The sequence below is a fragment of the Frankia torreyi genome (assembly GCF_000948395.1).
GTDB classification, from domain to species: Bacteria; Actinomycetota; Actinomycetes; order Frankiales; family Frankiaceae; genus Frankia; species Frankia torreyi.
In genome coordinates, this window is sequence record NZ_JYFN01000010.1 from 1 (window position 1) to 57,024 (window position 57,024).

The 57,024-nt window shown below is 73.0% G+C and carries 47 protein-coding genes, 8 pseudogenes and 1 riboswitch (1 of these 56 only partly in view); of the genes and pseudogenes, 35 read left to right on the forward strand and 20 right to left on the reverse strand.

What is annotated here, in order from left to right:
* Positions 1-537, forward strand: a 537-nt coding sequence (locus FF36_RS08445; RefSeq protein WP_044884441.1) for an RNA-guided endonuclease TnpB family protein, incomplete at its 5' end; no start/stop codon positions are given.
* Positions 538-859: 322 nt separating this feature from the next.
* Here FF36_RS08445 and FF36_RS08450 read toward each other — a convergent pair.
* The 3 genes from FF36_RS08450 to FF36_RS08460 all read right to left on the reverse strand — a co-directional run bounded on the left by FF36_RS08450 (position 860) and on the right by FF36_RS08460 (position 2,566).
* A complete protein-coding gene (locus FF36_RS08450; RefSeq protein ID WP_242418553.1) occupies positions 860-1,612 on the reverse strand; it encodes a class I SAM-dependent DNA methyltransferase in 753 nt (250 codons plus the stop codon).
* Positions 1,613-1,717: 105 nt separating this feature from the next.
* Complete coding sequence (locus FF36_RS08455) at positions 1,718-2,032, reverse strand: transcriptional regulator (protein WP_044884443.1); 315 nt, start codon at positions 2,030-2,032, stop codon at positions 1,718-1,720.
* A gap of 162 nt (positions 2,033-2,194) precedes the next feature.
* A complete protein-coding gene (locus FF36_RS08460) occupies positions 2,195-2,566 on the reverse strand; it encodes a hypothetical protein (RefSeq protein ID WP_044884521.1) in 372 nt (123 codons plus the stop codon).
* 192 nt (positions 2,567-2,758) lie between these two features.
* Between FF36_RS08460 and FF36_RS08465 the strand changes: the two genes are divergently transcribed.
* The 4 genes and pseudogenes from FF36_RS08465 to FF36_RS08475 form a co-directional block, all read left to right on the forward strand.
* The gene (locus FF36_RS08465) at positions 2,759-3,994 is read left to right on the forward strand and encodes a helix-turn-helix domain-containing protein (protein WP_044884444.1); all 1,236 of its coding nucleotides are present in this window, start codon (positions 2,759-2,761) and stop codon (positions 3,992-3,994) included.
* The gene (locus FF36_RS08470; protein WP_044884445.1) at positions 3,991-4,557 is read left to right on the forward strand and encodes a GNAT family N-acetyltransferase; all 567 of its coding nucleotides are present in this window, start codon (positions 3,991-3,993) and stop codon (positions 4,555-4,557) included. Before FF36_RS08465 ends, FF36_RS08470 begins: the two co-directional genes overlap by 4 nt.
* Before the next feature lie 279 nt (positions 4,558-4,836).
* Positions 4,837-4,991: lamin tail domain-containing protein (locus FF36_RS37455; RefSeq protein WP_242422389.1), on the forward strand; the 155-nt coding region annotated here is incomplete at its 3' end.
* Between the two features lies 1 nt (position 4,992).
* Positions 4,993-6,150, forward strand: a pseudogene (locus FF36_RS08475) (SdiA-regulated/phytase-like domain-containing protein); the annotation flags it as partial.
* A 69-nt stretch (positions 6,151-6,219) separates the two neighbouring features.
* On the opposite strand, the gene FF36_RS08480 reads toward FF36_RS08475, so the two are convergent.
* From FF36_RS08480 to FF36_RS35885, 6 genes are all read right to left on the reverse strand, one after another.
* Positions 6,220-7,392 carry a S8 family peptidase gene (locus FF36_RS08480; RefSeq protein WP_044884446.1) on the reverse strand — a complete coding sequence of 391 codons (1,173 nt, stop codon included), beginning with the start codon at positions 7,390-7,392 and terminating at the stop codon, positions 6,220-6,222.
* A gap of 68 nt (positions 7,393-7,460) precedes the next feature.
* Positions 7,461-8,438: a hypothetical protein gene (locus tag FF36_RS08485; RefSeq protein WP_044884523.1), complete on the reverse strand. Its 978-nt coding sequence runs from the start codon at positions 8,436-8,438 to the stop codon at positions 7,461-7,463.
* Positions 8,439-8,575: 137 nt separating this feature from the next.
* Complete coding sequence (locus tag FF36_RS08490) at positions 8,576-9,115, reverse strand: peptidase inhibitor family I36 protein (RefSeq protein ID WP_044884524.1); 540 nt, start codon at positions 9,113-9,115, stop codon at positions 8,576-8,578.
* A gap of 963 nt (positions 9,116-10,078) precedes the next feature.
* Entirely contained in the window at positions 10,079-10,456 is a 378-nt protein-coding gene (locus tag FF36_RS34820) for a hypothetical protein (protein ID WP_128423271.1), read from the reverse strand.
* Between the two features lie 110 nt (positions 10,457-10,566).
* Positions 10,567-11,001: a TetR family transcriptional regulator C-terminal domain-containing protein gene (locus FF36_RS35880; protein ID WP_313954319.1), complete on the reverse strand. Its 435-nt coding sequence runs from the start codon at positions 10,999-11,001 to the stop codon at positions 10,567-10,569.
* Between the two features lie 6 nt (positions 11,002-11,007).
* Positions 11,008-11,160: a TetR/AcrR family transcriptional regulator gene (locus FF36_RS35885; protein ID WP_199865355.1), complete on the reverse strand. Its 153-nt coding sequence runs from the start codon at positions 11,158-11,160 to the stop codon at positions 11,008-11,010.
* A gap of 140 nt (positions 11,161-11,300) precedes the next feature.
* A riboswitch (adenosylcobalamin (AdoCbl) riboswitch) is annotated at positions 11,301-11,460 on the forward strand.
* A 2-nt stretch (positions 11,461-11,462) separates the two neighbouring features.
* Between FF36_RS35885 and FF36_RS08505 the strand changes: the two genes are divergently transcribed.
* The 4 genes from FF36_RS08505 to prpB all read left to right on the forward strand — a co-directional run bounded on the left by FF36_RS08505 (position 11,463) and on the right by prpB (position 15,106).
* Complete coding sequence (locus FF36_RS08505) at positions 11,463-11,675, forward strand: CbtB domain-containing protein (protein ID WP_044884448.1); 213 nt, start codon at positions 11,463-11,465, stop codon at positions 11,673-11,675.
* A gap of 14 nt (positions 11,676-11,689) precedes the next feature.
* Positions 11,690-12,601 (forward strand): CbtA family protein, encoded by a 912-nt coding sequence (locus tag FF36_RS08510; RefSeq protein WP_044884449.1) that lies wholly within the window; start codon positions 11,690-11,692, stop codon positions 12,599-12,601.
* 82 nt (positions 12,602-12,683) lie between these two features.
* Positions 12,684-14,192: an MmgE/PrpD family protein gene (locus FF36_RS08515; RefSeq protein ID WP_044884450.1), complete on the forward strand. Its 1,509-nt coding sequence runs from the start codon at positions 12,684-12,686 to the stop codon at positions 14,190-14,192.
* Positions 14,192-15,106 (forward strand): methylisocitrate lyase, encoded by a 915-nt coding sequence (prpB, locus tag FF36_RS08520; RefSeq protein ID WP_044884451.1) that lies wholly within the window; start codon positions 14,192-14,194, stop codon positions 15,104-15,106. Before FF36_RS08515 ends, prpB begins: the two co-directional genes overlap by 1 nt.
* Positions 15,107-15,161: 55 nt before the next feature.
* Here the strand turns inward: prpB and FF36_RS08525 are convergent, their stop codons facing one another.
* Together FF36_RS08525 and FF36_RS08530 are read right to left on the reverse strand one after the other, a co-directional pair.
* Positions 15,162-15,875: a VIT1/CCC1 transporter family protein gene (locus tag FF36_RS08525; RefSeq protein WP_236705415.1), complete on the reverse strand. Its 714-nt coding sequence runs from the start codon at positions 15,873-15,875 to the stop codon at positions 15,162-15,164.
* 185 nt (positions 15,876-16,060) lie between these two features.
* Positions 16,061-16,567: a hypothetical protein gene (locus FF36_RS08530; protein WP_044884452.1), complete on the reverse strand. Its 507-nt coding sequence runs from the start codon at positions 16,565-16,567 to the stop codon at positions 16,061-16,063.
* A gap of 617 nt (positions 16,568-17,184) precedes the next feature.
* Here FF36_RS08530 and FF36_RS37460 point away from each other — a divergent pair.
* Positions 17,185-17,367, forward strand: coding sequence for a hypothetical protein (locus tag FF36_RS37460; RefSeq protein ID WP_044884453.1), 183 nt, complete (start codon positions 17,185-17,187; stop codon positions 17,365-17,367).
* Here the strand turns inward: FF36_RS37460 and FF36_RS08540 are convergent.
* Positions 17,327-17,962 (reverse strand): TetR/AcrR family transcriptional regulator, encoded by a 636-nt coding sequence (locus FF36_RS08540; protein WP_044884454.1) that lies wholly within the window; start codon positions 17,960-17,962, stop codon positions 17,327-17,329. The two genes, FF36_RS37460 and FF36_RS08540, sit on opposite strands and share 41 nt — an antisense overlap.
* A 125-nt stretch (positions 17,963-18,087) precedes the next feature.
* Between FF36_RS08540 and FF36_RS08545 the strand changes: the two genes are divergently transcribed.
* The 3 genes from FF36_RS08545 (at position 18,088) to FF36_RS40710 (ending at position 26,020) form a co-directional block, all read left to right on the forward strand.
* Entirely contained in the window at positions 18,088-19,140 is a 1,053-nt protein-coding gene (locus tag FF36_RS08545) for an aldo/keto reductase (protein ID WP_044884526.1), read from the forward strand.
* Between the two features lie 154 nt (positions 19,141-19,294).
* A partial coding sequence (locus tag FF36_RS08550; RefSeq protein WP_242422383.1) for a wHTH domain-containing protein occupies positions 19,295-24,212 on the forward strand: 4,918 nt, incomplete at its 3' end.
* 95 nt (positions 24,213-24,307) lie between these two features.
* Positions 24,308-26,020 carry a wHTH domain-containing protein gene (locus tag FF36_RS40710; RefSeq protein WP_422615081.1) on the forward strand — a complete coding sequence of 571 codons (1,713 nt, stop codon included), beginning with the start codon at positions 24,308-24,310 and terminating at the stop codon, positions 26,018-26,020.
* Positions 26,021-26,115: 95 nt separating this feature from the next.
* On the opposite strand, the gene FF36_RS08555 is transcribed toward FF36_RS40710, so the two are convergent.
* Positions 26,116-27,375 (reverse strand): globin domain-containing protein, encoded by a 1,260-nt coding sequence (locus FF36_RS08555; protein ID WP_044884455.1) that lies wholly within the window; start codon positions 27,373-27,375, stop codon positions 26,116-26,118.
* A 510-nt stretch (positions 27,376-27,885) separates the two neighbouring features.
* Between FF36_RS08555 and FF36_RS08560 the strand changes: the two genes are divergently transcribed.
* Entirely contained in the window at positions 27,886-28,767 is an 882-nt protein-coding gene (locus FF36_RS08560) for an SDR family NAD(P)-dependent oxidoreductase (RefSeq protein ID WP_044884456.1), read from the forward strand.
* Between the two features lie 261 nt (positions 28,768-29,028).
* Here FF36_RS08560 and FF36_RS08565 read toward each other — a convergent pair whose 3' ends face one another.
* The 5 genes from FF36_RS08565 to FF36_RS08585 form a co-directional block, all read right to left on the reverse strand.
* Complete coding sequence (locus FF36_RS08565; RefSeq protein ID WP_044884457.1) at positions 29,029-29,472, reverse strand: carboxymuconolactone decarboxylase family protein; 444 nt, start codon at positions 29,470-29,472, stop codon at positions 29,029-29,031.
* A 129-nt stretch (positions 29,473-29,601) separates the two neighbouring features.
* Positions 29,602-30,363: an O-methyltransferase gene (locus tag FF36_RS08570; RefSeq protein ID WP_082121774.1), complete on the reverse strand. Its 762-nt coding sequence runs from the start codon at positions 30,361-30,363 to the stop codon at positions 29,602-29,604.
* 148 nt (positions 30,364-30,511) lie between these two features.
* Positions 30,512-32,152, reverse strand: a complete 1,641-nt coding sequence (locus FF36_RS08575; protein WP_044884458.1) for a sensor histidine kinase — start codon at positions 32,150-32,152, stop codon at positions 30,512-30,514.
* Positions 32,149-33,048 carry a response regulator transcription factor gene (locus tag FF36_RS08580; protein WP_199865356.1) on the reverse strand — a complete coding sequence of 300 codons (900 nt, stop codon included), beginning with the start codon at positions 33,046-33,048 and terminating at the stop codon, positions 32,149-32,151. The genes FF36_RS08575 and FF36_RS08580 overlap by 4 nt, the downstream gene beginning before the upstream one ends.
* A 73-nt stretch (positions 33,049-33,121) precedes the next feature.
* Positions 33,122-34,654 (reverse strand): bis-aminopropyl spermidine synthase family protein, encoded by a 1,533-nt coding sequence (locus FF36_RS08585; protein ID WP_339325599.1) that lies wholly within the window; start codon positions 34,652-34,654, stop codon positions 33,122-33,124.
* Between the two features lie 365 nt (positions 34,655-35,019).
* On the opposite strand from FF36_RS08585, the gene hisD reads away from it, so the two are divergent.
* The 4 genes from hisD (at position 35,020) to hisH (ending at position 38,861) form a co-directional block, all read left to right on the forward strand.
* The gene (hisD, locus tag FF36_RS08590; RefSeq protein WP_044884460.1) at positions 35,020-36,315 is read left to right on the forward strand and encodes a histidinol dehydrogenase; all 1,296 of its coding nucleotides are present in this window, start codon (positions 35,020-35,022) and stop codon (positions 36,313-36,315) included.
* Positions 36,312-37,520: a histidinol-phosphate transaminase gene (locus FF36_RS08595; RefSeq protein WP_044884461.1), complete on the forward strand. Its 1,209-nt coding sequence runs from the start codon at positions 36,312-36,314 to the stop codon at positions 37,518-37,520. The genes hisD and FF36_RS08595 overlap by 4 nt, the downstream gene beginning before the upstream one ends.
* Positions 37,521-37,647: 127 nt before the next feature.
* The gene (gene hisB / locus FF36_RS08600; protein ID WP_044884462.1) at positions 37,648-38,235 is read left to right on the forward strand and encodes an imidazoleglycerol-phosphate dehydratase HisB; all 588 of its coding nucleotides are present in this window, start codon (positions 37,648-37,650) and stop codon (positions 38,233-38,235) included.
* Positions 38,232-38,861, forward strand: coding sequence for an imidazole glycerol phosphate synthase subunit HisH (hisH, locus tag FF36_RS08605; protein ID WP_044884463.1), 630 nt, complete (start codon positions 38,232-38,234; stop codon positions 38,859-38,861). Before hisB ends, hisH begins: the two co-directional genes overlap by 4 nt.
* A gap of 76 nt (positions 38,862-38,937) precedes the next feature.
* Here hisH and FF36_RS08610 read toward each other — a convergent pair whose 3' ends face one another.
* On the reverse strand, positions 38,938-39,504 hold the full coding sequence (locus FF36_RS08610) for a DUF302 domain-containing protein (protein ID WP_044884464.1): 567 nt from the start codon (positions 39,502-39,504) through the stop codon (positions 38,938-38,940).
* 219 nt (positions 39,505-39,723) lie between these two features.
* On the opposite strand from FF36_RS08610, the gene priA reads away from it, so the two are divergent.
* The 9 genes and pseudogenes from priA to FF36_RS08645 all read left to right on the forward strand — a co-directional run bounded on the left by priA (position 39,724) and on the right by FF36_RS08645 (position 47,915).
* Complete coding sequence (priA, locus tag FF36_RS08615; RefSeq protein WP_044884465.1) at positions 39,724-40,452, forward strand: bifunctional 1-(5-phosphoribosyl)-5-((5-phosphoribosylamino)methylideneamino)imidazole-4-carboxamide isomerase/phosphoribosylanthranilate isomerase PriA; 729 nt, start codon at positions 39,724-39,726, stop codon at positions 40,450-40,452.
* Complete coding sequence (gene hisF / locus FF36_RS08620; RefSeq protein ID WP_044884466.1) at positions 40,449-41,213, forward strand: imidazole glycerol phosphate synthase subunit HisF; 765 nt, start codon at positions 40,449-40,451, stop codon at positions 41,211-41,213. The genes priA and hisF overlap by 4 nt, the downstream gene beginning before the upstream one ends.
* A gap of 52 nt (positions 41,214-41,265) precedes the next feature.
* The gene (locus tag FF36_RS08625) at positions 41,266-43,278 is read left to right on the forward strand and encodes an ABC transporter ATP-binding protein (protein ID WP_044884467.1); all 2,013 of its coding nucleotides are present in this window, start codon (positions 41,266-41,268) and stop codon (positions 43,276-43,278) included.
* 122 nt (positions 43,279-43,400) lie between these two features.
* On the forward strand, positions 43,401-44,889 hold a 1,489-nt coding region (locus tag FF36_RS08630), incomplete at its 3' end, for an ABC transporter ATP-binding protein (protein ID WP_242422392.1).
* A 7-nt stretch (positions 44,890-44,896) separates the two neighbouring features.
* Positions 44,897-45,341: pseudogene (locus tag FF36_RS37465) on the forward strand (ATP-binding cassette domain-containing protein); the annotation flags it as partial.
* Positions 45,338-45,736: a phosphoribosyl-AMP cyclohydrolase gene (gene hisI, locus FF36_RS08635; RefSeq protein ID WP_044884468.1), complete on the forward strand. Its 399-nt coding sequence runs from the start codon at positions 45,338-45,340 to the stop codon at positions 45,734-45,736. The pseudogene FF36_RS37465 and the gene hisI, both read left to right, overlap by 4 nt.
* Positions 45,733-45,988 (forward strand): annotated as a pseudogene (locus FF36_RS37470) (anthranilate synthase component I); the annotation flags it as partial. The gene hisI and the pseudogene FF36_RS37470, both read left to right, overlap by 4 nt.
* A gap of 1 nt (position 45,989) precedes the next feature.
* Positions 45,990-47,271: pseudogene (locus FF36_RS08640) on the forward strand (chorismate-binding protein); the annotation flags it as partial.
* Positions 47,268-47,915: a Trp biosynthesis-associated membrane protein gene (locus tag FF36_RS08645; RefSeq protein WP_044884470.1), complete on the forward strand. Its 648-nt coding sequence runs from the start codon at positions 47,268-47,270 to the stop codon at positions 47,913-47,915. The pseudogene FF36_RS08640 and the gene FF36_RS08645, both read left to right, overlap by 4 nt.
* Positions 47,916-47,918: 3 nt before the next feature.
* Here FF36_RS08645 and FF36_RS08650 read toward each other — a convergent pair whose 3' ends face one another.
* Complete coding sequence (locus FF36_RS08650; RefSeq protein ID WP_044884471.1) at positions 47,919-48,287, reverse strand: hypothetical protein; 369 nt, start codon at positions 48,285-48,287, stop codon at positions 47,919-47,921.
* 242 nt (positions 48,288-48,529) lie between these two features.
* On the opposite strand from FF36_RS08650, the gene trpC reads away from it, so the two are divergent.
* The 8 genes and pseudogenes from trpC to FF36_RS37485 all read left to right on the forward strand — a co-directional run.
* Complete coding sequence (trpC, locus tag FF36_RS08655) at positions 48,530-49,333, forward strand: indole-3-glycerol phosphate synthase TrpC (protein ID WP_044884472.1); 804 nt, start codon at positions 48,530-48,532, stop codon at positions 49,331-49,333.
* A 56-nt stretch (positions 49,334-49,389) separates the two neighbouring features.
* A pseudogene (locus FF36_RS37475) lies at positions 49,390-49,654 on the forward strand (tryptophan synthase subunit beta); the annotation flags it as partial.
* Position 49,655: 1 nt separating this feature from the next.
* Positions 49,656-50,712 (forward strand): annotated as a pseudogene (gene trpB / locus FF36_RS08660) (tryptophan synthase subunit beta); the annotation flags it as partial.
* Positions 50,713-50,760: 48 nt separating this feature from the next.
* Entirely contained in the window at positions 50,761-51,588 is an 828-nt protein-coding gene (trpA, locus tag FF36_RS08665) for a tryptophan synthase subunit alpha (protein ID WP_044884474.1), read from the forward strand.
* A gap of 60 nt (positions 51,589-51,648) precedes the next feature.
* Positions 51,649-51,945 (forward strand): prolipoprotein diacylglyceryl transferase family protein (locus tag FF36_RS37480; RefSeq protein WP_242422384.1); only part of this gene is annotated, 297 nt, incomplete at its 3' end.
* Position 51,946: 1 nt separating this feature from the next.
* Positions 51,947-52,752, forward strand: a pseudogene (locus tag FF36_RS08670) (prolipoprotein diacylglyceryl transferase); the annotation flags it as partial.
* A gap of 267 nt (positions 52,753-53,019) precedes the next feature.
* Positions 53,020-56,634: glutamate synthase large subunit (gene gltB, locus FF36_RS08675; protein WP_242422385.1), on the forward strand; the 3,615-nt coding region annotated here is incomplete at its 3' end.
* Position 56,635: 1 nt separating this feature from the next.
* Positions 56,636-57,024, forward strand: a pseudogene (locus FF36_RS37485) (GltB/FmdC/FwdC-like GXGXG domain-containing protein); its annotated part runs 579 nt beyond the window's last position; the annotation flags it as partial.

Sequence of the window (57,024 nt, forward strand, 5' to 3'; positions counted from 1 at the left end):
CGGGACCTGTCCCGCAAGAAGAAGGGTTCGGCGAACCGGGCCAAGGCCAGGCTGAAAGTCGCCCGTGCGCATGCGCGGGTGGCCGACGCACGGCGCGATTTCCACCACCAGCTCTCCACCAGGCTGATCCGCGAGAACCAAGCGGTCGCCGTGGAGGATCTTGCGGTCAAGGGGCTCGCCCGGACACGGCTTGCCACATCGGTGCACGACGCCGGATGGTCCGCGTTCGTCGGGATGCTGGAGTACAAGGCCACCCGGTACGGCCGGGTGTTCGTCCGGATCGGTCGCTTCGAGCCCACCTCGCAGGTGTGTTCGACCTGCGGTGTGAAGGACGGCCCGAAGCCGCTGGACGTCCGGGAGTGGACGTGCGCGGCCTGCGGGTCGCATCTCGACAGGGACGTGAACGCGGCGGTCAACGTCGCGAAGGCCGCCGGACTGGCGGCGTCTGCCCGTGGAGCGCAGGTAAGACCGGCACCCGTGCCGGCACCGCGCGGCGAAGCGGGAACCCACCCGAAGCTTGCCCCCGTCGGGGTGTAGCAGGCGGGAATCTCCGCCCTTCAGGGCGGAGAGGATGTCAATCGTGCGCCCACTCCACCTGCTGATCGAGTCTCTCGGCGCGCAGGGTGGGAGGGCCGTCGTCACCGGCCTCGGGGCGACGAGATGGTCGCGGTCTCGCGTGAGGGGTGCCCGAACCCGGATCCGCCGGTCCGGCCCACCCGTTCACATACCCTGGACTGATCGACTTGGGGAGCAGATGCCGGACGACTGGCAGCAACTCAAGAATCTTGAACGGCGCCAGCTCGCCTCCCCGAAAGCGTCGCGTTCCTGACGACCGGAAGAATGTCGAGCCGGGCGGAGATCAGCAGGTAGCGGGACGCTGATCCGTGGCTCGCGGGGGCTTGCGCCAGACGGAGACGTGACTTTCGCTGTCGGTGGTGAAAGGGCTGCCGTCCCAGTCGGCGAACCGGCTCTCCGGCTCCAGGCCGGCGAGTTGCGCCATGAGGTCGCATTCGGCCGGCCAGATGTATCGGAACTCGCCGGAGCCGTGGCGCACCGTCCCGTCGGCCTCGTGCCAGTAGTGGTGGGAGGTGCACCGCTGGGTGGCGAGGTCGTAGGTGTCGAGCACGAGGTGTCGATCATCGGTGCGGATCGGGACCGCGGACTGGCCGGGAGGCAGGCGCCGTAGCGGCGGCACCCACAGCTCAACGACAAACCGCCCGCCGGGGGCGAGATGCCGGGCGGCGTTGCGGAAGCATGCCACCTGCTCCGCCTGGGTGCGCAGGTTGGAGATGCTGTTCCACACCAGAAAGACGAGGGAGAACTCGCCGGGCACAGCGGTCGTGGCCATGTCGCCGACGACCACGGGCAGGGTCGCCTCATCGACCTTGCGGCGCAGTCGGGCGGCCATCGAGGCCGACAACTCGATGCCGGTCACGGGAACGCCTCGGGCGGCCAGCGGGATTCCGACGCGACCGGTGCCGATCGCGAACTCCAATGCCGCGCCCGAACCGGCGAGACGGGCCAGCAGATCGACGGTCGGACCGAGCACCTCCGGCGCGAACTTCTCGGCGGAGATGGTGTCGTAGTGCTCTGCCGTTTCGTCGTCCCACACCTCGCTGCTCGTCACGGCGCCGCAGGCTAACGGGCGGAAAGCAGCTCTGTCGACCCATTTTCCATGCCTGGTTCGCCTGCTCCGCGAGGCAGGCACGCTATGGGCTTAGGCGATCTGACGAAGATCATCGCCGTAGTCAAAGATGATCCGCATCCGGGCGCCCAGCGCTCGGGCGTACCGGCTCAGCGTCGCGACCTCATTGACCTCGAGGTCACCGTTTTCGATCTGGCTCACCCGTCCGGGGGAGACGCCCATCAGCTCGGCCACCTGGCGCTGGGTCAGCCCGAGCCGTTTGCGCTCCTCGGCGAGATGGAAGGCGCCGACCCAGGCCTCGGTACGCGCCCGCTCGACGGCGAGCGCCTCGTCGTCGCCGTCATGCAGGTCGGCACGGATGTCCTGCCAATCATGGAACTCGGTCATGAGCCTTCCCGCCGTTTCCGCTCGAAAGCCAGCCATCCGTCGTATGCGGCCTCCGCAGCCGGGATCGCAGTCTTGTACCACCGCGACCAGTCGCTGGCCTTGTTGCCGGCGATCAACAGCGCCGCCTGCGACTCCGCCGCATTGTGACGCAGCCAGTCGGTCTCAGTCGGTGAGGTGGTTGATCGCGCCGGTGCGGACGGCGGCGCAGATCTGGCGCCAGACGGCGGCGGGGATCTCGATGTGGTGGCTGCCGAGGTAGCCGTAGCGGAGGTGGACGTGCCCGTCCCGCTCGGCGGCGAGGCCGCCGCTGGCGGCGGTCCAGGGGGTCCAGGCGGCGTTCAGCCGGTGGAACGCTCCCCGGTCGCCGGCGCGGATCTCCGCCCGCAGGGCGAACCAGATCGCCCTGGGCATCCGCAGGTCCGGGTCGGTGCCGGCCGTGTAGCTGATGGCGACGGTCTCACCGTCACGGGCGAACGCGACGTCGGGACTGACAGCGGGCCGGCGCCAGGCGAGCTGGTCCGGGGGGCTGGCCATGGTCGCTCCTGCGTAGTGGTCTCCGGTGACCCGTCGGCGCGGGACCATCCGGGTTCCTCGCCGACATGGGCAGTCTGTGCACGTGACCGGGTGACCGCCAGGTGTGCGCACGATGCGTGCGGTGCCGTGCCGTGCTGTGCGCCGCTGCGGCCGCGGACCCGACGTCAGGCGAACGGGGAGGAACAGCGACGGGTGAACGAGGACAGGACCGGCGCGGCGGCGCTGGGGCGGCGGATTCGGAGTCTGCGCGGCCGGATGAGTCAGGACACGCTGAGCCGACGGATCGGGTTTCATCGGACCCGGATCTCCAAGGCCGAGAACGGGGAGCTGCCCTCCGCCGATCTGTGCGCCGCTCTCGACGACTACTGGCGGACCGGCGGGGAGATCGCCGCCTGGCAGGCCCGACTCGAGGCGGCACGAGACGGCGACGGCGACGGCGCGGCCGGGACCGACCGCAGGCAGGTTTTCGAGTTCTCCGCGGCCGGGTTGATCGCCGCGGACACCTACCGGCGGCGCGCGCGCCGCAACCCGGACGTGCTCACCCTGACCGAACTCGACGACGAGCTCGACGGTCATGCGGCGGTGTTCACGACCACGCCCCATGCGATCCTCGCCCCGCGGGTGTATCGCACCTGGCAGTCCGCCGAGCGGCTCCTCGACGCGGGCGCCAAGACCAGGGCACAGGCGAAACTCACCCAGATAGCCGGCTACTCGGCGTACATGCTGTCGCGGCTGGCGTTCAATCTCGGCGATCAGGCCGCCTCGCGGCGCTTCGTCACCCAGGCCGGCGACCACTCCGACCAGATCGACGACCCGGTGCTGACCGCCTCCATGGCGGCGATGTCCTCCACCCTGGCGTTCTACGGCCACCAGTACGCCGAAGCCGTCGAAGCCGCGTGCCGGGCACCCGACCATCCCTACACCCGGGCCAGGCTCGCGGCCTATGAGGCGCGGGCCCTGGCCGCCCTCGGCGATCCGGCCGGCACCCGGGAGGCGCTGGAACGGATGCGGCGCGCCGTGATCGATGTCCCGGCCCGGCCGGGAAGCTCGCCGTTCGGACCTGCGACGGCCGAATCGTTCACCGCCGGGGTTCTGGCCCGTCTCGGCGCGGGCGACGAGGCGGAGCCGATCGCCCGCGGCGCCGTCGACGCCTTCGAGCGCGGTCGGGCCGTCGGCTTCGAGGACCACGGCCACGCCGTCATGGTTCTCGCGACCGCCCTCGTGCGCCGCCCGCGACCTGATACGGCCGAGGCGGCCCGGCTCGGGATGCGGGCCCTGGCGATCCTGGCCGCGAGCCCGACCCAGACGCTGATCAGCCGCGCGGGACGGCTCGCGGCCGATCTCGCCGGGCAGGCTCCCCTCCCGGAGGTCGTGGACTTCCGTGAACGGCTCAACGCCGTTACCCGGCCGGCTTTGATGGATGGATGATCCTCGACATAGGCGAGTCGCTCCCCGCGGTCATGGTGCCGACCGTGCGTACCGAGCGGCTCATCCTGCGCGGGTGGACCGCCGATGACATCCCCGCCTACACCCGGATGGCGTTGAACCCGCAGATGAGCCGCTACACCGGATCGCCGTCGAGTGAGGGCGCGGTCTGGAACATGTTCGCGTTGCAGATCGGGCACTGGGCCCTCAACGGCTTCGGTATGTGGCTCGCGCACGAGCGGGCCACCGGGGAGTTCATCGGACGCGCCGGCCTTTACCGGGAGTACGGCTGGCCCGGCCTGGAAGCCGCCTGGACCATCCGCCCGGAGCGGTGGGGGGAGGGATTCGCGACCGAGGGCGGTGCCGCCGCGATCGAGTACGCCTTCGTCGGTCTCCGCGCCGACCGGGTCATCTCGATCATTCACCCGGAGAACGCGGCGTCCATCCGGGTCGCGGGCAAGCTCGGCATGACGTTAGCGGAAGCCACCGAGCGTAACGGTCAGCCGCGGCACATCTACGCGATCAGCCGTCCCGACTGGCGGCCGCTCAGCGCGGGATCTCGGTGAGCTGTCCGTACGTGTGTACCTGTGCTAGGGGCCGTCCGTGCTGTGTGGTCATCCGTGCTATGTGGTCATCCGTGCTGCCCATGCCGTTGGTTGCGTGTTCAACCTCTGGTCGTCGGTGTGCAGGAGGCTCCGCGAGGAGCGCGAGCTCGCCTCCGCCTGCCCATGACGCCTGCCCATGACCCTGCACGAGGAGCAACTGCATTGCGTAGATATTCGCGTGGGAAAATGCGACTCGCTGTCGCCACAGTTCTGGCCGTCGCCGCCCTCGGCCTGTTCGGTATGCCGGCGGTGGCGCAGGGGCCGGCGGACGTGCGGATCAACGAGGTCGAGTCGAGCGGTGGATCGCCCGGCGACTGGGTGGAGCTGACGAACATCGGTTCGGCGGCTGTGGACGTCTCCGGCTGGGTCGTCAAGGACAACGACGACTCGCACGTNTTCACGGTGGCGTCGGGCACGTCGCTGGCGGCCGGGGGACATCTGGTTCTCGATGTCGATCCGGTGTTCGGCCTCGGTAGTTCCGATTCGGTGCGGCTGTATCAGCCGGGTGGTACGACGCTGGTCGATTCCTACACCTGGACCTCGCATGCGTCGACGACCTACGGGCGCTGCCCGGACGGCACCGGTTCGTTCACGACGACCACCGCGTCGACCCGAGGCGCGGCGAACGCCTGCCCCGCCAGCGCGTGGCCCGGCGGCTCGGCCGTCGCCACCGCGGACGACGCGAACGTGTTCGGCACGAACCTCAGCGGCCTGTCGTTCCAGAGCTCCGGTGTTCTGTGGGCGGTGAAGAACGGCCCCGGCACGCTGTACCGGCTCGTGCCGAACGGCGCGAAGTGGCAGCCCGACACGACCGGCGGCTGGGCCTCGGGCAAGGCGCTGCACTACGCCAGTGGGACCGGTGATCCCGACGCGGAGGGCGTGGTCACCACCCCTGACGGCGTGGTCGTCTCCACGGAACGGGACAACAGCAACAACGGCGTCAGCCTGCTGAAGGTCCTGCGGTACGACGGCTCCGCCACGGGCACCTCGCTGAACGCGACCGCGGAATGGAACCTCACCTCCGACCTGCCTGCCGTGGCGGCCAACAGCGGGCTCGAGGCCATCTCGTGGATCCCCGACACGTACCTCACCGCGCACGGCTTCCACGACGAGCACACCAACACCGCCTACGACCCGGGCGCCTATCCCGGCCACGGCAGCGGCCTGTATTTCGTCGGTCTTGAAGCGAACGGCACTGTCTACGCCTACGCGCTCAACCAGAGCGGCGGCGGCTACACCCGGATCGCCACCGTTTCGAGCGGCTTCGCCGGGGTCATGGACCTCGAGTACGAGCCCGCGACCGGCCACCTGTGGGCCGAATGCGACGACACCTGCCAGGGTCGCACCGCGACGCTCGACATCAACGCCGCCGGCCGGCTCGCCGTCACCGCCGTGTACGCCCGCCCCTCCGGGATGTCCAACTACAACAACGAGGGGTTCGCCCTCGCCCCGCAGGACACCTGCTCGGCCGGGCACAAGCCGGTCGTCTGGTCCGACGACGACAACGACTCCAGCCACGCGCTGCGCAGCGGCACCCTGACCTGCACACCCTGACGTCCCGACAGGGGTGGGCGGCCCGGCCGAGCCGCCCACCCCCATCACTCCCGTCGGGCGCAGGGTGGGTCAGCGGGCCGTCGTCCGGGAGTAGAGCAGGGCGTTCGGGGAACCGTCGCCGACGTTGGTCAGCGCGCCTTGGGTGGCGGCGTTCACGATGGCGGTGCGGACCCGGTCGGGGCCGGCGCCGGGATGGGTGCTCAGGAAGAGGGCGGCGGCTCCGGTGACGTGCGGGGCCGCCATGGAGGTCCCGCTGATGGTGTTGGTGGCGGTGTCGGAGGCGTTCCAGTCGGACGTGATGGCGGTGCCGGGGGCGAACAGGTCCACGCACCTGCCGAAGTTGGAGTACGAGATGTCGCGGCTGTCGTCGGCGGTCGTCGCGCCCACGGTGATGGCGCGGGGAAGTCGGGCGGGGGAGAAGTCGCACGCGTCGCTGCCGCCGTTGCCGGCCGAGACGGAGTAGGTCAGGCCGGCGTTGATGGACTGGCGTACCGCCAGGTCCAGCGCCCGGGACGCGTCGCCCTCCAGGCTCATGTTCACCACGGCGGGGCTGGCGTGGTGGGCGGTGATCCAGTCGATGCCCGCGATGACGCCGCTCACTGTGCCGAAACCGTCGCAGTCCAGCACCCGTACCGCGACCAGGCGGACCGACTTGGCGACGCCGTACGTCGATCCACCCACGGTCCCGGCAACGTGCGTGCCGTGGCCGTTGCAGTCGTCGGTGCCGTTACCGTCGCTGATGGACGAGAAGCCGCCCGAGGCACGGCCGCCGAAGTCCTTGTGGCTGGTCCGGATGCCGGTGTCGACGATGTACGCGGTGACGCGGGCACCGGTCGAGTCGTAGGTGTACTTGTGATCCAGCGGGCGGTCGCGCTGGTCGATGCGGTCCAGTCCCCAGTCGGGCCGCCGCTGCGTGATGTCGGCCCGGACCACCTGGTCGGCCTCGACGTAGGCGACGTCGGGGTCGGCGCGCACTGCGGTGAGCTGCTGGGCGTCGAGCCGCGCCGCGTATCCGTTCACGGTCTGGCGGAACTCCCGGTCGACCCGCACGCCCATACCCCGGGCACGGCCGACGGCGGGCGCCGGACCGCTCGGCGACGCGGCGGATTTCAGCACGACGATGTACTGGCCGGCGGGGTCGGATGGGGCTGCGAGGGCGGCGTCCACCGCGGCCGTCTGCGCCACGACGAAAGCGGTGACGAGCCCGCCGGTCGCCGCGAGTCGACAAAGGCTTCTTCTCATTGGTTCTACTCCTCCGGGCCGCGCCGGATCGGCGCGCCGGTCGCGGGGCGGGTGCACCGGGAGGCGGATCAGCCGAGCCCGAGGCCGCGCGCGACCGTCAACTGGATCTGGTTGGTCTGCCGGATGCCCTCCAGCGCCTTCCGGTTGGCGGCGAGGTCGGGGCGTTGGAGCTCCGACTCGACGTCGAACCAGACGCCGACCAGATTGGTCTGTTTCTTACAGGTGATGTCGGTCGCCGCCACGGCGGTTTCCGTCGCCGACACCGGGCCCGTGCGGAACCGCGGATCGGCGGCGGCGTCCAGCGGCGACGAATAGTGCAATCCATGCCTGCCCATGCAGGCCGACCAGGCGCGCAGGACCTCCTGCACGCGCCCGTCGCGGCCGGATGCGAAATAGCTGGTCTGGGAGAGCCGCTGCGCCAGGTCCGGGTCCGTGCCGGCGGGTGCGCCCGCATTCAACCGGCGTTTCGCCTCACCGGCACAGCCGCCGGCCGGGATGGGGCGCCCGTCGACGGCGCCTGGATGCCGGCCGGTGAGGATGTCGAGGGTCCCGGGATCCGGTGTCGTCGCCGATTCCGCGGGCGTCGGGGGTTCGCCGGCCGGTCGAGGCTTCGACACGCGGTAGCCGGCCGTCGCGGCCAGTGCCGCGTCGGTGATGCCGTAGCGGCGTTCGTTCAACGTGGCCGGCAGGTCCGAGGCGACGGGCCGCGGCCGCGGATCGGGCAACCCGAAGCGGCGCGTGCACTGGGCGAGCAACGCCCGGTACGCCCGGGCGACCGACGCGGATTCGCGCGGGCTGAGCAGGTACCGGTCGAGGGGAAGGTGCAGCGCGGCGCCGTCGAGAAGCACCGGCGGCCGGACCGCCGCCACGGCGGCGGGCGCGCTGGAGCGCGTGCCCCCGCAGCCGGCGACGAAGGCCGAGACGAGGGCTACGGAGAGGGCCAGCGCCGCCGCCGGCGCCCACCGGGAGGCGAGGTCGGGCCATTCGGGGGCGGCCCGCCGGCGGGGGGCATGATGCCGGCCGAAACGGCCCGCCTGGTGGGGCATCGGTCTCCTGTCGGTCACCGCGGCCGGCACAGCCGATCAGGGCCGATCCTGATCGTCCGGTTGGGGACGGGACCGGCCCTGAAACGGCGCGTTGTCGGCGGGAGCGGTCTAGCGATTGGATCGGTTTTCTAGCGGGCTCAGACCCAGATGAAGGACTCGACGTTGTTGATGAACGTGCTGGTGAAGTTGCCGCCGCTGCTGGGGGCGATGGTGCCCCAGGTGCCGGTGCTGTTCACGCCGGTGTAGACGCGGGCGGTGAGGTGCTGGTCGTAGTTCCAGGCGGATTCCGAGTTGTTTCCGACCCGGGCGCCCTGCCCGGCGCCGGGCGAGCTGAAGGTGTTGTTGTTGAGGTTGTTGTCCGAGAAGAAGAAGTCCGCGTGGCTGCCCCCGTAGTTCCGGAAGTACCACAGACAGAGGTCGCCGTCGCCGTTGCTGTACAGGTTGCAGGCCCCGTCGAGGTGCTGCGCGCTGACGCCCCCGCCGTTGCGGCCGGACCTGGTCGTCGCGGCGGCGCTGAGACCCGAGCTGCTCTTGGCCACCGGTGCGCTGGTCCCCGGAGTGGTGGCCGATCCGCCGCCGCTGGCGGCGAGGGCGGGTTGCCCGACGGCGACGACGCCGGCGACTGCCACCCCGCCAACGGCGACGGCGAGGCTCCGGCGAAGGGAGGTCCTGTTCATGTCCATGCTCCTTGCGTCGATGAGAAAATGTTTGAACGCCGCTCCCGCAACGACGTCACGTTGCCCCGGACGCCCTTCCCAGGCACGTCAGATGAATCGCCCGCGCGGCACGCGCATCGTGGTCTCCGGGTGCCCCGGCGGGTCTGGTCGTGACCTGATGAAAGTTGCTTCAACAATGAGGCTTCGTCGCTGGACTTGGTTTCGGTGGTAAAGCGACTGCCTGGTTGGGGAGAATGCTGGGTGCGGATTGAAAGTATGGCGTCGGGTCCGCGGTGTCCAGGATGCCGCCGTAGCGCGTGTCGAGCTGGAGTCGCGGGTTGTCGAGTGGCGCATGTCCCGTCTAATCGGGGAAATTCCGGCTGCTTTTCCCGTGCTGGCGGGCGTATCCGGGTGGTGGTCGGGGCAGGAACGGCGGCGGTGACGGATACCTGACACCGCCGGCCGCCGGGAGTTTCGGCAAACGGACTCGTTCCGTCCGTCTTGCCGGCGCACCAGGGTGTCTCGTGTGGCCGATCGGCGGCCGTCGACGGCGCCGGCAGCCTTCTCGAGGCCCCTCTTCCGCTGTCCTAAAGCCCCTGACCAGGCAAGGCGTGAAGCCGTCGAGTGGGCGAGCCGTTCGGCGTGCTCCCGTGGGGCGGATCGCCGACGCGGGCACACCCGGCGTGCCCGCAGCCGTCGGGGATCGGGCATCGAAGGCTGGGCGACTGGGGCCGACGGCGCCCGTCCGCGGTATCCCGTCCGCGGTATCCCGCCCGCGGCATCCCGCCCGCGCCGGGCCCTGTGGTGTGGCGGGCTCTGCGGGTGTGGCGCGTGAACGAGCGTCGATGAAGGAGTGCCGTCCGAACAGGACGGATGCGGGCGTCGTTCGAACGACTATTCGGCGCGGCTTCCGCGCGCCACCGAAGATCGCCGTTCTTTGACTATCGAAATAGTCGGGAACATCTTGTCTGACTCTTTGTATGGTTATACTTTTTCGCGGTCATCCCTGACAACGATGAGAGCGGTGGCGACATGGGCGAGCGTGCTGGCGATCAGTTGGTCGAGGTCCGGTTGTGCGGGCGGCCGACCCGGTCCGGAAAACCGTGCCGGATGCGCCTCTACGGGCCCGAGATCGCCTGCCGCACGCACCTCACCGAGCACGAGCGCGACGTCGCCGAGGCGTACCAGCGGGGGATGGGCGACGGTCATCGTTGCGGCTGGGAAAACGGTCAGGAAATTGGAAAGCAGCAGGTCGAGCGGCTCCAGCGGCGGATCCGGGAGCTCGAGGGGCTGCTCGGCCGCGGGCCGCTGCGCCACGAGGCCGGCGCCGAGCGGATCGTCGAGATCGACGGGTAGCGGCATCGTCCGGCGCCTCGACGAGGGGCGTTCGGAACCGGCACGTGATCGGTCCGCCGGGCCCGGATATCAGCGACGGCTAGTGGCGGGCGCTGGTATCCGAAAGGTCGGTGGTGTCAGCGGCGTCGGCGGGGGGGCAGGGCGAGGACTTGCTCGGCGGCGTCGCGGATCATCGAGGGCGGGGCGCCGCACGCGCCGACCGTCTCCAGCCCGCGCAGCACGACCAGCACGAGGCCGGCCAGCCGGGCGGGATCGTGGCCGGCGGCGAGCTCACCGGCTCGCTGCGCCTCGCTGACGCACTCGGTCAGCAACGCGTGCGCCTCGGTGAGAACCCGGTTCACCCGCTGCGCCACCTCGGGGTCCGTGCCGGCGAGCTCTGCGGCGCTCTTGGCCATCAGGCAGCCGCGTCGCTCGACGTCGCCGACGATGATCGCCACCATCCCGTGGACGTGCCCCGCCAGCCGCTCGAACGGGCTGCCCGCTGCGCGCAGATCGGCCCGGATCGCGGCGGCCGCCTCGTCGCAGTAGCGGTCCAGGGCGCGCAGGAACAGCGCGTGCTAGTCGCCGAAGGCGCCGTACAAGCTGCCCCGGCCGAGCCCGGTGGCCGCCGTCAGGTCGTCGAGCGAGGTGGCGGTGTAGCCGGTCGCCCAGAACTGGTCGCGCGCCGCGCACACGACCTGGTCCTCGTCGAATGTGCGTGGTCGTGCCATGCAATTGAGGCTACCGTATAGTTTACCGTATGGTCCATAACGGGCTCCGGGGTAGGTGGGCATTGTGTGCCCGATCGGTCCGTTACCTGGGCGATTGCGCGCTTCGCGCGGTTCGTCGGCGTTGACAGGGGCCTGGCGCGAACCGCATACTCCGATCGCTTGTGTGAGGAAGCCGGTGGGAATCCGGCGCGGTCGCGCCACTGTGACCGGTCTGCCTGTCCGTGTGGGCGGCGGTACCGGGAGTCAGACCCGAGCACAGGTGGTCCGAACAACCGGGACGCACGATCCCTGAGGGGGCTTCCATGACCACACCCGTTGCCCAGCCACGGCAGCGATCCATCTCCTTCCCGCTGACCGCCCGCCGGGCGGCGCTCGGGCTCACCGCGCTGCTGTCGCTGCTGCTGCTCTACTTCATCGGTGTCGACCAGGGCGCCACGTCGCTGTTCGGCTCGGATACCCACCTCCACGAGTTCGTCCACGACGCGCGCCACTTCCTCGGGTTCCCCTGCCACTGAGCGGGGGCGGGAAGATGGAGTTCCGCTACATCTACCGCGGTCTGGGGGCCGGCCTGCTGGGCGGGCTGCTGGCGTTCGTCTTCGCCCGCATCTTCGCCGAGCCCCTCGTCCAGGAGGCGATCGACTACGAGGACGGGCGGCACGAGGCGCAGGAGGCGCTGGACGCCGCGGCGGGTCTCACCGCCGGCGCCCACGACCACGGCGAGGTCTTCAGCCGCTCGGTGCAGCGCAACCTGGGCATCGGCGTAGGGATGGCGCTGTTCGGGCTGGCGGTGGGCGGCCTGTTCGTCGTCGTCTACCTGATCGTCTCGCGCCGCTACCCGAACATCCGGCCAAGGGTGCTGGCCGCGCTGCTCGCCGGGGCCGGCTTCGTCGGTCTCTACCTCGTCCCGTTCGCGAAGTATCCGGCCAACCCGCCGGCGATCGGGCACGAGGAGACGATCGGCGCCCGCAGCGCCCTGTACGTGACGATGGTCGCGGTCTCGGTGGTCGCGTTGGGGCTCGCGGTCGTGGTGGGCCGGTGGCTGGCGGGTCGCGTCGGCACCTGGAACGCGAGCCTGGTCGCGGGGGTCGTGTTCCTGGTGCTCGTCGGCGTCGCGATGGCCCTGCTGCCCGCCTACGGGCATCTCGGTGCGAACCGGGCGGAGTTCGGTGACTTCGCCACCGAGACCCCGCAGCCGCTCACGGCCCCGAACGGCACGATCGTCTACCCGGGTTTCCCCGCCGACGTGCTGTTCCGGTTCCGGTTCTACTCGGTGGTCAGCCAGCTCGTCCTCTGGGCGACGATCGCGCTCGCCTTCGGCCAGCTTGCCGAACGCCTCGCCGTCGCGCCGGCCCGCCGGCAGGCGCGGACCGCCGCGTCCGCAGCCGACCGGCCCGCCCCCGCACCGACCACCGCCCCCGCACCGACCACCGCCGCCGGCTGAGCCCTGGCCCGTTCCCGGACGCCGGCTGTTGCCCGGGCGTCCGGGAACGGGGAACACGACGGGGAGGACGGGGGCGCGCAGGATGATCGATCACGAGGTGCGGGTACACCGCAGCGCCGAGCGGTTGGAGCGGCCGGACCAGCTTGCCTGGAAGATCGCCGCGGTGGCGGCGGACTCGGTGGAGGTGGTGCCCGAGGTCGCGGAGATGGTGATCAATCGGGTGATCGACAACGCCGGGGTCGCGGCGGCGTCGCTGCGCCGTCCGCCGGTTGCCGCCGCCCGCGATCAGGCGGTGCGCCATCCGGCTGCGCCGGGGCGGGTCGGCTCGACGGTGTTCGGCCTGCCGCGCGAGGTTCGGGTGTCGCCGGAGTGGGCGGCGTGGGCAAACGGCGTTGCGGTGCGGGAGCTGGACTTCCATGACACGTTCCTCGCCGCCGACTACTCCCATCCCGGTGACAACATCCCGCCGATCCTCGCCGCCGCGCAGCATCTCGGTCTCGGTGGCCGGGACCTCGTCCGGGGGATCGTCACCGGCTACGAGATCCAGGTCGCCCTGGTCCGTGGGATCTGCCTGCACCAGCACAGGATCGACCACATAGCGCACCTCGGCCCGTCGGTCGCCGCCGGTCTCGGGTCGCTGCTCGGCCTGTCCACCGAGGTCGTCTACCAGGCGGTGCAGCAGGCGCTGCACACGACGACGACGACCCGACAGTCCCGCAAGGGGCAGATCTCGAGCTGGAAGGCGTACGCCCCGGCGTTCGCCGGCAAGCTCGCCGTCGAGGCGGTCGACCGGGCGATGCGCGGGCAGGGTGCGCCGTCACCGGCCTACGAGGGTGAGGACGGGTTCGTGGCCTGGCTGCTCGACGGACCGGGCGCCCGGTATGTCGTGTCGCTGCCCGGATCGGGCGAGGCCCGGCGCGCCATCCTCGACACCTACACCAAGGAGCATTCGGCCGAGTACCAGAGCCAGGCGCTGATCGATCTGGCCCGCCGGCTCGGCCCCCGCCTCGGTGACCTGTCTCGCATCAGGAAGATCACGATTCACACCAGTCACCACACCCACCAGGTGATCGGCTCGGGTGCGGGTGACCCGGAGAAGTACTCGCCGACGGCCAGCCGGGAGACGCTCGACCACTCGATCCCCTACATCGTCGCGGTGGCGTTGCAGGACGGCGACTGGCATCACGAGCGGTCCTACGCCCCGCAGCGGGCGGCGCGGCCGGACACCGTGGCCCTGTGGCGGAAGATCGTCACGGTGGAGGATGAGGAGTGGACGCGCCGCTACCACGCGGCGGACCCGGCGGAGAAGGCGTTCGGCGGTCGGGTCGTCGTCGAACGGGACGACGGTGACCCGGTCATCGACGAGATCGCCGTCGCCGACGCCCATCCGCTCGGCGCGCGGCCGTTCGGACGGGCGGAGTACCTCGCGAAGTTCCGCCGGCTGACCGAGGGCGTGGTGTCCGCCGAGGAGCAGGACCGTTTCCTCGACGTCGCCGTCCGCCTACCCGAGCTCGCCCCGGACGAGCTCGGTGGGCTCACCCTGGTGCCCGAGCGGCCGCCGGCCACCGGCGAGACGGCGGGGATCTTCTGATGCTGCATGCCCGCACCCCACCCCACGCCCGCCGGGCCGCGCTGCGCGCCGCTTTGGCGTCGGGCCGGCTGCTGCGTTTCCCCGGGGCGTTCAATCCGTTGACCGCCGTCCTCATCACCGAGCTGGGCTTCGACGGGGTCTACGTCTCCGGCGCGGTGCTGGCCGCGGACCTGGCCCTGCCCGACATCGGCCTGACCACGCTGACCGAGGTCGCCGGCCGGGCCGGGCAGATCGCCCGGGTCACCGACCTGCCGACGCTCGTCGACGCCGACACCGGCTTCGGTGAGCCGATGAACGTCGCCCGCAGTGTCCAGGTCCTCGAGGACGCCGGGCTCGCGGGCTGCCACCTCGAGGATCAGGTCAATCCGAAGCGCTGCGGCCACCTCGACGGCAAGACGGTCGTGCGGGTCGAGGAGATGGTCCGCCGGATCCACGCGGCCGTCGTCGCCCGCCGCGACCCGAACTTCGTCCTGTGCGCCCGCACCGACGCCTGCGGTGTCGAGGGCCTCGACGCCGCGATCGAGCGGGCCCGCGTCTACGTCGAGGCCGGCGCCGACATGATCTTTCCTGAGGGGTTGGCGGATGCCGCCGAGTTCGAAGCCGTCCGTGCGGCCGTGGACGTGCCGATCCTCGCGAACATGACCGAGTTCGGCAAGAGCGAGCTGCTCACCGCCGCCACGTTGGAATCGGTCGGGGTCAACGTCGTCATCTACCCGGTCACCCTGCTACGCCTCGCCATGGGCGCCGCCGAGGACGGCCTGCGCCGCCTCGCCGCCGACGGCACCCAGACCGGGCTCCTCGACCGAATGCAACACCGATCCCGGCTCTACGAACTCCTCGACTACGCCGCCTACAACACCTTCGACGACAGCGTCTTCACCTTCCGCATTCCGGGATCGCCCGACGGCGCGTGATTGCAGGCGGGCGCGTGACTCTAGGCTGGCTGGTGACCCGGCGGGGGCCCGGCTCTCAGCCGCCGGCGGCGTCGGCAAGGACGCCGACCAGGGCGGTCACCGCCATCGCCACGCAGCCGCCCAGCACGACGCGCAGCGTGGGGCGCAGCAGCGCGGTGCCCGCGGCGCGCGCCGCCAGCGCCCCCGCGACCGCCAGGCCGAGCACGGTCACCGCGACGATGAGCAGGAGCCGGGCGGTGCCCGCGGGCGCCGCCATCCCGATGAACGGCACCAGCGCGCCGAGGGTGAAGCTACCCGCCGACGCCGACGCCGCCTGCAGGGGCCGGGCCTCGTTGATCTCGTTGTGGCCGAGCTCGTCGCGCAGGTGGGCGCCGAGGGCGTCACGCTCAGTAAGTTCCTCGGCGACCTTCTCCGCCAGGTCACGCGGCAGGCCGCGGCGCTCGTAGATGCCGACCAGCTCCGCGAACTCCGCCGCCGGGCTCGCCGCGAGCTCCGCCCGCTCCAGGGCGATGTCGGCGCGCTCGATGTCGGCCTGGGCGCTGACCGAGACGAACTCGCCGGCGGCCATGGACAGCGCCCCCGCCGTCAGCCCGGCGAGGCCCGCGGTGAGGATCGCGCCGCTCGACGCGCCGCTTGCAGCCACACCGACGACGAGGCTGGAGGTGGACACCAGCCCGTCGTTCGCGCCGAGGACAGCCGCGCGCAGCCAGCCGGCCCGCTGCGCGCCGTGACGCTCCCGGTGCCGGGCCATCGTGCTCGCTGCCGCCATGCCGAGCATTTCAGCATGGGCAGACCGGACCGGACACCCGCGAATGCCCTTCCTCACTGTGACAATCGCCCCGCGGCGCGAGGCCGTTGCCGGCTCTGCCCGCCGCTGCTCACTGGCCGCGCCACCGCTCACTGTCGGTGCCGCCGCTCACTGTCGGTGCCGCCGCTCACTGTCGGTGCCGCCGCTCACGCGCGGTCGGGTCGACCCATCCCCCTGCTCGCCGGCCGGCGGTCGAGCCAGGTTACGTACTGGCGCAGCCCCATGACCTCCCACAGCGTGTGCCGGCTCCAGCCACCACCGTCATGCACCCGGGCGTGGTGGGCGACCATGCGCAGCCCCTGCCCGCCGGCCGACTCGGGTCGCAGGGCGGCGCCGAGGGTCACCACCGGGGAGTTCCAGCCGGCTGCGGACCGCTCGATCCGCAGTTGGCGCCCGATGAAGAACGCCAGCCGGGTCCGTGCCGGCGGATGCCGGCGCGGGTGCACGGTGACGGATCCGACGTGCGGCCAGGCGGCGGCGTCCACCGCGGCCCGCAGCAGCACGTCCGGTTCCACCGGCAGGAAGTCGACCTCGACGCACGCCTCGCCGGCCGGGGCGGCGGGCGGGCCGGCGAGGATGAGGCCGTCGGTGTCCGGCAGCACCAGGGTCGGCAGGTCGGCGCCGTCAATCTCCCATTCCGTGCCGGCGGTCATGCCGGCCGGCCGCGGCCGGGGGAGCGGTCGTGTCGGCGGGTCACCTCCAGCATTCTGCCGACCGGCAGCTGTCCCATCCGTCACCTTTCCCACAGCGTCCATCGAGCATGGCAAACATCGGTCGGCCGGCCCAAGGGGGAAAACCCGGGGCGTCGCTCGTCCCGACCGGGACGATCCGGGCGGTGCCCCACGCGGCCGCACCGGCGGGTCGGCGTCCGGGNGGNGGAATCGACAGCCCTCCCGGCTGTTTCCGGCCACCCGACCGCACGGACGGCGCCCCCACCGATATCACCCGCCGTCAGCGCCAGGCCGATTCCGTTTCGACCGCGCCGTGCTCCCCGCCACCGATCGAATCCGCCGCCCCGAGACCGGGCTCTGCCGCGCCGGAACAGCGGCCGGAATCAGCGCGGTGTGCACTGATCCGGACCGATGCCGATCCGGACCGATGCCGACAGTGTGGATCCCCCAGGACGAACAATAGGTTCACCACCGTTTCGCACTGAGGATGCCGGGGTGATATCGCCGTGTCCCTTCACGACCCGAAGGGGTCTGACCCGTATCGGTCCGGCGCGGCGCCGGTCCCAGCCGGCCCCAGCAACCCGTACGAGCAGAGCTGAGTGGCCGGCGCCGACCGGGGCAACGCGCTCGCCGCCGGGTGGCAGCCCCGGCCGCAACCCGCCCCCATCGCGCTGGCACCCGGCGAGGTCGTGCTGGCGCAGGGGGCCGTCCGCCTCGACCGGCTCGACCGGCTCGACCGGCTCAGCCGGCCCGCTCCGGTCGCGCGCGGGCGGTGTCGATGAGCACGGCCGCGGCCGCCCTGGCGTCGGCGAGTGGCGCGGGATCGTTGAGCGAGGTCGCGAGCGCCGTCGCGCCCTCGAACAGGACGGCGAGCTGACGGCCGAGCGCGGCCGGATCGGTGGCGCCGGCCGCCTGGGCGGTCTCGGTCAGCAGGCGCGTGAACGCCTCCTTGTGCCGGACCACCGCCCGCTCGACCGCCGGCACCGTCCCGGCGGTCTCGACCGCGGCGTTGTGGAACGGGCAGCCCCGTAGCCTCGCCTCGCCGGTCGCGGGGCCCGCGGGGTCGGCCGCGAACAGGGCGAACAGGGCGAGCAGGCGGTCGCGGGGGAGCAGGTCGTCGCGGGCCAGGGCGCGCTCCCGCGGCGGCGCGGCGATCGTGTCCAGCCGGTGCAGGTACTCCTCCACCAACGCGTTCTTGCTGGGGAAGTGCTGGTAGAAGGTCCGCTTGGAGACCTGGGCGACGTCGGTGAGCCGCTCCATGCCGGTGGCGTTGATGCCCTCGGCGTAGAAGAGCCGGTCCGCCGCCCGCAGGATCCGCTCCCGGGCGCCGCGCCCGCCTCGCCTACCCGGCGTGGCCTCGCCCCGATCGTCCGACATGTCGTCAAGGTAGACCGGTCGTTGTACTTCTGTCGAGCGCCCTGCTACCGTCGCAGAAGTACACCGATCGTTCTACTTTGGTGGGCGTGCCGGTCCCCGCTGCGTTCCGCCGCCGGGAGGACCCCATGCAGCACACGACCTTCGGCCGCGCCACCGGCCTGCGCGTCAGCGAGCTTGCGCTCGGCACCGGCAACTTCGGCACCCGGTGGGGCAGCGGCGCCGAGCCCGCGCAGGCGCGCAAGATCCTCGACCGGTTCGCCGAGGCCGGCGGGACGGCCCTCGACACCGCGGAGAGCTACCAGTTCGGCGAGTCCGAGGAGATCCTCGGCCGCCTGCTCGCCGGCACCCGGTCGCACTTCACCATTGCGACGAAGTTCAGCCTCGGCGTGGCCGGCGACGGCGGCGTGCTCGGCACCGGCAACGGCCGGCGCAGCATGGCCCGCGCCGTCGAGGGCAGCCTCGCCCGCCTCGGCACCGACTACCTCGACCTGCTGTGGGTGCACTTCCCCGACACCGTCACCCCCGTCGAGGAGATCATGCGCGGATTCGACGACCTGGTTCGCGCCGGCAAGATCCTCTACGGCGGACTGTCGAACTTCCCGGCCTGGCGCTCGGCGCGGGCCGCGACCCTGGCCGAGCTGCGCGGCCTCGCCCCCCTCACGGCCGTCCAGTGCGAGTACAGCCTCGTCGAACGGACCGCCGACCGCGAGATCCTGCCGATGGCGCAGGCGCTGGGCCTGGGCGCCGCCCTGTGGTCCCCGCTCGGCGGCGGGCTGCTCACCGGCAAGTACCGCACCGGCAGCGCGGGCCGACTGACCGACCTCGGCCGGCTCGTCCACGTCGAGGACGAGGCCCGCAAGACCGCCGTCGTCGACGCGCTGCTCGCCGTCGCCGCCGACCTCGGCGTGCCGCCCGCCCGGGTCGCCACCGCCTGGCTGCGCGAGCACGCCGCCCGCGCGTCGACCGCCCTCGTCCCGATCATCGGCCCGCGCACGATCGAGCAGCTCGACGACTACCTCGCCGCGCTGGACATCCGCCTCGACGAGGCCCAGTACCGCCGCCTCGACGAGGTCAGCCGGGTCGACCTCGGCCAGCCGCACGACCAGATCGCCGCCCAGCGCGCCGCGACCCTGGGCGGCGACGCGACCGCGTTCCGCTCCTTCCTGCCCGTGGCCTGACCGCCTCCTCGACGCCCTGACGCATCTCCCGGCCCCCTGATCGTCGGCTTCGTCACCGTCTCCGGGGCGCCGGCCGCCGCCCGGCGGGGGCCCGTCGAGGCTGGGCAGTATGCGCGGGGCGACCGGTCTGATGCCACGTGTCACAATTCGGGGGATGGCTACCGGGGGACTGGACCGGCCGTACACCGACGGCCGGTGGGATTTCTTCATTTCCTATACGGCGCGGGACCGGGCCTGGGCGGAGTGGATCGCCTGGCAGTTGGAGGCCGCGGACTTCCGGGTGCTCGTGCAGGCCTGGGACATGGTGGCGGGTTCCAACTGGTCCGCCGCCATGCAGGACGGCATCCGGTACAGCACCCGCACCCTGGCGGTCCTCTCCGCCGCCTACCTGGAGTCGGTATACGGCGAGCAGGAGTGGCAGGCCGCGTTCGTCGCCGACCCGGACGGCGCGGCCCGCCGCCTGCTCCCGGTGCGGATCGAGAACTGCGCGCGCCCCGGAGTGCTCGGCTCGAGGGTGTCCGTCGACCTGTTCGGCCTGGCCGCGCACGGCGCCCGCGACGTCCTCCTCCATGCCGTTCAGGCCGCGATCTCCGGCCGGGCGAAGCCCCCCGCCGAGCCGCATTTCCCGGGCGGCGGACCCATCCCCCCGAAAGCCCCGACCGCCCGCCGTGCGCCGTTCTTCCCCGGTTTCCCGGACGGCCCGTCCACCGCGTTGACCGGCCCGTCGATCATGCCAGCGTCTGCCGCGCCGCCGACTGCTACAGCGGAGCGCACGCGCAACGATCCGTCCTGGCTGCCGGCCGGAGCGCGGGCGGAGGCGTCCGGCGGTTCCCAGACGGCGCCGCCGATGCGCGCGGAGCCCGAGACGCCGGGGGAGTGCCGGGCACTGCTCATCGGCGTGCCCGGTTACGACGACGAAGGGCTGCCCCCACTGCCGTGGCTCGCGCCGCTCATGGATGCCACGGCCGAGTCACTGGAGCGGGTCGGCTACCGGGCTGACGTCCACGACCGGTCGCGGCTCGGTCTCAGCGCGATCAAGTCCGCGATCCATGCCTTCCTGCGCGACGCGGCGCCCGATGACACGCTGCTGCTGGTTCTGGCCGGCCACGGGGTCCACCACGACGGTCGCGACTTCCTCGTCCCCGCCGACGCCGACCTCGGCTACCAGCCGTTCTGGGACCTGTGCGTGCCCCTGGACTGGGCTCGCACGATCTCCCGCAGCGCGGCCGGCCGCGTGCTGGTGATCGTCGACGCCGCCGCCGACCTCGCCGACGACGAGGTGCGCGCCGCCATGACCGAGGACGGCTGGGCGGAGGGGCGCCTGCCCGCGGCCGAGGGCACCGAGGTCGCGTACCTGATCCGGCAGACGCGGTCGCCGGGCGTGCGGTCGCCGCTGCTACGGGCCCTGGTGGATGTCCTGGCCAGCCCCGTTGTCCCCGGCGACCTGCGGATTCTTGAGGAGGCGCTGCGCCGTCGCCTGGCCCTCGCCGGGCCGACCGACTCGGCGGCCGACGGCCCGGTCAGCCTGGCCGGCGCGGCGGGAGCGGCGGGAGCGGCGGGAGTGATCGACCCGGCCGTGGTCGCAGACTGCGTCGCCGGCTCGGCGAGTCCGGGCGGTGCCGGCGTCGGATCGCCGCCCTGCGCGCTGCGACTGGTCCTGTACTGCGACCCGCGCGAGTTCCGGCCATTTCCGGCCGCCCCGTCCGCCGGCTCGCCGGCATCCCCGGAGCATCCCTGGCGCCGCGCCGCCGATCGGCACGCCGCCTGGACCCTCATGGGGGACGGCCCGGCCGCCGAAGAGTTGCGCGCGCAGACCATCGACCTCGTCGCCCGCCTGGGTATCGGGCGCGACCGCGCCGCAGCCGGTCTGAACGCCGATCCCTGGCTGGACCAGACGCTCGCGCTACGACTGATGAAGCGGATCGAGTTCCTGGTCAGGCGGCTGCCAGTCGACCCGCCACCGCTTTCGCCTGCCGAGGCCGGCCTGCTGGTCGCGGTGCCGTTCCTGCACGAAGCCCTCTGGACGACCTTGGTGGCACGCGCGTCCGTCGCGCACCCGGCCGGGTCCGACCGGGATGGCTGGACGGCCGGACGGGACGTCGAGCGGACGGAGTTCGAGAACTTCACCCGGCTGCACCCTCGGCTGCTGCGCCGCATCGACCGGGCCCGACGGGCAGGAGACACCGGCGCGGCCGAGGCAATCGGCTGGTGGCTCGCGCACCGCTGGGTGGCCCGGCGTCCGGAGTCCTACACCGGCCCGGTGCTCGCCGGCCTGCTCGCCGGGGTCGATCCCGAGACGCCGGCCGGGGATGTTTTCACCGCCGCGCGGGCGAGTGCCCTGCTCACCGCGGTGCGCGCCGACCCCGCGTACCTGAACCGGCCCGGCCAGGCCGCGGCGCTGCTCGATCTGGTCACGGTCGCGCCCGCGACCGGGGACGAGATGACCCTGCGGGAACGGTTCGTCGGCTACCTGCTGACCATCGGCCAGCGGATGGCCCTCGAACCCGCGGCACTGCCGGACGTCATCGTCGAGCACCTCGGCGTGGGCGACCCGGTCGACCTCGGCGTGCTGGGCGAGACCATCCGCCAGGCGCAGTGGCAGCATCGGGGTCGGTCCGGCCGGGCGCTGTCCGCCCGCTGCCAGCACCAGGCCGTCCAGGTCGCTCTGGAGCGGCACACCACCGAGCTCGACAGCCTGCTCGCCGAAGCCCATCGGGTCACCGGCGAGATACCGGCGCTGGCCCACCTGCCCACCCATGCCACCGCCGACGCCGTGCGCGCCGTCGAGGTCGACGGGCAGCCCGCCTACAGCTCGGCGGGTGCCCAGTTCCGGCTCGCCGAGGACAAGGTGCAGGAGCTGCTCATGGGCGAGCAGCTCTACACCAACCGGGGCCTGGCGATCCGCGAGCTTTACCAGAACGCCCTCGACGCCTGCCGCTACCGCCGGGCCCGCGAGGAGTATCTGGCCCGCACCACCGGGCGGGTGAGCCCGTGGACCGGGCGGATCAGCTTCACCCAGGGCTTCGAGCCGGACGGTGGTGCCTACCTCGAATGCCACGACAACGGCATCGGGATGGGCCTGCGCGAGCTCACCGACGTCTTCGCGGAGGCGGGAACCCGGTCGGTGGATCTGCCCGAGGTCATCGAGGAGATGGTCGCCTGGAAGTCCTGCGACCCGCCGATCGAGTTCCATCCGAACAGCCGCTTCGGCGTCGGCGTGCTGTCCTACTTCATGATCGCCGACGAGATCACGATCGAGACCTGCCGCCTCGGCCTGGACGGCCGGCCCGGCGACCGGTTCCGGGTCATCATCGCCGGCCCGGGAAACCTCTTCCGGGTCCAGAACCTCGGGCCCGGCGCCGCCGCAGGGACCAGCGTGCGGCTGCATCTGAGCCGCGGGGCGGGCCAGGCCACGGTGTCCTGCGTCGACCTGCTGCGTCGCATCCTCTGGGTCGCCGAGTTCGAGACGCAGGCCACCGAGGGCGTCGCCCGCGCCCACTGGTCCCCCGGCGAGCTGGCCGACTTCGCTCCCGTCGGCGACGTCGGGCCGCTGGATGGGCTGGCGCGCCGTTGGACCTCGCCGATCGTGCCCGCGGGAGAGGGCGTCTGGTGGGCGAATGGTCGTGGTGCGCTGCTGGCCGACGGCCTCTGGGTGGGCCAAATCGTGTTCGGCGTCGTCGTCAACCTCACCGGCCGGCTCGCACCCGAACTGTCGGTCGACCGCAACGAGATCCGCGAGCTGGTCGACGAGCCGGCGGTGGACGAGCGGCTCGCGGCCGCGGTGCCCCGGCTGCTCGCCGCCGGCGCCTTCGAGCTGACGTACGAGTGGCTGTCGTCCCTCGCACGCCACTTTCCCCTCGTCGCGGATGTCATCCTTGCCGCGCTGCTGGCCGGCGGCGCCCGGACCTGGCCAACCGCGGACGGCGCGGCGGTGCCGATGGACCGGGTCGGTTGCTTTCCACTCGACGGTGAGCTCCTGCCGACGGTGCCGCGTCAGCAACTGGACATCAACACCGGGTACTGGTACCTCCCCGATGCCCTCGTCTTCCGTCGGCTCGCGGTGTGGGCGACCGCCACCAGGCCCGGACCACCGCCCGAGTCCCGATCCGTGCCGAGCGACCTCGTGCTGGCGGGCATGCTCAACGTCTTCCTCCTCGCGGAGCCGCCGCGCGAACTGAGCGTCGTCCTGTTTCTGGCCGGCCGGCTGCGCCGCCCTCCCGACGAGATCCATCGGCGCATCGGCGCGCTCGGCCTCGGCTCCTGGAGTGGCAAGGCCACCACCGTCTCCGCCGTCACCCGCGGCGACCTGGTGCTCCTCAGCGCCGAACTGGACGGCGGCCAGCCGTTGCTGCTGCCGCAGATGCCTCTGGGCCACGCCGTTCTCGCCGCGCAGAGCCTCGGCCTCGGGCTCGGTGAGGTCGTCCGTCGGTTGCGGGAGCTGGGACTGGAGATCTTCCCCGCCGGAACGGGTGAGGTGGACCTGCTCGCTCTCGACCTCGTCCTGCTCAGCACCGATCTCACCGGCCGGGCCCCCTGGCTGTCGCGGGATCGGGTCCCTCTGGCCCACGTGCTGCGCGCCGCGCTGCACACCGGCCTGACGATCGACGCGCTGTCAGCCCGCCTGCGGACTCTCGGGCACCGCGCCCATGTACTGTCCGGCGTGTCGGCCACCCCGTTCGAGCAGGACGACGTTCTCCTGTTCAACGCGGACGACCGCGATGCACTCGCCGGGTGGCCGGTGCCCGTCGGCTTCGTCCTGCTGGCAGCCGTGCGGACCGCGCGCTCTCCCCGCGAGGTCGCGCGCCGGCTCGCCGCACTCGGTCTCCCCGCGGCGCGGACCAGCCATCTGCCGGCGGCCGTGGACGCCTTCGAGCCTGAACTGGTCGAAGCCGACTTCTCCCGGGACTTCCGCCAGGCGGGGGTGCCGGTCTCCCGGATAGCGGTGCTGCGCACCGCGCAGCAGACGGCCACGCCTCCGGAGGAGGTGATCACGCAGTTGCGCGGCCTTGGCTTCACGGTCGCGGAGCTCGCCGGCACCGACCTGGCGGACGCGCGGATGTTGATCGGCGGGGNCGGTTCCGGGCTGCGGCGTCTCGCCCATGGCGACCGGGTCGGCCTGGTCGACGTGCTCGGGCTCGCCGGGACGCTGGGCCTGCCGGCGGAGTCGGTGGCGGGGCTGTTCGACCGCGTCGGTATCGCTACGCCCGACCTCATCGGTTTCGCGTCGAAGCCGGAGGACGCCGTCCTGTTCAGCTACCGTCTCGACGGCGCCGTGCTGTCGTTGGCGCGGGACCGCGGCGACGCCTTCCCGGTCGCCCAGCTGCTGGCCGCCGCCGCGCGGCTCGGGCGCAGTCCCGCCGAGCTTGCCGAGCGGGTCCGCTATCTGGGCGTCGCTGTTCCCGATCCGACCGGTTGGGACGCCTCGCCGCTGGCCACCGAAGATGTTCGTCTGCTGTCGCACGACGCCGGTCTCGACGGCCCGTGGCTGCCGGCGGGAACGGTGTCGAGTGCCCATCTGCTGCGCGTCGCGGCGGCGACCGGCCGGTCGCCGGGAGAGACCGCGCGTCGCCTCGGCGACCTCGGTTTCCGCGCCGGCCCGGTACCCGAGACCGCCCTCACCGCGGCGGAGGATCGGGTTCTCACCGCGTTGCTGAGTCCGGCGAAGTACTGGAGTGCCCTGCGGATCTGGACCGAGCCCACCCGAGCGGGACTACTTGCCGTCGCGCGACTGTCGGGCCGTGCGCCATCGGACCTCGCGCGCTGGCTGCGCGGCCTCGGATTGCGACCGGACGCCATGACCGTCGAGCCGGACGGCGTTGTGCCGTGGGACCGCAACCTCGACGTGGACGTGACCGGCGACGACCTCGACCTCGACCTGTTGAGTCGGGACGTCGACGGGCAGGCGCCGTGGCTCACCGACGGAGCCGTCCCGACGGGGCATGTCCTGGCCGTCGCCGGGCTGACTGGTCGGCGCCCGGCGGACCTCGTCGACACGCTGCGCCGGCTGGGCTTCGCGACGGCGGACGTCGGCCGCGAGGCCGCCACCGGGTACGCGGGGCCGGCGGCCGTCGACGCAGTGGATGTAGTGTTGCTCAGCCGTGATCTCAACGGAGAGTCGCCGTGGCTGGCCGGCGGGCGGCTGCCGCGGGCGCACCTGCTGCACGCGGCCTGCGTGCTCGGCTGTGACGTCGCCGAGGTGCGGGAACGGTACGCCCGGCTCGGGTTCGCAGTGCCGGACAGGACGCAGGAGATGGACCGCGTCGAGCGGGCCGCGGTGACCGTCGCGTTCTACCGCGCCGACACCGCCGACCCGCAGCTGACGCCGGTGTCGTCCGCCACGACGCTCGGGGTCGCCGAGTTCACCGGCCGGGCGCCCGGCGAGGTCGCGCAGACCTTCGCCGGCCTCGGTCTGCGCGTCGACCACGACCGCCTTGACACCGCTGTGCGCTGCCTTGATCCGCGCCTTGATCCGGACGGGACGGCCTTGACGGGGCTGACCGCGCGGGATGTGCTGCTGCTCAGTGCCCGGCTGGACGGGTGCGGGCCGTGGCTCGGTCGCGGGCCGGTGCCGCTCGCCCACGTCATCGGCGCAGCCGGCTACCTGCGGTGGACGCCGGGCCGGGTCGCCGACCGGCTGGCCGCGCTCGGCTGTCACGTCCCGATGCTGGTCGACGCGGCCCGGGAGGCGTTCATCGACGGTGTCGACGGCGCGCTCGTCGACCTCCTGCGCGATCACCAGAGCCGGCATGTCGACCGGGCGTTCTCCCGCGCCGAGGTCCTCGTCGCGTCCTGGCGCTACCGCTGGACGCCGCGGCGCATCGCCGACCGGCTCGCCGAGCTGGGCTTCGCGGTACCCGCCCGGGCGACCTTCGACCGCTGACGGCGGCCCGTCCGCCGACGGCCGGCCGACGGGCCCGGCCGGCCGCCATCCCGCGCGCCTGTCCGCGGCAGGTCCGTGGACCCGGGCACGTCCCGTCAGGTCGGGGAGCCGGCCCACAGGTCGGGGCCGAAGACCTCGTAGCGGATGCGCTGCGCGGGCACGCCGCGGCGCAGCAGGCCCGCGCGCGCGTCGCGCAGGAACGGCAGCGGTCCGCACAGGTAGGCGCGGGCACCGTCGGGCAGGGGAACCGCGTCGAGGTCGACCGTGCCGGTGTGGCGGGACTCGCCCCGCGCCCCGCCGGCGCCCGGGGTGGCGCCGGTGCCCGCCGCGGTGCCGATGCCCGCCGGCCTGCCGGTGCCGGACTCGTACCAGGTGTGCAGGCGGAAGTCCCGCAGGAGGGCGCCCATCTCGAGCATCTCGGAGCGCAGCGCGTGGTGGTCGGGGGAGCGGTCGGCGTGTACGGCCACGACCGGGCGTTCCGGCTGCAGCCGGGCCGTGTGGCCGAGCATCGCGATCATCGGGGTGACACCGATGCCCGCGCTGATCAGCACGAGCGGGTCGGCGCCGGTGGCGAGCGTGACGTCGCCGGTCGGCGGGCTCACGTCCAGGATGTCGCCGACCTTGACCTGGTCGTGCAGATGGGAGGAGACGACGCCCGCGGGCGCGCCGGCGGTGCCCGGCACCCGGCGCACGGTGATCCGCAGGCTGCCGGCGCCCGGCGCCCGGGACAGGCTGTACTGCCGGGCCTGCCGTCCGCCGCCGGGCAGGTCCACCGCGACGGAGATGTACTGGCCGGCCAGGTACGTCGGCAGCGGCTCGGGGCCGGTCGGCACGAGGTCGAAGGAGATTACCTCGGCGGTCGCCACGGTGCGCGCGGTCACCCGCCAGGGCCGCCAGACGTGATCCGGGTCCGCGCCGACGCGCTGGGAGATCCGCCCCTCCTCGGCGATGAGTGCGGTGGCGAACAGCCAGTAGACCTCGTCCCAGGCGTCGTGCACCTCGCGGGTCACCGCGTCGCCGAGCACCTCGCCGACCGCGGCGAGCAGGTGCTGACCGACGATCGTGTACTGCTCGGGCCGCACCCCCAGCGAGACGTGCTTGTGCGCGATGCGGCGCAGCACCGGGGCGAACGACGACCCCGACCCACCGAGCAGGTGCCCGGCGTAGGCGACGATGGCCGCGGCCAGCGCCTGCCGCTGCTCGCCGGTGGCCTGGTTGCCCTGGTTGAACAGGTTCAGCAGCTCGGGATGGGCGGCGAACAGGCGCGGGTAGAACGCGGCGGTGATCTCGACGGCATGCTCGGCGACCACGCCCGCGGTCGCTCCGACGACGGCGGCGGAACGTTCGGACAGCATGGGATGACCTCCGGACTCGGACATGGCGGCGCCGCACGGTGTGGGGAGGTGCCGCGGGGAGATCTCCAGTGGCGGCCAGCTCCACTTCTACGTGTCGTAGTAGCTGGACGGCGCAAGCATAGTGAAAACCCGTCCCCAAGACCGCTTTTCGGGCCTCATGGTGTCGTTCACAGCCCGTGCCCGTCCGGCCTCACCCGGCGTCGGCGGGATCCGGGCCGTGTTCGGCCCAGGTCCCCACGTGAGATCGAGTGGCGGTGTTCGGTCGCGCGCTGACCGCCCGGACCAGGGGAGATGCCCCCTGCGGCGCGATCGGGACAGCGTCCCCGGCGATGATCGGACGCCGGCCGGCGACGGGCTCTACGGTGAGGGCACGTTCCCCTACCGGCTTGGCCTGCCGACGGCGGCGTCCGGTTGCCGCCGGTCGGTGCGTGATGGTTTGGTGTCTCACCAGGTGTTGCTGCTGTCTAGCAGCGCCAGATTCCGTCCAGCCGTGCCAGAGGAGCAGCGACGATGACGCAGGCGATCCCGGAGCAGTCGTTCGAGCTGGGCCTGGCCGGGAAGGCCGCGGTGGTCACCGGCGCCGGGGCCGGCATCGGGCAGGCCATCGCGGTGGCGCTGGCCCGCGTCGGGGTGTCGGTGGGGCTGGTCGAGATCGACCCGGAGCGGGCCGCGAGCACGCGCGAGATCATCGAGAAGGCGGGCGGCACGGCGCTGACGCTGCCCACCGACGTGATGGACACCGCGGCGCTGGCCGGCTCGATCACCGCCGCGCACGGGGAGTTCGGCCGGCTCGACATCCTCGTCAACAACGCCGGCGGGGTGAAGGCCAACCGCTTCCTGAAGCAGAGCGAGCGCAGCTGGCGCCGGCACATCGACATCAACCTGGTCAGCATGATCGCGGCGACGTCGACCGCCGCGCCGCTGATCGCCGCGGGCGGTGCCGGCGGGTCGATCCTCAACATCACCAGCATCGAGGGGCAGCGCGCGGCGCCGCTGTACGCCGTCTACGCCGCCTGCAAGGCCGGCATGATTTCCTTCACCCGGACGATGGCCCTGGAGCTCGGCGAGGACCAGATCCGGGTCAACGCCCTGGCGCCCGACCACACCGCCACCGCCGGCATGCGCGGCATCTTCGCCGGCCCGGTCGACCCCGACAACCTGCCGCCGCTGGCGCCGCAGCGCCAGTCCGACGTGGAGCGCTACGTCCCGCTCGGCCGGGAGGGCCACGCCGACGAGGTCGGGGACGCCGCGGTGTTCCTCAGCTCCGACCGGGCGAAGTACATCACGGGCGTCACGCTCAACATCGACGGCGGCGCCTGGGCGTCCAGCGGCTGGGGGCGCGCGGGCGACGGCTGGACGCTCTACCCAGGAGACACCTCCGTCACCCTGTGACGCCGTCCGGAGGTGACGGCGTCCGGAGATTCAGACGGCGAGGCTCTCCCGCCTGGTGAGCCGCCCGTCGACCGTGCTCGGCGTCCCGGGCCGCCCGGCGCCGGACGACCGCACCCGGTGGCGGTTCGCCCTGCGCCGGACGCCCGACGGCCACGCTAGGACGACCAGCCACCCGCGGCTGTTTCGGCGACGCAAACACCGCATCTCGCGGGACACGGCTGCGCGGGCGCGGCGGGTGGGCTCAGACGCGGGCGGGCTGGCTCAGACGTCGATGGGCGGGCTCAGGCGACTCGGGATCGCGATCCGGTTCCACGCGTTGATGGTCACGATGGCGAGGATCAGGTCCGCGGCCTCCTTCTCCGACCAGCTCTTCGTGACCAGTGCCCAGGTCTCGTCGCTCACCCCGTCCGGGCCGAGCCGGGTGGCCTCGTCGGTGAGCGCGAGCGCCGCCCGTTCGCGCTCGTCGAAGAACGGCGCCTCCCGCCAGGCCCCGACCGCGAACAGCCGGCGCGAGGACTCCCCGGCCGCGAGGGCGTCCCGGCTGTGCATGTCCACGCAGAACGAGCAGCCGTTGATGATCGAAGCCCGCAGTTTGACCAGCTCAAGGACCGTGTCGTCGACGTTCTCCCGGACGTAGCGCTCCAGGCCGAGCATCGCCCGGTACCCCTCCGGCGCAACCTCCGCCACGTTCAACCGCTGGGTCATCTCTCGATCCCCTTCCCGACTGGCCGGGGCCTGCCGCCCCGGGCGGGGCCGCCCGAACGGCGACCCCTGTGGGGAGGGACGGGGCCGCGGGCCGCGGTGTGACATGCCACGGGCCGGCCGCTTCCCGCGTTAGTCGCCGCTGCGGGGGGAGGGCAGCTTGCGGGCGATGGTGAGTCCGTCGGCGATCGGCAGCATCACGACTTGTACCCGGGAATCGGCGGCGAGCAGCCGGTTGAACTCCTGGACGGCGACCACCGCCGGATTTTCCGAGCGTGGGCGCACGACTGCACCGTATTGCAGAACATTGTCCACGATGATGACCCCGTTGGGGTTCATACGGGGCACAAGCAGGTCGTAGTAACGCTGATAGGAGACCTTGTCCGCGTCGACGAAGGCCAGGTCGAAGGTGGGTTCCTCGGCGAGGTTCGCGAGGCTGTCGGCGGCCGGCCCGAGGACGAGGTCTATCCGGTCGGATACGCCGGCCCGATCCCAGTGCCTGCGGGCGATCGCGGTCCATTCGTCGCTGACGTCGAGGCAGAGCAGCCGGCCGCCGGCCGGCAGACCGCGGGCGATGCACAGGGCCGAGTAGCCGGTGAAGGTGCCGACCTCGATGGCCCGACGGGGGGCGATCGAGGCGGTCAGGATGGTCAGCAGGGTGCCCTGCTCGGCCGGCACCTGCATCTCCGCCTCGGGCAGCGCGGCGGTGAGCGCCGACAGGTCGCCGAGGACCTCGTCCGGTGGCGAGCTGTGCTTGGTCAGATATGCGCCGATTTTTCCACTGAGAAAGGCGGATTTCGAGCCCCGGCCGCCGCCTCTGATGACCTCGCGGCGGACCGTCTCGGCGCTGAGCGCCGTGGCTTCCCGAATGCGTTGTGCCGGACTTCTCGACATGATCAGTGGGTGCTCCGTCTCTGGTCGCTCGGTGCGAAAATAGCCGCCCGGCGGCGAATTGCCGGCGCGCTACCGCGGTTCGGCCAGGAAAGAAACGGTAAAGATCACAGATGGACCTCGGGTGGCCGGCGAGCCCACCGCGTGCTCGTCAGGGTTCTCGTCCGGCCTCGCGGTCTCGGTGGGGATCGTCGACGATTTCCAGGAGCCCGAGTTCCGGAGGATGCCGGAGGTGGCTGGCCTCGGCCCGCTGCGGCGGCACCGCCGCGACGCTCTCGCCGGACTGCGGGCTCGCCCACGGCAGGTCGAGAACGACACACAGGCCACCGGCCGTGGCGGGGACCAGCGCAATCGTCCCGCCGTCGGCGGTCACCAGGGCGTGCACGATCGCGAGACCGAGCCCGTGGCCACGCCGATCGGCGCGGCGCGGCGTCCGGTCCCGGTCGGCGACCTGCCCGTCCGAGCCGCCCCGCTCGTTGCCGCTTCCCCGCTCGGCGCCGGTTCCCCGCTCGGCGCCGGTTCCCCGCTCGTTGCCGGATCGCTGCGCCTGGCTCGGCTCGCGTCCGCCGGCGGCGCCACCGAAGCGGCGGAAGGCCGCCTGCCGCTGCTCGGCACTCATGCCGCTGCCGCTGTCGGTGACGGTGAGGCGGATCGCCGGCCCGGCCGAGGCCGCCGGGGCCGGGCGCGACTCGATCCGGATTTGGCCGCCGGGCGGGGTGGCCTCGAGGGCGTTGCTGAGCAGGTTGTCGAGGATCTGCTCGAGATGGCCGGGGCCGCTGGCCACCGTGTGCGCGTTGTCGACGTCCCAGGTCAGCGCGATGTCCGCGGCGGCGGCCACCGGCCGCCAGATCAGGCAGCGCTGCGCGGTCACCGGCGCGAGCGCAACCGGCCGGGCGGCGGTCGGGGCGTGCTCGGCCCGGGAGACGGCGAGCAGCCCGTCGACCATGCGGGACAACCGGTGCACCTCGACCAGGGTGCCGGCGACCTCCGCGGCGACCGTGGCGTCGACGTCCTGTTCCAGCAGCTCCAGGCGCAGCCGCATCGCGGTCAGCGGGGTGCGGATCTGGTGGGAGACGTCGGCGAGGAAATGCCGCTGGCTGTCGACGAGGGACTGGATCCGGTCGGCCATCGCGTCGAAGGTCGCCGCGACCTCCCGGACCTCGGGCGGCCCGCCGACGGCCCGGGCCCGGATCGTCAGGTCACCCGTGCCGAGCTCGCCGGCGGCGTGCCCGAGCCGGCGCAGTGGGCGGCCCACCCAGCGGGCCAGCAGGATGGAAATCGCCAGGGCCGCCAGCGCGACCAGCATGCCGCCGACGGCGATCATCGTCCACCGCTGGTTGATCGAGGTACGCAGCCCGTAGTCGCTGCGCGCGACCACGAGGACGCCGACCAGTCCGCCCGCGTTGGACACCGGCGCCACGAGGATCATGCGGTGCCCGTTGGCGTTGCTCGGCTCGATCGTCACGCTGTGGTGGTGCGCGCGGGCGAGGTCCTGCGGCGTGACCGGAATGTCCTCGCCGGTGTCGGCCACGGGGCTGTCGTCGGTGCGGTAGAGACGCAGCTCGTCGGGCGGCACGTCCGCGCTGTCGCGGCGGGGCACCGGCAGCGGCGCGGCGTCCGGCGACAGCCGCCGCCACTTCACCTCGGCGACGTAGGCGTCGGTCGACGCGGACAACCGCAGCCCGAACAGGGCCCGGTCATGCCGAGTGGCGTCCAGGCCCATCGGGACGCACAGCCCGACGAGCAGGGCCGCGGTCAGCAGGAGCTGGGCGGCGAGGATCCGCCGGCTCATCGGCCCGGCAGCTCCTGCCGCCGATCACCCTGCGCCGGCAGGCGGCTCGGATCGGCCGGCCCGGCCGCGGCCTGTGTCCCGGCGGCCTGTGTCCCGGCGCCCTGGGCCCTGGCGCCCTGGGCGCCGGCCAGTCGGAAGCCCACTCCGTACACCGTCTCGATCAGTTCCGGTTTGCCTAGTTTGCGGCGTATCGCGCCAATGTGCACATCGAGGACCTTCGGCGAGCCGAACCAGTCCCCCCAGACCCCGGTGAAGATCTCCTGCCGGGTCCGCACCCGGCCCGGATCGGCGGCGAGGAACGCCAGCAGGTCGTACTCGCGAGCGGTGACGGCGACGGGGCGGTCGTCGACGGTGATCCGGCGGCTGCGTCGGTCAAGGGTGAGCGGGCCGTGCCGGAGCAGGTCGGCGTCCCCACCGCCCGCCCGCCCGGCGGTGCGCCGGCGCACCGCCCGCATCCGGGCCAGCAGTTCGGCGAATCCGAACGGCTTGACCAGGTAGTCGTCCGAGCCCAGGTCGAGCGCCTCGACCCGGTCGGCCTCGTCCCCCCGGGCCGTCACGACGATCACCGGGATGTCGGTGCGCTCGCGGATGCGTCGGCACACCTGCGCGCCGTCCATGTCCGGCAGGCCCAGGTCAAGCAGCACGAGGTCGGGCGGGGAGGGACCGGCGACCTGGTCGAGGGCGGCTGCGCCGCTGCGCACCCGGCTCGCCGTGTAGCCGGCCCGGTCCAGCCCGCGGACGAGCTGCGTCCCGAGCCCGTCGTCGTCCTCGACCACGAGGATCCGGGCGCCGGCCGGGTCGGGCTGGCGGGGCGGGTCGAGCTGGCGGGACGGGTCAGGCTGGCGTGGCGGGTCCGGCACCTGTCCCGAGAAACGGTGGCCTGCGGGCGTCGCCATCTTCCCAGCCTAGGGCTCCCACTCAGACAGGTGGTGGCGCCCCGGCAGGCGTGACCGCCGCGTCGCCGACCCCTCACCCACCTGCGGCGGACTCGCCCCCGGGCTGCGGGTCGACGCTGGCCACCGCCGCGGCGAGCGTCGCGGCGAGCGAGTGGCGCGGCAGGTCGATCAGCCGGGCGGCGAGCAGATCAGGGTCGGCCACGGCCCGGCGCACGGCGGCCAGGGCCTCCCGCTGGGACGGCGCCCGGCCGTCGGCCTTCCGAACGATCCGGATCAGGCCGTCGCGCCAGACGTTGCCGATCTTGCCGTGCGGACGGTCCAGCAGCCAGCGGGCGAGGCGCGGGCCGGGGTCCAGGACGGCGGGGTCGACCGCGGCGAACGTCACCAGGCGGGTCGCCTCCCAGACCCCGTCCCCGCCGCCGTGGTGGTTCTGGTCGGCGGCGGCTGCGTCGTGCTCGGGCGTGGGGACCCACTTCGCCCGCAGCGGGTGGAGGGCATCCCGCGGGCCGCCCCCGGCGCCCAGCACGGGATGGTCGGCGGTCACGATCACGGCGAGCCGGTCGGCGTTGACCGCCAGCAGCAGCCGCGTCAGCCACGGGCCGGGATCGTCGGACAGGTCGGCGACGGCGGACAGCGGCCCGCCCGCTCCGGCGGCGGCCGTCGGCAGCCCGCGTTCGACGACCGTCGCGAGGTGCGCGTGAGCCGCGTCCAGCGCGGGGCGCTCGCCGACGAAGACCGCCCGGCCCGGCGCCGCCGCCAGGAACCCGGTCGCCGCGGCGATGACGGGTTCGGCCAGCGGCACCGGCCGGCTCTCGGTGGACTGCCGGCCGCGGGTGTAGATCGCCGTCGTCGCCGGCCCGCGCGCCGGTGCCGGCCGGTCCAGGTACTTCCAGGTGGCCGGGGTCGGCTGGCAGACGTACATGTCGGCGCGGGCGCCGACCGCCTCCGCGCCCTCGTAGGTGTGGAAGGCCGGCCAGATCGCCTCGAAGACGAGCCCCTGGTCGAGCAGGGCCCGCTGCACCTTCCAACCCAGGGTGGGTACCCGATCGCTGAACCCGTAGGCGACGAGGACCCGACCGCGCTCCCGGTCGGCGAGGCCCTGGGCCCCGCGCGCGGCGAACAACGACACGCCCTGCGGGGTGTAGGGCGGGTCGGTGAAGGCGAGATCGGCGCTGCCCGCCACCGACGGCGGCAGCCCGAAGCGCAGGTCCGCGTACAGACATCGCAGCCGTACGCCCCGCGACCGGGCCGACCGGTCGAGGAACTCCAGCAGGTCCTCGTCGATGTCCACCACCGTGACGGTCGGTCCGCGCCGAGCCGGGTCCGGGGTCGCGGCGGCGGCGAGCAGAACGACGGCCAGCGAGGTCAGGTCGTGGTCACCCACGCACAGCAGGTGGGCCCCGCGCAGGTCGTAGTGCGTCGCCAGCCAGACGGCCCGGCGGACCACCGTCGCCGCCGTGGCCGGCACATGGTCCAGCTCGGCCCGGGGGCGCGGAGCCGAGGCGATGAGCTCGTGCATCGTCGTGACCAGGGCGCCGTTGCGGCCGATCTCCGCGGCGAGGGGGTCGAGCGGGGTACTCGCGCGCAGCTCGGCATAGTCGATCATGGTGCGGTAGCGGTCGACGGCGCCGGGCCGCAGCACGAAGGTCCCGCCGGTGGCGGTCCGCAGATCGTCGCCGAGGCAGCCGAGGATCTCCTCGACCGAGCGGCGCGGCAGCCCCGAGTCCTGGATCAGGGCGCGCAGGGTCCGCGGCCGCTCGGTCAGCGCCGCCACCACGCCGCGGGGCGCCCGCGCGTGCACCCGGTAGGCGTGCAGCAGCGTCGCCAACGACTCTCCGGGCGCGCTCGCGGGCCCCGCCGGCGGATCGGGGGCGGGCGGCGGGGNGTGGGGATCGGTCACGCGGATGAGCGTGACACCCCGCCGCGAGCTGTGATTTCACCGCCCCCCGGCTCGGCGGCTAGTCTCGTATCGTGCTCAGAAGGCTTGATCTGCGGGCTGCGGTGCCCGCTGCGGTGGATGTCCGGCGTCTGCTGCCCCGGGCCGCGATCGACGTGGACGCCGCCGTCGACGCGGTCCGGCCGGTCTGCGAGGACGTGCGGACCCGTGGCGACGCGGCCGTCCTGGACGCCGCCGCCCGGTTCGACGGGGTGCGTCCGGCCAGCCTGCGGGTGCCGCAGGCGGCGCTCGACGCCGCCGCCGACGCCCTCGATCCGGCCGTGCGCGACGCGCTCGTCGAGGCGATCCGCCGCAGCCGGGTGGTGCACCGTGCGCAGGTCCGCGAGGCGGTCACGATCGAGGTCGGGCCGGGTCTGACGGTCACCGAGCGGTGGGTGCCGGTCGAGCGGGTCGGACTGTACGTGCCCGGCGGGCGGGTCGCCTACCCGAGCAGCGTCGTGATGAACGTGGTACCCGCCCAGGAGGCCGGGGTCGACTCGCTGGCCGTGTTCTCCCCGCCGCAGCGGGACAACGACGGCCTGCCGCACCCGGTCGTGCTCGGCGCCTGCGCCCTGCTCGGGATCGACGAGGTCTACGCCGCCGGTGGTGCCCAGGCGGTCGCGATGGCCGCCTACGGCACCGCGAGCTGCCCGCCCGTCGACGTCGTCACCGGTCCGGGCAACGTCTACGTGACGGCCGCCAAGCGGCTGGTGCGCGGCGTGGTCGGGGTGGACGCGGAGGCGGGCCCCACCGAGGTCGCGATCCTCGCCGACGCGACCGCGGATCCGGCCTTCGTCGCCGCCGACCTCATCGCCCAGGCCGAGCACGACCCGATGGCCGCCTGCCTGCTCGTCACCTCGTCGGTGGAGCTCGCGGACGCCGTCGACATCGAGCTCGGCAAGCAGGTGCCCGCGACGCGCCACCGCGAGCGGGTCGAGGAGGCCCTGGCCGGCCAGGGCGCCGTGGCGATCGTCGCCGACGTGGACGCCGGCCTCGCGGTCGTCGATGCCTGGGCGGCCGAGCATCTGGAGATCCTGACTGCCGACGCGGCCACGGTCGCCGCCCGGGTGCGCCACGCCGGGGCGGTGTTCGTCGGCCCCCACGCCCCCGTCCCGCTGGGTGACTACCTCGCCGGTTCCAACCACGTCCTGCCCACCGGTGGGACGGCGCGCCACTCCGGCGGTCTGGCCGTGGCCGCCTTCCAGCGCCAGGTCCATGTCATCGAGTCCACCCGCGACGCGCTGCACGCCGTCGCCCCGCGCCTCGCCGCGCTCGCCGGGGCCGAGGATCTCACCGCACATGCCGACGCCGTGGAGGCTCGATTCCGATGACGATCCAGGCGTCCCATCCCGCCGACGCCGGCCCCGCCGGGGACGACCGGCCCTGGCGCCCGCTGGACATCGACGGGCTGCCGCTGCGCGACAGCCTGCGTGGGCTGTCCCCCTACGGGGCGCCGCAGCTCGACGTGCCGGTGCGGCTCAACACCAACGAGAACCCGCACCCGCCGTCGATCGGTCTGGTCGACGCCCTCGGCAAGGCCGCGACCCTCGTCGCCACCGAGGCCAACCGCTACCCCGACCGCGATGCCGAGGCCCTGCGCGCCGACCTGGCCTACTACCTGACCCCGGACGCCGGGTTCGGCGTGCACACCGCCCAGGTCTGGGCCGCCAACGGCTCCAACGAGATCCTCCAACAGCTCTGCCAGGCGTTCGGCGGGCCCGGCCGGGTCGCGGTCGGCTTCGAGCCGTCCTACTCGATGCACCGACTCATCGCCCTGGCCACGGCGACCGAGTGGGTCCGCGAGGAACGCGCCGCGGACTTCACCCTCTCCGCCGAGGCCGTCACCGAGGCCATCGAGTGCCACCGCCCGGCGCTGCTGTTCCTCTGCTCGCCGAACAACCCGACCGGCACGGCCCTGCCCCTGGACGTCGTCGTCGCCGCCTGCGAGGCGATGGCGCGCGTCGGCAGCGGCATGGTCGTCGTCGACGAGGCGTATGCCGAGTTCCGCCGGGCCGGGGTGCCCAGCGCTCTGACGCTGCTGCCCCGCCACCCGCGCCTCATCGTCACCCGCACGATGAGCAAGGCCTTCGCCCTCGCCGGCGCCCGGGTGGGCTACCTCGCCGCGCACCCCGCCGTCGTCGACGCGCTGCAGCTCGTCCGGCTGCCCTACCACCTGTCCAGCTTCACCCAGGCGGTCGCCCGCACCGCGCTCGCGCATGCCGACGAGCTGCTCGCCACGGTGGAGGCGGTCAAGGCGCAGCGGGACCGGATCGTGCTGGAGCTGGGGGCCCTCGGCCTGCGGCTCGCGCCCAGCGACGCGAACTTCGTGTCCTTCGGTCTGTTCGCCGACCAGCGCGCGGTGTGGCGCGGCCTGCTCGACGCGGGGGTGCTCGTCCGCGACGTCGGCCTGCCCGGCTGGCTGCGGGTCACCGCCGGCCTGCCCGCCGAGGTCGACGCGTTCCTCGCCGCGCTCGGTCGGGTCCTCGCCGGCAGCGACGTCGCCGCGGACGGCATCGTCACCCTGGCCGGGGGCTGACCCGCCGCTGCCCCTCCGCCCGTCCGCTCCGCTCCGTCTCGCCGCGCGGCCTGCGATTCGCCGCGCGGCTCCGCCGCCCCCGTTCCGCCGGTCCCCACCGTGACCGAGAAAGACCGAGGAAGCCCCGATGGCCCGCACCGCGCGGATCGAACGCAAGACGCTGGAGTCCGACGTGCTGGTCGAACTCGACCTCGACGGGACGGGGGTGGCGAGCTCCGACACCGGCGTCCCGTTCTTCGACCACATGATGTCCCAGCTCGGTAAGCACGGCGGGTTCGACCTGACCGTGCGCACCCGCGGCGACCTGCACATCGACTCCCACCACACGGTCGAGGACACCTCGATCGCGTTCGGTTCGGCGCTGCGCGAGGCCCTGGGCGACAAGGTCGGCATCCGCCGCTTCGGCGACGCGCTGGTCCCCCTCGACGAGGCCCTCGCCCAGGCCGCGGTCGACCTGTCCGGCCGCCCGTACTGCGTGCACGTCGAGCCGGACCTGGTCGGCCTGATCGGGACGTACGACACCACGTTGACCCGGCACATCTTCGAGTCGATCACCGCGTCGGCCCGGATCGCGCTGCACGTGCGGGTGCTGTCCGGCCGCAACGCCCACCACGTCGTCGAGGCCCAGTTCAAGGCGGTCGCCCGGGCCATGCGCGACGCAGTGGCCCGCGATGCCCGGGTGGCCGGCGTGCCGTCCACCAAGGGCGTGTTGTGACGGGCCCATCGGGTCGGCGTGCGCGGGTGGTCGTTCTCGACTACGGGTCGGGGAACCTGCGTTCGGCGGAGCGGGCGCTTGCCCGGGTCGGCGCCGACGTGACGGTCAGCGACGATCTCGACGCGGCCCTGGCGGCCGACGGGCTCGTCGTGCCCGGTGTCGGCGCGTACGCGGCCTGCATGGCCGGCCTCGACCGGGTGGGCGCCGCGCCCGTCGTGCGGGAGCGGGTGGCGGCGGGGCGGCCGGTGCTCGGCATCTGCGTAGGCATGCAGGTGCTTTACGAGCTCGGCGACGAGCACGGGGTGCGCACGGCCGGGCTCGGCGTGCTGGCCGGCGAGGTGCGCCGCCTCGCCGCGCCCATCCTGCCGCACATGGGCTGGAACACGGTGCGCCCGCCCGCGGAGTCGGTGCTGTTCGCCGGGCTGCCCGCGGACACCCGCTTCTACTTCGTCCACTCCTACGCGGCGAAGGCCGATCTCGACGCCGGCGACACGGTCGGCGAGCACGGCGAGCCGTTCGCCGCGGCCGTCGAGCGCGGCGCCCTGGCCGCCACCCAGTTCCACCCCGAGAAGTCCGGCGACGCCGGCGCGCACCTGCTGACCAACTGGCTCGCCACGCTGTCCTGATCCTGCGGCGGGCCTGTCGGGCCTGTCGGGTGCAGCGGATCTGGGGCGGCGGGTGCGTCGGGTTCGGCGCGGCGGTTCAGCCGGCGTGGGCGGGCACCCGGCCGGTGGTGAGGGCGTCGGGTACGGGGATGTCCAGGTGCTCCAGCAGGGTCGCCAGTTTGAGGTCCAGCTCGATGCCGACGACGGTGATCGCGCGGTTGCCGTAGCTGCGGAAGTGCGTGCTCGGCTGGTCGACGCTGAATCGGGTCACGCCCCGGAGGTCGGTGTGGATCGTGGTGCGCAGCGGAGCGTGCAGCAGTACGCCGGGATCATGACGGAACATCCGCTCGGCGATGACATGGTTGCCCATGAGGTACTCGACGCACCGGCCCTCGTCACCGGCCGCCCGCAGCATCCAGGTGAAGTCGCCGCGCCAGTAGCGGATGAAGTCGTGCGGCGCGTTCGGCGCGGTCGCGATGCGGACGTCGTCCCAGGTCGGCTGCCCGACGGCGAGGGCGGCGAAGCGTGCCTCGTCCAGGGCCGGGACCGCCTGCTCGTAGCGGCGGACCGTCTCGTCGTAGGGCAGGCCCGTCGCGATGGACAGCCGCTGCACCTCATAGCGCACGCTGACGGTGTCGCCGAGCTCGTGATCAGGACTGGTCATGGGACTACCTCCCTCGTCGCTCGTCGCCGCGGCGGCTCGGGCCCACCGCGAACCGCCGGAATCCCCACCGCCCGCCCGGTTGAAACCGCGGAGCCCGATCCGTGGGTCGCAGGTGTCGCCCAGTGGGTCACTGGTCCCGTTCTGACCGGTCGCGGCGCGTCGGGTCGGGGGCCGCTGCGGCCGGTCGGGGATAAAGGCGCACCCCAGTAGGGTTGCGGCATGGCTCTTACTCTGCTGCCCGCCGTCGATGTGGCCGACGGGCGGGCCGTCCGTCTCGTCCAGGGCGAGGCCGGATCCGAGACCTCGTACGGTGATCCGCTCGCCGCGGCGCTGACCTGGCAGCGTGACGGCGCCGAGTGGATCCATCTCGTCGACCTCGACGCCGCGTTCGGCCGCGGCTCGAACCGCGAGCTGATCGCCGAAGTCGTCCGGTCGGTCGATGTGGCCGTGGAGCTCTCCGGCGGCATCCGCGACGACGACTCCCTCGACGCGGCGCTGGCCACCGGCGCGGCGCGGGTCAACATCGGCACGGCCGCCCTGGAGGATCCCGACTGGGTGCGCCGGGCGATCGACCGGGTGGGCGACCGGATCGCGGTCGGGCTCGACGTGCGCGGCACGACGCTGTCCGCCCGCGGCTGGACCCAGGACGGCGGCGAGCTGTTCGAGGTGCTCGCCCGCCTCGACGCCGACGGCTGCGCCCGCTACGTGGTGACCGACGTGCGCCGCGACGGCACGCTGACCGGCCCGAACGTCGAACTGCTGCGCTCGGTGACCGCGGTGACCGACCGACCGGTCGTCGCCAGCGGGGGCGTGTCCGCGCTGGCCGACCTTGTGGCGATCGCCGCGGTGCCCGGCGTCGAGGGCGCGATCGTCGGCAAGGCCCTCTACGCGGGCGCCTTCACCCTCCCCGAGGCCCTCGCCGTCACCTCGACGGTCGTGGCGGGGTGAGCGTCGCGGTCCGGGTGATCCCCTGCCTCGACGTCGACGGCGGCCGGGTGGTGAAGGGCGTGAACTTCACCGACCTGCGCGACGCCGGGGACCCGGTCGAGATGGCCCGGCTCTACGACGCCGAGGGCGCCGACGAGCTGACGTTCCTCGACATCACCGCGTCGAGCGGCGACCGGGAGACCACGTACGACATCGTCCGGCGTACCGCCGAGCAGGTGTTCATCCCGCTCACCGTCGGGGGTGGGGTCCGCTCCGCCGACGACGTCAACCGGTTGCTGCGCGCCGGAGCCGACAAGGTGGGGATCAACACGGCCGCGGTGGCCCGACCCGAGCTGGTCCGCGAGTGCGCGCACCGGTTCGGCAACCAGTGCATCGTGATCTCGGTGGACGCCCGGCGCTGCCCGGATCCGGCCGGCCCCCGCTTCGAGGTGACTACGCATGGTGGTCGCCGGGGGACCGGAATTGATGCGGTCGGCTGGACTTCGCGTGTGGTCGAGCTCGGTGCCGGCGAGATCCTGCTCAATTCGATGGACGCCGACGGGACCCGGGACGGATACGATCTGGAGATGATCTCCGCCGTGCGCGCCGAGGTCGACGTTCCGGTGATCGCCAGCGGCGGGGCCGGTGACCTCGCTCATTTCGCGCCGGCGGTCGGCGCGGGCGCGGACGCGGTGCTCGCGGCCAGCGTGTTCCATTTCGGGCAGCTGCGCATCGGCGAGGTGAAGGCGGCACTGCGGGACACGGGCGTTCCGGTGCGCTGACCGCCGCCACCACGCCGACGCCGCTGCCGTGACGTGTTGACGGAGGGTGACGATGGCGGAGCGGGTGTCGGAGCCGGGGCGACAACCCGGGGTCATCGGCCAGGGCTTCGCGAACCTCTGGCGGGGCATCCGTGACGAGCCCCGCCTGTTCGCCGTGGCAACGGTCGGTGGCTGCCTGTTCACGTTGACGGGGGTGGCCAGCTCCCTGGTGCTCGGCGAGGCCACGGACCGGGTGGTGATCCCGGCGATCCGGCGGGGGCACGCCGACTGGTCGGCGGTCGCCCTGGCCGCGGTGGCGCTCAGCCTCGTCGGTCTCGCTCGGGCGCTCGGCATGTTCCTGCGCCGGCTCGCCGGCGGAACGGTCGTGTTCCGGCTGCAGGCGCGGCACCGGCACGCGGTGACCCGCCAGTACCTGCGGTTGCCGCTGTCCTGGCATCAGCGGCACTCCACCGGCACGTTGCTGTCCAACGCCAACTCGGACGTCGAGGCGGCCTGGGCTCCGGTGATGCCGCTGCCGTTCGCGCTGGGCGCGCTCGTCATGCTCGTGGTGGCGCTGGTGCTGCTCGTGGTCACCGATCCGGTGCTGGCCCTGATCGGCTTCGTGATCTTCCCGACGTTCGGCGTGCTCAACGTCTGGTACGGGCGGCGGGTATGGCCGCTGTACTCCCGAGCGCAGCAGTTGCGCGGGGAGGTCAGCGCGGTGGCACACGAGTCGTTCGACGGCGCCCTGGTCGTCAAGACCCTCGGCCGGGAGGAGGACGAGACCGCCCGCTTCGCTGTCCGCGCCGAGCGCCTTCGCGACGCGATGATCCACGCGGGCCGGTTGCGGGGCCTGTTCGATCCCGTGATGGAGGCCCTGCCGAACCTGGGGATCCTGCTGGTGCTGCTGGTCGGCGCGATCCGCATCGACGCGGGGGCGATCGACGTCGGGCAGCTCGTCCGGGTCGCCTACCTGTTCACCCTGCTGGCCTTCCCGCTGCGGGCGTTCGGCTGGGTGTTCGGGGACCTGCCGCGGGAGGTCGTCGGCTACGAGCGGGTCGAGGCGGTGCTGCGGGCCCGAGGACACGAGGAGTACGGGCCGCGCACGCTGACCGCGGCCGGCCCCGCGTCGCTGCGCCTCGACGCCGTCACCTACGCCTACCCGCCGGCCGACGCCACCGCCGACCCGACGGTTGACGCCACCGCCGACCCGACCGTTGACGCCGCCTCCGACCCGAGCGGCGAGCCGGCGGTGCCCGCGAGCCCCGGCGATCCGCCGCCGCGGCCGGTGGTGGATGCGGTGAGCTTCGAGGTGGCCGCGGGCAGCGTCGTCGCGATCACCGGCCGCACCGGCTCCGGCAAGTCCTCCCTGGTGAACCTGCTCGCTCGGCTCGTCGACCCGCAGGCCGGCACCGTGCTACTCGACGGTGTCGACCTGCGTGAACTCGCCGCCGGCGAGGTGAGCCGAGCTGTCGCCGTCGTCGCCCAGCAGGCGTTCCTGTTCGACGACACCGTGCGCGCCAACGTCACCCTCGGCATGGACGCCGCCGACGACGAGGTCTGGGCGGCGTTGCGTCGCGCGCAGGCCGACGGCTTCGTCGCCGCCCTGCCCGACGGCCTCGACACCATGGTCGGCGAGCGCGGGACCTCCCTGTCCGGCGGCCAGCGCCAACGCATCGGCCTGGCCCGCGCGCTCGTCCGCGCCCCGCGGCTGCTCGTCCTCGACGACGCCACCGCCAGCGTCGACCCCCGAGTGGAGGCGGCGATCCTCGCCGACCTGCGGGAAAGCGCCGGCGCCTCGACCGTCGTGGTCGTCGCCCAGCGCCGCTCCACGATCGCGCTGGCCGACGAGGTGATCCACCTCGACGCCGGCCGAGTCATCGGTCGCGGTCGACACGAGGAGCTGCTCGCCTCCTCCCCGCGCTACGCCGCACTGCTCACCGCCTACGAGGCCGCCGCCCGCGCGGCCGGTGCCCTCCCGGAGCCCGCCGTCCGGGAGTCCGCTGTCCGGGAGTCCGAGCCTGCGCTCCCGGAGCCCGCCGTTCCCGAGCACGTCCGGGAGCTCGAACCGGAGGCGGCTCCGTGACGCCTCCTGCCTCCCCGCCTCCTNCCNCCCCGACCCGCCGCTCGCAAGCGGCTCCCGAACCTGGGGCCCTCGGGCGTGCGGCCACGCCTGGCCAGCCCACACTCGCGGCGACGTTCCGCCGGCTGCGCGCGCTGTCCCCCGAACTGACCCGGGGCCTGCTCGGCACGCTCGCGCTCGCCCTGGTGGCCACCACGGGGAAGGTCGTCATCCCGGTGGTCGTGCAGCAGACCCTCGACCGCGGGCTCACCGACGACGGTGCCGACGTCGGCCTGGTCGCCGTGGCCGTCGGCGCGGCCGCGGTCATCATCGTGTTGACCACCGTCGCCACCTATCGGATGAACCTGCGGCTCTACCGCCTGTCCGAGGGCACCCTCGCCACCCTGCGGGTGCACGCCTTCCGACACATCCACGACCTGTCGATGCTCAGCCAGTCCGCCCAACGCCGCGGCTCGCTGACCTCCCGGGTGACCAGCGACGTCGACCAGATGTCGCAGTTCCTCCAGTTCGGCGGCGTGATGCTGCTGGTCTCCTCCGGCCAGATGCTGCTGGCCACCGTGCTGATGGTCGTCTACTCGTGGCCGCTGACCCTCCTCGTCTACGCGTTCTTCGTCCCCCTGTTCGTGGTGACCCGACTGGTGCAGCGTCGGCTGGCCGGCCGGTACGCGATCGTGCGTGAACGGGTCGGCGAGCTGCTGGGCGCCGTGTCCGAGGCGGTCGTCGGCGCCCCGGTCGTGCGGGCCTACGGCGTCCAGGAACGGACCGGGCGACGCATCGACCGGACCATCGGCCGCTACCGGTCCGCCCAGATCGAGGCGCAGCGGGTTGTCGCCGGGGTCTTCTCGCTCAGCGAGCTGGTCGCCGCGTTGGCCACCGCCTCGGTGGTGACGGCGGGAGTGGCGCTCGGCGTCGCCGGCTCGCTCAGCACCGGACGGCTGATCGCGTTCCTGTTCCTGATGACCCTGTTCGTCATGCCGATCCAGTCGATGACCGAGGTGCTCAACGACGCGGCCAACGCGCTGGCCGGGCTGCGCCGGGTGCTCGACGTCCTGGACCTCCCGACCGACGTCCGCGATCCCGCGCTCGGGCCGGCCGTCGGCCGGCTGCCCGTGCCCCGCACCGGCGGCACACCGCCTCCCGGCGGGCGACGCGGTCCGGCCACGGTCCCGGCCGGCCCGGCCACGGCCCAGGCCGGCCGGGACCTGCCGGCCGGACCGCTGGGGGTTCGGTTCGACGGGGTCGGGTTCGCCTATCCCGACGGGCCGCCTGTGCTGCGCGACGTCGACCTGGAGATCGTCCCGCGCACGCGGGTGGCGGTGGTCGGCGAGACCGGATCCGGCAAGACGACCCTGGCCAAGCTGCTCACCCGGCTCATGGATCCGACCACGGGAACCGTGCGGATCGGCGGCGTGCCGCTGCCCGAGGTGCGGTTCGCCTCGCTGCGCGGCCGGGTGCTGCTCGTGCCGCAGGACGGCTTCCTGTTCGACCTCACGATCGCCGACAACGTCCGCTACGGCCGACCTGGGGCCGACGACAAGGCTGTCCGCGCCGCCTTCGAGGCGCTGGGCCTCGCCGACTGGCTCGCCGGGCTGCCGGCGGGGCTGTCGACCCGGGNGGGGGNGGGCGGGGCGCGACTGTCGGCCGGCGAGCGGCAGCTCGTCGCGTTGGCCCGCGCCCGGCTGGCCGATCCGGACCTGCTGGTCCTGGACGAGGCGACCTCCGCGGTGGACCCCGAGACCGAGGTGCGCCTGGCGGCGGCGCTGGCCGAACTGACCCGGGACCGCACCTCGGTGACGATCGCGCACCGACTGTCGACGGCGGAGGCGGCGCAGGACGTCGTCGTCGTGGACGCCGGGCGCATCGTGCAACGGGGCCATCACCGTACGTTGGTCGCTGTGCCCGGGGTGTACCGCCGGATGCACGAGTCCTGGGCGGCGGGTGTCGGGGCGGTCGCGGTGGGTCCGGTGGCGGCTTCGGAAGCGGGGGTGGTAGCCCCGGCGGCGCCGGTCGGGTCGGTCGACGTGCACCCTGCTCCGCCGCCACGGACGAGCAGAATGGAGCCGTGACCGTACGTCCATCCGCTCTGGATCCCGCCATCGCCAGCCGCCTGCGTCGCAACGACGCCGGTCTGTTCCCGGCCATCGCCCAGCAGCACGACACCGGCGAGGTGCTGATGCTCGGGTGGATGGACGACGAGGCGCTGCATCGCACGCTGACCACCGGGCGGGCCACGTACTGGAGCCGCAGCCGCGGGGAGTACTGGGTCAAGGGCGATACCTCCGGCCACCAGCAGTGGGTCCGCTCGGTCGCCCTCGACTGCGACGGCGACGCCGTCCTCGTCCGGGTGGACCAGGTCGGCCCCGCCTGCCACACCGGCACCCGGAACTGCTTCGTTGCCGATCCGCTGCCCGCGCGCGTGGGTAACCCGGGCGTCACGGCCGACGCCGGGCCGGCCCGATGACCACCGGGCGGATCCTCCCCGACCGGGCCGCCTTCCACGCCGCCGCCGGCAGTCGCCCGGTCGTCGCCGTCACCCGCCGGCTGCTCGCCGACGGGGAGACCCCGGTCGGGATCTACCGCAAGCTCGCCGGCGGCCCGGGCACGTTTCTGCTCGAATCCGCCGAGCACGGCGGGGTGTGGTCGCGGTACTCCTTCATCGGGGTGCGGGCCGCGGCGACGCTGACCGAACGCGACGGCGAGGCGATCTGGGTGGNCACACCGCCGCCCGGCGTGCCCACCGAGGGCGACCCGCTGGACATCCTGCGCGCGGTGGAACGCTCCCTGCGCGCGGCGAACGATCCGGACGCCCCTCCGCTGATGGGCGGCCTCGTCGGCTACCTCGGCTACGACATCGTCCGCCGCATCGAGCGGCTGCCCTCGCACGCTGTCGACGATCTCGGCCTGCCCGAGCTGCGGATGCTGCTCACCACGGACCTCGCCGTCCTCGACCACGCCGACGGCTCGTGCCTGCTGGTCGCCAACGTCTTCACGGGGGCCTCGGCCGCGCCCGGCGGTGATCTGGCCGAGGCCACCCGCCCGGACCTCGACGCCCTGTACGACGACGCGGTGGCCAGGCTGGACGCGATGACCAGCGACCTGGCGAAGTGGAGCGAGCCGACGGTGGCGACGACCAGCGGGGCGGCCACCGGGGTCGGTGACTTCGTCTCCGCCACGCCGCCCGGTGCCTTCCAGGCCGCGGTCGAGCGGGCCATCGAGGAGATCCGGGCCGGGGAGTGCTTCCAGATCGTGGTCTCCCAGCGTTTCGAGCGGGCAACCGCCGCCGATTCCCTCGACGTCTACCGGGTGCTGCGCACGACGAACCCGAGCCCGTACATGTACCTGCTGCGGTTCGGCGACCACGACGTCGTCGGCTCCTCGCCGGAGGCGCACGTCAAGGTCACCGGGCGACGGGCGCTGCTGCATCCCATCGCGGGCAGCCGCCCCCGGGGCGCGACGCCGGAACGCGACGCGGAGCTCGCGGCGCAGTTGCTCGCCGATCCGAAGGAGCGCTCGGAGCACGTGATGCTCGTCGATCTGGTCCGAAATGATCTTGGTCGGGTCTGTGTGCCCGGTTCGGTGCGCGTCGTCGAGTTCGCCGCGGTGGAACGGTTCTCGCACATCATGCATATCGTCTCCACGGTGATCGGTGAGGTGGCACCGGAGCGCAGCGCCGTCGACGTGCTCACCGCGACCTTCCCGGCGGGCACGCTCTCCGGGGCGCCGAAGGTGCGCGCGATGGAGGTCATCGACGAGCTGGAGCCCACGCGCCGCGGCCTCTACGGCGGCGTGGTCGGCTATCTGGACTTCGGTGGCGACCTGGACACCGCCATCGCGATCCGCACCACCGTGCTGCGCGACGGCGTGGCCTACGTCCAGGCCGGCGCCGGGATCGTCGCCGACTCCGATCCCGACGCCGAGGACCTGGAGAGCCGCACGAAGGCGGCGGCGGTCCTGCGCGCGATCGAGGTCGCCGAGTCGCTGCGGCCTCCGGCATGAGCGCCGGCCTGCCGGCGGACTCCCCGCCGGCTGCCGTCGACGATGCCGGCGCGGCGCGGGCGGCCCGCCGCGGGCGCCGGGAGCGGGTGCTCGCCGTGCTCGGCTGCCTGCTCGGCGCGGGTCTGGTCCTGGTGTGCGGCGGGGCGACCTGGGTCTCCGCCCGGGTGGGCACCCCCCGCGGCGAGCGGGACGCCACCGCCGTGGCGGCGCCGCTCGCCGTGCACTGGACCGGCGGCGACATCGCCTCGGCGGCGACCGCACTCGCCCTCGTCGGCCTCGCCGCCGCGGTCGCGATCGTCGCAACCCGGCGGATCGGCCGGCCGGTCGTCGGCCTGCTGGCCGTCGCCGCCGGGATCGGCATCGCCTACGTGGCGGGGAACATCGGCTTCGATCCGCTGTCCGCCCTGCGCGACACCGACCAGGTCCGCCAGTTCACCCCCGGCGGGCAGGCAGAGATCAGCGGTGTGCACCGCACGGCCGCGCCCTGGCTGGCGATGCTCGGCGGCGTGCTGCTCACCGCCGCCGGTGTCCTCGCCGTCCTGCGAGGCCGCTCCTGGCCGGGGATGTCCGGCCGCTACCAGGCCCGCGAGGCCCGGCCGGTCGACGCCTGGGACGCGATCGAGCGGGGCCACGACCCCACCTGATCATCACTGGCCGCCGCGGCCGGACACGCCGGCACCGTCCGGCAGATCGGGATACGGGGGGAAGTCGAGATCCGGCGGCATGGCCACGGGTGCAAGCTGCGGAAGCGGGTCGGCCAGCGCGGCGAGAACCCGTGTGTGGCGGTCGAGGTCGGCCTCTACCATCGCCATGAGCGCGTCCATCCGAGCCAGGCAGCGGGCGAGCGCGTCAAGCTGCTCCACCCAGGCCGGTGCCGCGGCACTGGCCTGGGCGCAGTCCCCGGCCTGGGCGGGGGCCGCCGCCGGCCCGGCGCCGGCCACCCGGCGCGGCGGGGCCTGGTCGGGGACCGGGGGGATGCCCTGGATCAGCGGAAAGGAGGTGCGGCGAGTGTCCATGAGAACTCCCTCGATGTCGAACGCGTGTTCGACTATAGGGGATCGAAGGCGACTGGCGCCACTGCGCCGCGTGCACGGCGTGGCGCGGACCGCCGCAACCGCCGGCCGAGAGGCGGGCCGTCGTTGCCCGACTGTTGGCTACGTAGCGTTGCGGGTCGTAGCAAGTTGTGGGGGCCTCGGGTCGGGTCGCCGGGCCTGGCCTACCATCGCGGCATGACCGCGACAGCCGCGAGCGCGGGTCGATGAGCGTCCTCGCCGAGATCCTCGACGGGGTCAGGGCCGACCTGGCCGCCCGCGAGCAGCAGACCCCCCTCGCCGACCTCAAGCAGCGCGTGGAGCGCGTCCCCGATCCCAAGGACGCGCTCGCCGTGTTCCGCAACTCCCCGGTATCGGTGATCGCCGAGGTCAAGCGCAGTTCCCCGTCGAAGGGGAAGCTGGCGGCCATCGCCGATCCCGCGGCCCTCGCCCTCGACTACGAGGCCGGCGGCGCCGCCGCCATCAGCGTTCTCACCGAAGGGCGCCGCTTCGGCGGGTCGCTCGCCGATCTCGACGCCGTGCGCCGCGCGGTGGACGTCCCGCTCCTGCGCAAGGACTTCATCGTCTCGCCCTACCAGGTCTTCGAGGCGCGCGCGCACGGGGCGGACCTCGTGCTGCTCATCGTCGCCGCGCTCGACCAGCCCCGGCTGGTCGGCCTGCGCGAGCGGATCGAGTCGCTGGGCATGACCGCGCTCGTCGAGGTGCACGACGAGGCGGAGCTTGGCCGCGCGCTGGACGCCGACGCCCGGCTGATCGGCGTCAACGCCCGTGATCTGCGCACTCTGGAGGTCGATCGCGCCACGTTCGCCCGGCTCGCGCCGATGGTGCCCGCCGGCGTGCTCGCCGTGGCCGAGTCCGGCGTGCGCGGCCCACGCGACCTGCTCGCCTACGCGGCCGCCGGGGCCGACGCGGTGCTGGTCGGCGAGGCGGCGGTCACCGGCGATCCCCGCCAGACCGTCGCCGACCTCGTGGCCGCCGGGGCGCATCCGGCGGCCAGGGTCGGCCGCTAGCGGCCGGGGGCCGGCGGATCGACCGGCCTGTCGGTGCGGACCGATACAGTCGCACTGTGGCCACCCGAACCGCTGCTCAGCCAGCTCCCGCCGAGACCGCGACCTCGACGCCGTCCGCCGGCGCCGTCCGGGAGCAGGCGGAGAACTGGCAGGTGTTTCCCGATCCCGCGGGGCACTTCGGCCGGTTCGGCGGGCGGTTCGTGCCCGAGGCGCTCATGGCGGCCCTCGAGGAGCTGACCGAGGCCTATGACCAGGCCCGGGCCGACGAGGGCTTCGTCGCCGAGCTCGACGGCCTGCTCGCCACCTACGCCGGCCGGCCCANGCCGCTGACCGACGCTCACCGGCTCACCGAGCACGTCGGCGGCGCCCGCATCCTGCTCAAGCGCGAGGATCTCGCCCACACCGGCTCCCATAAGATCAACAATGTCCTCGGGCAGTGCCTGCTGACCAGGCGGATGGGCAAGTCCCGGGTCATCGCCGAGACCGGCGCCGGTCAGCACGGGGTGGCCACCGCCACCGCCTGCGCCCTGCTCGGCCTGGAGTGCGTGGTCTACATGGGTGAGGAGGACACCCGCCGGCAGGCGCTCAACGTCGCCCGGATGCGCCTGCTCGGCGCCGAGGTCGTCCCGGTCGCCTCCGGCAGCCGCACCCTCAAGGACGCGATCAACGAAGCGATGCGCGACTGGGTCGCCACTGTCGAGCACACCCATTACTGCATCGGTTCGGTGATGGGCCCGCATCCGTTCCCGATGATGGTCCGGGACTTCCAGCGCATCATCGGCGTGGAGGCTCGGGCCCAGGTGCTCGACCGCACCGGCCGGCTGCCCGACGCGGTCGTCGCCTGCGTCGGCGGCGGCTCCAACGCGATGGGCATCTTCCACCCGTTCATCCCTGACACCGACGTCGCCCTGATCGGTTGTGAGGCCGGCGGGGACGGGGTCGCCACCGGGCGGCACGCCGCGGCGATAGCCGGCGGCTCCTCGGGCGTGCTGCACGGCATGCGGACGTTCCTGCTGCAGGACGAGTTCGGTCAGACGCAGGTGTCCCACTCGATCTCCGCCGGCCTGGACTACCCCGGCATCGGCCCCGAGCACGCGCTGCTGCACGAGACCGGCCGGGCGAGCTATCGCGTCGTCGACGACGCCGCGGCGATGGCGGCGCTCGCGCTGGTCGCCCGCACCGAGGGCATCCTGGTCGCGATCGAGAGCGCGCATGCCTTCGCCGGCGCGTTCGACGTCGCTCGCGAGCTCGGCCCGGACGCGATCGTCGTGGTCAACTGCTCCGGTCGCGGCGACAAGGACGTCGACACGGCGGCCCGCTGGTTCGGCCTGCTCGACGACGCGGGCGGCGCCGCCGCCGACGTGGACCCGCGCGGCTGACGCCGGCGCACAGGCAGCCCTCGGGCCCGACGGAACGGACGCAGTACGGTGCAGAGTCGGTTGGACGAGCGTTTCACGGCCGCCCGCGAGGAGGGCCGATCCCTGCTGGTCGGCTACCTGCCGGCCGGCTACCCGACGGTCGACGGCGCGATCGCGGCCATGCGGGCGATGGTCGCGGCGGGTGTCGACGTCGTCGAGGTGGGCCTGCCCTATTCGGATCCGACCATGGACGGGCCGGTGATCCAGGACGCCGCCGACGCGGCGCTGCGCGGCGGGGTGACGACCGCGGACGTGCTACGCACCGTCGAGGCGGTCGCCGCCACCGGTGCGCCGACCGTGGTCATGACCTACTGGAACCCGATCGACCGTTACGGCCCGGCGCGATTCGCCGCCGATCTTGCCGCGGCCGGCGGGGCAGGGGCGATCACTCCGGACCTGCCGCCCGAGGAGGCGGCCCCGTGGCTCGCGGCGAGCGCGGAGCACGGACTGGACCCGGTGTTCCTCGTCGCGCCGAGCTCCTCGGACGCCAGGATCCGGCTGGTCACCGGGATCTCCCGCGGGTTCGTCTATGCCGCCTCCCTGATGGGCGTCACCGGCACCCGCGCTGCGGTCGGTACCCGGGCCGCCGACCTGGTCGCCCGCGTGCGGGCCACCACCGAGCTACCGGTCGCGGTCGGCCTCGGGGTGAGCACCGGCGCGCAGGCCGCCGAGGTCGCCGGGTTCGCCGACGGGGTGATCGTCGGCTCGGCGTTGGTCAAGGTTCTGGTGGACGCGCAGCGCTCGGGCGCGGGCGACGCCGCCGCCCTCGACGGCATCGGCCGGCTGGCCGCCGAGCTCGCCGAAGGGGTGCGCGCCCCCGTCCCGGCCTCGGCCTGACCGGAGTGGCGCCGCGGCCCCCCACCGGGTCGCCGCGGCCGCCGGGATAGCCTGACGACCGTGGTATTCGCCGCCATCCCCAGCCCCTCCCGCGGTGTGGTGCATCTCGGGCCGGTGCCGCTGCGCGCCTACGCCCTGATGATCATCATTGGCATCGTGGTCGCCGTCGTCGTCACCGGACGCAGATTGCGCGCCCGAGGCATGGACCCGGCGATCGCCGGGGAGATCGCCTACTGGGCCGTCCCCTTCGGGATCGTCGGCGCCCGGATCTACCACGTGCTCAGCACCCCGGACGCCTACTTCGGCGAGCACGGGCACGTCGCCGACGTGGTGAAGATCTGGAACGGCGGGTTGGGGNTCTGGGGGGCCATCGCCGGCGGCGCGCTCGGCGCCTGGCTCGCCGCCCGGCGTCTCGGGATCAGCCTCGCCCTGTTCGCCGACGCCGCCGCGCCCGGGATCATCCTCGCCCAGGCCATCGGCCGCTGGGGTAACTGGTTCAACCAGGAGCTCTATGGCAAGCCCACCACGCTGCCCTGGGCGGTGCGCATCGACCCCGAACACCGGGCCGACCCGGGGGTGGCGACGTACCAGCCGACGTTCCTCTACGAGTTCCTGTGGAACCTCGTCGTGGCCGGCATCCTGCTGGTCGTCGACCGGCGCCACCGGCTCGGCCGCGGCCGGCTGTTCGCCCTGTACGTCGCGCTCTACACGTTCGGTCGGCTGTGGATCGAGATGCTGCGCATCGACACCGCGGACGAGATCCTCGGCCTGCGCGTGAACATCTGGACCTCCGCGATCGTGTGCGTCGGCGCGGTGGTGGCGCTGCTGGTCGTGCGCCGGCCGGTCGATCCGGACGTGTCACCTGAGGAGCAGCGGGCGTTGGGTCTCGTCCAGGAGCGTCCCCGGCGCCAGCCGACGGACGCCGGGGGCGAACCCGGCAGCGGAACCCGCACGGCCGGTGCCGCCGATGCCAGTCCCGCCAGTGCGGGCAGTGCCGCCAGCGCGGGCAGTGCCGCGCATGCGGTCCGTGCCCCCGCGAGAGAGGGTGGTGCCGAGGGGGCCGAGGACGCCTCCCGCGCAGAACAGCCGGTCGCGGGGGCCGAGACCGGGGCGGGCGCGGTGCCCTCGGGGCGGGCGCGGGTCGAAAGACCGCCCGCGACCTGAGCGTTTACGCCGCTGCCCCGAGCGGCGCGCACGAGTTCACGGCGCGGGGGCGCCGCACTACTCGGGCCACCCGTGGTCATGCCCGGAAATGTGACGTTATACGGCCGTGATCTCCTGGACATATATGATCACGGCGCATCGACGCGGCGCGTGGCACACTCGACAGGAGGCAGCCGGCGCTGGGCCAGCGCTGTCATGTCTCGTTTCACCTCGGACAGCGTCGTCCGCACCTCCTTCAGCCCTTGAAGATGGACAGGACTTCGCCGGATGCCGAGTGCGCAAGGTCTTTACGACCCCACCTTCGAACACGACGCCTGTGGTGTCGGCTTCGTCGTCGATGTGCGCGGCCGACGTAGCCATGAACTGGTCGACCAGGGCCTGACCGTGCTGCGCAACCTCGATCACCGGGGTGCGTCGGGCAGCGACCCGGACACCGGCGACGGAGCCGGCATCCTGGTCCAGGTCCCTGATCTGTTCCTGCGCGACGTGGTCGATTTCGCCCTGCCCGCACCCGGGCGGTACGCGGTGGGCATCGCCTTCCTGCCGCAGGTTGCGGGGGAGCGCGACGACGCGGTGCGCACGATCAGTCGCATCGTCCGCCAGGAGGGCCTGCGGGTCCTCGGCTGGCGCGAGGTGCCGACGGTCAGCCACATCGTCGGGCACGCGGCCCGCGAGGTGGAGCCGCGGATGCGCCAGCTCTTCCTCGCGCTGCCAGGCAGTCTGCCCGGCGCGGGAGCGAAGGGCGTGGCGAACGCGCAGGGGCCGGCCGAGGGCGGCGCCGACGACGGCTTCGACGTGGGTGACCTGGAGCGCCGGGCGTTCTGCGTGCGCAAGCGGATCCGGCGGGAGACCGGCGTCTACCTGTCCTCGCTGTCGTCACGGACCCTCGTCTACAAGGGCATGCTGACCACGCATCAGCTCTCGGCCTACTTCCCCGACCTCGACGACCCGCGGTTCGCCAGCGCCATCGCGCTCGTGCACAGCCGTTTCTCGACGAACACGTTTCCGAGCTGGCCGCTGGCACACCCGTACCGGTTCGTCGCGCACAACGGCGAGATCAACACGGTCCGTGGCAACCGGAACTGGATGCGGGCCCGCGAGGCGCTGCTGGCCAGCGACCTCATCACCGGCGACCTGGCCCGGTTGTTCCCGATCTGCGCGGACGGCGCGAGCGACTCGGCGAGCTTCGACGAGGTGCTGGAGCTGCTGCACCTCGCTGGGCGCAGCCTGCCGCACTCGGTGCTGATGATGATCCCCGAGGCGTGGGAGAACCACGCCGAGATGGATCCGGCGCTGCGGGCCTTCTACGAGTTCCACTCCACCCTGATGGAGCCCTGGGACGGTCCGGCGTCGATCGCGTTCACCGACGGCACGGTCATCGGCGCGGTCCTCGACCGCAACGGCCTGCGCCCGTCGCGCTACTGGGTGACCGACGACGGGCTGGTCGTGATGGCCTCCGAGGTCGGCGTGCTCGACATCCCGCCGCACAAGATCGTCCAGAAGGGCCGGCTCCAGCCGGGCCGGATGTTCCTCGTCGACACCGCGCAGAAGCGCATCGTCAGCGACGAGGAGATCAAGTCGGAGCTGGCGAACGCCGCCCCCTACGCCGAGTGGCTGCACGCCGGGCTGATCTCGCTGGATGACCTTCCCGACCGCGAGCAGGTCATCTACGGCCACTCCTCGGTGCTGCGCCGCCAGCAGGTGTTCGGCTACACCGAGGAGGAGCTGCGCGTCCTGGTCGCGCCGATGGCGCGCTCGGGCGCCGAGCCGATCGGCTCGATGGGCACCGACACCCCCGTCGCCGTGCTCTCCAGCCGTCCCCGGTTGCTGTTCGACTACTTCACCCAGCTCTTCGCGCAGGTCACCAACCCGCCGCTGGACGCGATCCGGGAGGAGCTGGTCACCAGCCTCGGGCGGACCCTGGGCCCGGAGGGCAACCTGCTCGCGCCGTCGCCGGCGTCGTGCCGGATGGTGCACCTGCCCTACCCGGTGATCTCCAGCGGCCAGCTCTCGAAGATCATCGGTATCAACGACGACGGGGACATGCCCGGCTTCGCTTCCGTGACCGTGCGTGGCCTCTACGACGTCGACGGGGGCGGGGCGGCGCTCGCGGCGCGCCTGGCGGAGATCTGCGCCGGGGTCAGCGAGGCCATCGCCGACGGCGCGCGCATCGTCGTGCTCTCCGACCGTGATTCCGACCAGCGCAAGGCGCCGATCCCGTCGCTGCTGCTCACCGCGGCCGTGCACCACCACCTGATCCGGGAGCGGACCCGGACGAAGGTCGGCCTCATCGTCGAGTGCGGCGACGCCCGCGAGGTGCACCACATCGCCCTGCTCACCGGCTACGGTGCCGCGGCGGTCAACCCGTACCTGGCGTTCGAGTCGATTGACACCCTGATCGCCGAGGGCGAGATCGCCGACGTGTCCCGGGAGCAGGCCGAGAAGAACCTGATCAAGGCGCTCGGCAAGGGCGTGCTGAAGGTGATGTCCAAGATGGGCATCTCCACCGTCGCCAGCTACACCGGCGCCCAGGTCTTCGAGGCGATCGGCCTGTCCCAGGAGCTGGTCGACGCCTACTTCGTCGGCACCCCCTCGCGCCTGGACGGCGTCGGGCTGGACGTCATCGCCGACGAGGTCGCCGCCCGGCACCGCCGCGCGCATCCGCGGGTCGCCTCGGAGCTCGCCCACCGCGGCCTGGAGGTCGGCGGCGAGTACCAGTGGCGGCGCGAGGGCGAGATCCACCTGTTCAACCCGGAGACCGTCTTCCTGCTCCAGCACGCCACCCGGACCCGCCAGTACGACGTTTTCCAGGAGTACACCGGCAAGGTCGACGGCCTGTCCCGGGAGAACTCGACCCTGCGCGGGCTGTTCGAGCTGCGCACCGGGGTGCGCCCGCCGGTGCCGATCGAGGAGGTCGAACCGGTCTCGGAGATCGTCAAGCGGTTCGCGACCGGCGCCATGTCCTACGGGTCGATCAGCGCGGAGGCGCACGAGACCCTGGCGATCGCGATGAACCGGCTCGGCGGCAAATCGAACACCGGCGAGGGGGGCGAGGACGCCCGCCGCTTCGTCCCCGACGCCAACGGCGACCTGCGCCGCTCGGCGGTCAAGCAGGTCGCCAGCGGCCGGTTCGGCGTGACCAGCGAGTACCTGGCCAATGCCGACGACATCCAGATCAAGATGGCGCAGGGGGCGAAGCCCGGCGAGGGTGGCCAGCTGCCCGGGCACAAGGTCTACCCGTGGATCGCGAAGACCCGGCATTCGACGCCGGGTGTGGGCCTGATCTCCCCGCCGCCGCACCACGACATCTACTCGATCGAGGACCTCGCCCAGCTCATCCACGACCTGAAGAACGCGAACCCGAAGGCGCGGGTGCACGTCAAGCTGGTCGCCGAGGTCGGCGTCGGCACGGTCGCCGCCGGCGTCTCCAAGGCACACGCCGACGTGGTGCTGATCTCCGGGCACGACGGTGGCACCGGTGCGTCCCCGCTGACCTCGCTCAAGCACGCCGGCGCCCCCTGGGAGCTGGGGCTGGCCGAGACCCAGCAGACGCTGCTGCTCAACGGGCTACGCGACCGGATCGTCGTGCAGGTCGACGGCCAGCTCAAGACCGGCCGCGACGTCGTCGTCGGCGCGCTGCTCGGCGCCGAGGAGTTCGGTTTCGCCACCGCGCCGCTCGTCGTCGCCGGCTGCGTGATGATGCGCGTCTGTCATCTGGACACCTGTCCGGTCGGAGTGGCCACCCAGAACCCGGCGCTGCGGGAGCGGTTCACCGGCAAGCCGGAGTTCGTCGAGGCGTTCTTCACCTTCATCGCCGAGGAGGTCCGTAGCTACCTCGCGGCCCTGGGCTTCCGGACCCTGCAGGAGGCCGTCGGCCGCGTCNACCTGCTCGACGCCCGCGCGGCGATCGAGCACTGGAAGGCGTCCGGACTGGACATCACCCCGCTGCTGCACAGCCCCGAGCGGCCGTTCGGCGGCTCGCTGAACTGCACCTCCAGCCAGGACCACGGACTGGACAAGGCGCTGGACAACTCGCTGATCCAGCTCTGCGAGGGGGCCCTCGACGACGGCCGGCCGGTCTGGCTGGAGATGCCGATCCGCAACGTCAACCGCACCGTCGGCACCATGCTCGGCTACGAGGTGACGAAGCGGTACGGCGCGGCCGGGCTGCCCGACGACACGATCCAGTTGCGCTTCACCGGGTCCGCCGGGCAGAGCTTCGGGGCCTTCGCCCCCAAGGGCATGACGCTGACGCTCGAGGGCGACGTGAAC

What these genes read in the sequence shown, in the direction of transcription:
- prpB (WP_044884451.1), top strand. Translation starts at nt 14,192, where the DNA reads ATGCTGCATGCCCGCACCCCACCCCACGCCCGCCGGGCCGCGCTGCGC.
- FF36_RS08560 (WP_044884456.1), top strand. Translation starts at nt 27,886, where the DNA reads ATGACGCAGGCGATCCCGGAGCAGTCGTTCGAGCTGGGCCTGGCCGGG.
- FF36_RS08490 (WP_044884524.1), bottom strand. Translation starts at nt 9,115, where the DNA reads ATGAACAGGACCTCCCTTCGCCGGAGCCTCGCCGTCGCCGTTGGCGGG.
- FF36_RS08610 (WP_044884464.1), bottom strand. Translation starts at nt 39,504, where the DNA reads ATGACCAGTCCTGATCACGAGCTCGGCGACACCGTCAGCGTGCGCTAT.
- FF36_RS08510 (WP_044884449.1), top strand. Translation starts at nt 11,690, where the DNA reads ATGGAGTTCCGCTACATCTACCGCGGTCTGGGGGCCGGCCTGCTGGGC.
- FF36_RS08545 (WP_044884526.1), top strand. Translation starts at nt 18,088, where the DNA reads ATGCAGCACACGACCTTCGGCCGCGCCACCGGCCTGCGCGTCAGCGAG.
- FF36_RS08625 (WP_044884467.1), top strand. Translation starts at nt 41,266, where the DNA reads ATGGCGGAGCGGGTGTCGGAGCCGGGGCGACAACCCGGGGTCATCGGC.
- hisB (WP_044884462.1), top strand. Translation starts at nt 37,648, where the DNA reads ATGGCCCGCACCGCGCGGATCGAACGCAAGACGCTGGAGTCCGACGTG.
- FF36_RS08580 (WP_199865356.1), bottom strand. Translation starts at nt 33,048, where the DNA reads ATGGCGACGCCCGCAGGCCACCGTTTCTCGGGACAGGTGCCGGACCCG.
- FF36_RS34820 (WP_128423271.1), bottom strand. Translation starts at nt 10,456, where the DNA reads ATGCCGCTACCCGTCGATCTCGACGATCCGCTCGGCGCCGGCCTCGTG.
- FF36_RS08540 (WP_044884454.1), bottom strand. Translation starts at nt 17,962, where the DNA reads ATGTCGGACGATCGGGGCGAGGCCACGCCGGGTAGGCGAGGCGGGCGC.
- FF36_RS08525 (WP_236705415.1), bottom strand. Translation starts at nt 15,875, where the DNA reads ATGGCGGCAGCGAGCACGATGGCCCGGCACCGGGAGCGTCACGGCGCG.
- FF36_RS08645 (WP_044884470.1), top strand. Translation starts at nt 47,268, where the DNA reads ATGAGCGCCGGCCTGCCGGCGGACTCCCCGCCGGCTGCCGTCGACGAT.
- FF36_RS35885 (WP_199865355.1), bottom strand. Translation starts at nt 11,160, where the DNA reads ATGGCACGACCACGCACATTCGACGAGGACCAGGTCGTGTGCGCGGCG.
- FF36_RS08530 (WP_044884452.1), bottom strand. Translation starts at nt 16,567, where the DNA reads ATGACCGCCGGCACGGAATGGGAGATTGACGGCGCCGACCTGCCGACC.
- FF36_RS08595 (WP_044884461.1), top strand. Translation starts at nt 36,312, where the DNA reads ATGACGATCCAGGCGTCCCATCCCGCCGACGCCGGCCCCGCCGGGGAC.
- FF36_RS08515 (WP_044884450.1), top strand. Translation starts at nt 12,684, where the DNA reads ATGATCGATCACGAGGTGCGGGTACACCGCAGCGCCGAGCGGTTGGAG.
- FF36_RS08650 (WP_044884471.1), bottom strand. Translation starts at nt 48,287, where the DNA reads ATGGACACTCGCCGCACCTCCTTTCCGCTGATCCAGGGCATCCCCCCG.
- FF36_RS08470 (WP_044884445.1), top strand. Translation starts at nt 3,991, where the DNA reads ATGATCCTCGACATAGGCGAGTCGCTCCCCGCGGTCATGGTGCCGACC.
- FF36_RS08480 (WP_044884446.1), bottom strand. Translation starts at nt 7,392, where the DNA reads ATGAGAAGAAGCCTTTGTCGACTCGCGGCGACCGGCGGGCTCGTCACC.
- FF36_RS08575 (WP_044884458.1), bottom strand. Translation starts at nt 32,152, where the DNA reads ATGAGCCGGCGGATCCTCGCCGCCCAGCTCCTGCTGACCGCGGCCCTG.
- FF36_RS08565 (WP_044884457.1), bottom strand. Translation starts at nt 29,472, where the DNA reads ATGACCCAGCGGTTGAACGTGGCGGAGGTTGCGCCGGAGGGGTACCGG.
- FF36_RS08505 (WP_044884448.1), top strand. Translation starts at nt 11,463, where the DNA reads ATGACCACACCCGTTGCCCAGCCACGGCAGCGATCCATCTCCTTCCCG.
- FF36_RS08570 (WP_082121774.1), bottom strand. Translation starts at nt 30,363, where the DNA reads ATGTCGAGAAGTCCGGCACAACGCATTCGGGAAGCCACGGCGCTCAGC.
- FF36_RS08555 (WP_044884455.1), bottom strand. Translation starts at nt 27,375, where the DNA reads ATGCTGTCCGAACGTTCCGCCGCCGTCGTCGGAGCGACCGCGGGCGTG.
- FF36_RS08455 (WP_044884443.1), bottom strand. Translation starts at nt 2,032, where the DNA reads ATGACCGAGTTCCATGATTGGCAGGACATCCGTGCCGACCTGCATGAC.
- FF36_RS08460 (WP_044884521.1), bottom strand. Translation starts at nt 2,566, where the DNA reads ATGGCCAGCCCCCCGGACCAGCTCGCCTGGCGCCGGCCCGCTGTCAGT.
- trpC (WP_044884472.1), top strand. Translation starts at nt 48,530, where the DNA reads ATGAGCGTCCTCGCCGAGATCCTCGACGGGGTCAGGGCCGACCTGGCC.
- FF36_RS08485 (WP_044884523.1), bottom strand. Translation starts at nt 8,438, where the DNA reads ATGCCCCACCAGGCGGGCCGTTTCGGCCGGCATCATGCCCCCCGCCGG.
- priA (WP_044884465.1), top strand. Translation starts at nt 39,724, where the DNA reads ATGGCTCTTACTCTGCTGCCCGCCGTCGATGTGGCCGACGGGCGGGCC.
- FF36_RS08585 (WP_339325599.1), bottom strand. Translation starts at nt 34,654, where the DNA reads ATGATCGACTATGCCGAGCTGCGCGCGAGTACCCCGCTCGACCCCCTC.